The organism is Pseudomonas sp. I8001 (assembly GCF_013385345.1).
Taxonomy (GTDB): Bacteria; Pseudomonadota; Gammaproteobacteria; order Pseudomonadales; family Pseudomonadaceae; genus Aquipseudomonas.
In genome coordinates, this window is sequence record NZ_JACAQC010000007.1 from 1 (window position 1) to 57,671 (window position 57,671).

Sequence of the window (57,671 nt, forward strand, 5' to 3'; positions counted from 1 at the left end):
GGGCCAAACAACACTGCCTTACTAACTCCTTCTGGGCTTCGATGATCTGAAGCAACTCGCTGTCGAAACCTACATAACTCTTTGTTTACCAAGGAGTTTTCCGTTTCGACTGCGCCGGAAGTGGGGCGAATTATAGACAGATATAAAACGCCGTCAACAGTTAATTTCAGGTTTATTCGGATTTAAGCGTAATACGCGCAAATGCCTTCTTGCCGGCCTGGCAAACGTGGGTCGCGCCCAGTTCGTATATAAAGGTGCGATCGACAACCTCACCATCTATACGTACACCGCCAGACCCCAGAAGGTCGCGCGCCACCGCCGAGTTCTTCACCAGGCCCGCCTTATTAAGGACGGCAGCGATCGGCATTGCCTCGCCAGCAGTCAATTCAATCTCAGGCAGATCATCCGGCAGCTCGCCATCCTTCATACGGTTACCCGCAGCACGGTGAGCACTGGCCGCAGCCTCTTCACCATGGAAGCGCGCAACAATCTCTTCAGCCAGCTTGATCTTCACATCCCGCGGGTTAGCCCCAGCTTCCACTTCAGCACGCAATGCATTGATCTCATCCATCGAGCGGAAACTCAACAGTTCGAAGTAACGCCACATCAGCGCATCCGGAATCGAAACCAGCTTGCCGTACATCACACCCGGCGCTTCCTGGATACCGACATAGTTACCCAGGGACTTGGACATCTTCTTGACGCCATCCAGCCCTTCCAGCAACGGCATCGTCAGAATGCACTGAGCCTCTTGCCCATACGCACGCTGCAGCTCACGCCCCATCAGCAGGTTGAACTTCTGATCAGTACCGCCCAGCTCGACATCGGCACACAACGCCACCGAGTCATACCCTTGAACCAACGGGTACAGGAACTCATGGATCGCGATCGGCTGATTGGTGGAGTAGCGCTTATCGAAGTCATCGCGCTCGAGCATGCGAGCAACGGTGTATTGGGACGTCAGACGAATGAAGTCCGCCGGCCCCATCTGATCCATCCAGGTGGAGTTGAAGGCCACCTCGGTCTTGGCCGGATCAAGAATCTTGAAGACCTGGGTCTTGTAGGTCTCGGCGTTATCGAGAACCTGCTCACGGGTCAGCGGCGGACGCGTAGCGCTCTTGCCGCTCGGATCGCCGATCATCCCGGTGAAGTCACCTATAAGGAAGATCACCTGATGCCCCAGTTCCTGGAACTGGCGCAGCTTATTAATAAGCACCGTATGCCCAAGGTGCAGATCCGGCGCCGTCGGATCAAAGCCGGCCTTAATACGCAGGGGCTGGCCACGCTTGAGCTTTTCGATCAGCTCAGCTTCGACCAACAGTTCTTCCGCACCACGTTTGATCAGCGCTAGCTGCTCTTCAACCGACTTCATAACAGACCCGCAAGGCTCAGATTCAAAAGGGAACCAACCATACAAGATCAGGGACTAATTACAAGTTTTGCCCTGCGCACGGACACCGTTCAGCAAGCCCAGCGTTCGCAAGCTTGCACCACAGATGATTTGGTTATATTTTATACAGTTATTTCATCTTCATCATGTCATTCATCTTTTCCAATTCATCTTTTCAAAGTCAAAATTACTTATGACCACAGAACCGTCTAAAGCGCCGCCGCTTTACCCGAAGACCCACCTGCTCGCCGCAAGTGGGATCGCCGCCCTTCTGAGCCTGGCACTCCTGGTATTTCCTTCCAGCGACGTAGAAGCCAAACGAACGACCCTAAGCCTTGACCTTGAAAGTCCGGTTGAGCAACTGACACAAGATCAAGACGCTTCCGACGCACTTCAAGCCACAAATGGCGCAGCCGAATCGCCGTTTGCCCAGATCGAAAGCAGCGCCGAAGACACTAAGGAAACCGCGCAGGCCGAACCTGCGGTAGTAGAGGCACCCAAGAACCCGCTGCACCGGGAAGTCATTGTTGCCAAGGGCGACACCCTTTCGACCCTGTTCGAAAAGGTCGGCCTCCCCGCCGCGACGGTCAACGATGTACTGGCAAGCGACAAGCAGGCCAAGCAATTCACCCAACTCAAGCATGGCCAGAAGCTTGAATTCGAACTGGCGCCCGACGGCCAGTTGACCAACCTGCACAGCAACGTCAGCGACCTGGAAAGCATCACCCTGACCAAAGGCGCCAAGGGCTTTGCGTTCAACCGCATCACCACCAAGCCGGTCATGCGCTCCGCCTATGTACACGGCGTGATCAACAGCTCGCTGTCGCAGTCCGCCGCCCGCGCCGGCCTGTCCCACAGCATGACCATGGACATGGCCAGCGTGTTTGGCTACGACATCGACTTCGCCCAGGACATTCGCCAGGGCGACGAATTCGACGTGATCTACGAACAGAAGGTCGCCAACGGCAAGGTCGTCGGCACCGGTAACATCCTTTCTGCGCGGTTTACCAACCGTGGCAAGACCTACACCGCCGTGCGCTACACCAACAAACAAGGCAACAGCAGCTACTACACCGCCGACGGCAACAGCATGCGCAAGGCGTTCATCCGTACCCCGGTTGACTTCGCCCGTATTAGCTCGCGTTTCTCGATGGGTCGCAAGCATCCAATTCTGAACAAAATTCGCGCTCACAAAGGCGTCGACTACGCCGCCCCGCGTGGCACGCCGATCAAGGCTGCCGGTGACGGCAAGGTCTTGCTGGCTGGTCGCCGTGGCGGCTACGGCAACACCGTGATCATCCAGCACGGGGCCACCTACCGCACGCTGTATGGCCACATGCAAGGTTTCGCCAAGGGCATCCAGACCGGCGGCAACGTCAAGCAGGGCCAGGTGATCGGTTACATCGGCACTACCGGGCTGTCCACCGGCCCGCACTTGCACTACGAGTTCCAGGTCAACGGCGTGCACGTCGACCCACTGGGCCAGAAGCTGCCAATGGCCGACCCGATCGCCAAGGCCGAGCGCGCTCGCTTCCTGCAGCAGAGCCAGCCATTGATGGCCCGCATGGACCAGGAGCGCTCTACTCTCCTGGCTTCGGCGAAGCGCTAAGCCATGTCGCTCTATATAGGTGTGATGTCCGGGACCAGCCTTGATGGCTTGGACATTGCGCTGATCGAGCAAGGCCCGGCGATCAAGCTGATCGCCACCCACTACATCCCCATGCCTGAATCCCTGCGTTCCGAGCTGCTTGGCCTGTGCGCCAGCGGCCCGGACGAGATTGCCCGTTCGGCGCTCGCGCAGCAGAACTGGGTGACGCTTGCCGCCCAAGGTATTCACGCCCTACTCGATCAGCAGAACCTCAAGCCCCAGGACATTCGAGCGATTGGCAGCCACGGCCAAACCATTCGTCACGAACCTGCACGGGGTTTTACCGTGCAGATCGGCAACCCGGCGCTGCTCACCGAATTGACGGAAATCACCGTCGTCAGTGATTTCCGTAGCCGCGATGTCGCCGCCGGAGGCCAAGGCGCCCCGCTGGTGCCTGCATTTCATGAGGCACTGTTTGGCGAGCGTACGGGCAACCGCGCCGTACTGAATGTGGGCGGCTTCAGCAACCTCAGCCTGATCGAGACCGGCAAACCGGTCGCGGGCTTCGACTGCGGCCCGGGGAATGTCCTGCTGGATGCCTGGATTCACCAGCAACGCGGCGAGAACTTCGACCGCGATGGCCAGTGGGCTGCCAGCGGAAAGGTTGAACCCCAGCTACTCAAGGCATTGCTCAGTGATCCGTTCTTTGTGACCAAGGGGCCAAAAAGCACCGGTCGCGAAGTCTTCAACCTGGGATGGCTTGAGCATCACCTGGGACGATTGCCGCCATTCGCAGCCCAGGACGTGCAAGCCACATTGCTCGAGCTGACTGCCCTGACCATCGTCGAATCCCTGCAAACCGCCCAACCACAGACCGAAACCCTGCTGGTCTGCGGCGGCGGCGCCCACAACGCAACCTTGATGAGCCGCCTGAGCGCCCTGCTGCCGGCGACCCAGGTCAGCAGCACCGCCACCTGCGGCGTAGACCCTGACTGGGTCGAAGCCATGGCGTTCGCCTGGCTGGCCCATTGCTGCCTGGAAGGCATCGCCGCCAACCGCCCCAGCGTCACCGGCGCCCGCGGCCTTCGTGTACTCGGCGCGATCTACCCCGCCTGAATCCCACACAGCAAAACGCCGCTTGGCCCTATCAAGGCCAAGCGGCGTTTTTATATCCGCTGTCGATCAGATCGAGAACGAAGACCCGCAACCACAAGTGGTGGTGGCATTCGGGTTCTTGATCACGAAGCGCGAACCTTCCAGACCTTCCTGATAGTCCACCTCGGCTCCTGCCAGGTACTGGAAGCTCATCGGATCGACAACCAGGCTGACGCCCTCGCGCTCAACGATGGTGTCGTCATCGGCCACGTCTTCATCGAAGGTAAAACCGTACTGAAACCCTGAACAACCGCCGCCCGTAACAAATACGCGCAGCTTCAAGCGATCATTACCCTCTTCATCGACCAGGCTCTTCACCTTGTGCGCAGCACCGTGGGTGAATTGCAAAGCCGTGGGGGTGAAGGATTCAACGCTCATGCTGATAATCTCCCGGCGTAGCGCCGCCATATGCGTGATGGCGGGCATTATCCGCTTCTCCTAGAAAAGCGGTCAACTATTGTTACGGTATATCAATCTGCGCAGCGGCCATTAAAAACACGAAAGGCCCGATCAACGGGCCTTTGCGCAACAGCAGAAAATTTACGGCAGCATGCCCGCGTGGGACAGGCCCAGCTTCTCATCCAGGCCAAACAGGATGTTCATGTTCTGCACAGCCTGGCCCGAAGCGCCCTTGACCAGGTTGTCGATGACCGACAATACCACCACCAGGTCACCATCCTGTGGACGATGCACTGCGATACGGCACACGTTGGCACCGCGCACGCTGCGGGTCTCCGGGTGGCTGCCCGCCGGCATCACATCGACGAACGGCTCATTGGCATAGCGCTTTTCAAACAGCGCCTGCAGGTCTACCGAGCGATCAACGACCGTCGCATACAGTGTGGAGTGGATCCCGCGGATCATCGGTGTCAGGTGCGGCACAAACGTCAGGCCGACATCCTTGCCCGCAGCACGACGCAGCCCCTGGCGAATTTCCGGCAAGTGACGATGGCCTTTGACTGCATAGGCTTTCATGCTTTCCGACGTCTCGGAGTAAAGCGAACCTACAGCGGCCCCACGACCAGCACCACTGACGCCCGACTTGCAGTCAGCAATCAGCCGCGATGCATCCGCCAGCCCAGCTTCCAGCAATGGCAGGAAACCCAACTGCGTAGCCGTCGGATAGCAACCCGGCACAGCGATCAGGCGTGCTTGCTTGATCTGCTCACGATTGACTTCCGGCAGGCCGTACACCGCCTCTTCCAGCAACTGCGGTGCACCGTGAGGCTGGCCGTACCACTTGGCCCACTCATCGGCGTCCTGCAGGCGGAAGTCTGCCGACAAGTCGATCACCTTGGTGCCGGCGGCCAGCAACTCGCCCGCCAGGGCATGGGCCACACCGTGAGGCGTGGCAAAGAACACCACATCACACGCGCCCAGGGTCTTGATATCCGGAACGCTGAACGCCAGGCCGTCATAGTGGCCTCGCAGGTTCGGGTACATATCGGCCACAGCCAGGCCGGCCTCGGATCGGGAAGTGATCACCACCACCTCAGCTTGCGGATGCTGAGCCAACAGACGCAGCAATTCGACACCGGTGTAACCCGTGCCGCCGACGATACCGACCTTGACCATAAACCTGCCCTCAACGAACCCACTGGAAAGCCGTCGATAATAGGGTTCGTATCGTCCTGCGACAACCTTCAACATGACGTGTAGACGCAAGAGCCACTACTATCTTCAGCTACCGTGAACCTGGGAATAACTAAAAATGCTTTATCTATGGGTCAAAGCCTTTCATATCGTCAGCATCGTCTGCTGGTTTGCCGCGCTGTTCTACCTTCCGCGCCTGTTCGTCTACCACGCCCAAAGCGAGGACACCATCAGCAAGGAACGCTTCAGCGTGATGGAGCGCAAGCTGTACCGCGGCATCATGGGCCCGGCGATGATCGCCAGCCTGGTGTTCGGCGGCTGGCTGATCTACCTCAACCCGGCCATCTTTCAATCCGGCGGGTGGATCCACGCCAAGTTGACCCTGGTAGTACTGCTCATCGGCTACCACCATATGTGCGGCGCGCAGGTAAAACGTTTCGCCCGTGGCGAAAACACCCGCAGCCATGTCTTTTATCGCTGGTTCAATGAAGTGCCAGTTCTGATATTGCTGGCTATCGTAATTTTGGTCGTGGTCAAACCGTTCTAATCTCTATTACTCGGGGTACTTCCAATGTCGCTGCCCGCTTCGCTCGAACACAGTCTGCGCCTGCCCGTCGTGGCTGCGCCGATGTTTCTGATTTCCAACCCGCAACTGGTGCTGGCCTGCTGCCGCAACGGGATTGTCGGCAGCTTCCCTGCCCTCAACCAGCGGGAAAGCAGCGGCTTCAAGGCGTGGCTGGAAGAAATCGAAGCGGGCCTGGCGCTGCTGGAGAACCCGGCGCCTTATGCGGTCAACCTGATAGTGCACAACAGTAACCCGCGGGTGGAAGCTGACCTGGCGATCTGCGTCGAGCACAAGGTGCCGATCGTCATCACGAGCCTGGGCGCGGTGAAAGAATTGGTAGACGCGGTGCATAGCTACGGCGGCCTGGTATTCCACGATGTCACCACCCGGCGCCACGCCGAAAAAGCCGCTGAAGCCGGCGTCGATGGCCTGATCGCCGTTGCGGCGGGCGCCGGTGGCCATGCCGGCACCTGGAGCCCGTTCTCGCTGATCGCAGAAATCCGTCAGTTCTTCGACAAAACCCTGCTGCTCGCCGGTTGCCTGAACCACGGCCACGAAATCCTCGCCGCGCAACTGCTCGGCGCCGACCTGGCCTATTTCGGCACGCGTTTTATCGGCACCACCGAAAGCCATGCCCCGGATGCCTATAAAGAGATGCTGCTCACATCGCGCGCCGCCGACATCGTGCACACTCCAGCCGTCTCCGGTGTTCCCGCAAGCTTCATGCGCCAGAGCCTGGAAAATGCCGGTTTCGACCTCGCCGCGCTGCAAGGCAAGGGTGAAGTCAATTTTGGCTCCAAGCTCAAGCCACTCAACGACGAAGCCAAAGCCTGGAAGACCGTGTGGTCCGCCGGCCAGGGCGTCGGAGAGATTGATGATTTGCCCAGCGTCGATGAACTCGTGGCCCGCCTGGATGCCGAATACCGCAAGGCGCTCGAGCATGCGGCACAATTGCCTGAACGCTGGCCACGCTGATCCGCGATTCAAAGCCTGCTGATCAAGGCAGGCCTCCCCATTCAAGTGACAAGGATGCCCGCATGAGCGACAACCGTTTCAAGATTGTGTTTGATGGCGCATTGCTCCCGGGTGTCGAAAGCACCACCGCCAAGCTGAACCTCGCCGAGTTGTTCAAAAGTGATGTCGACGCGATCGAAAAGCTTTTCACCGGCCGCCCGGTCGCGCTGAAACGCGACCTTTCCCGCGCCGATGCCGAGACCTATCTGCAAGCGCTGAAAAACGCCGGGATGGATGCGCGGATAGAAGAAGAGCAGCCGGTCGCCTTCAGCCTTGCCGAAACCCATGAAACGGACTCCGGCAGCGCGACTGACTACACCCGCCCCGCCGCATCGCCTTACGCCCCGCCCCGGGCCGCGGTTGGCGAGAACCTGCCGGAGTTTTCCACCCTTAAGGTATTCACCGTCAACGGCCGGATCGGACGCCTGCGCTTCCTGGCGTGGACGCTGGTGCTGAGCGTGGTGATCCTCCTCGTCTCAAGCGTGTTCTTCACCGTCGGACTTGGTATCGCTGCGGTCTCTCCGACGATTGCCATGGTCATTGGCTTCCTGGTGGGGATTGCCATACTCGTGGCCGCTGTGTGGGTCAGCGTACAGATCACCGTGCAGCGCCTGCATGACCTGGGCTGGTCCGGCTGGCTGTGGTTCCTGCACCTGGTGCCCTTCGTTGGCAGCATCTTCCCGATCCTGCTGATGGTCCTCCCCGGTAACACGGGCGCAAACCAGTACGGCGCGCCACCACCGCGTAACTCCACTGCGGTGAAAATCCTCTCCGCATTGTGGCTCGCATTCATTCCGCTGGTATTTGCCGGCGCGGTGTTGGTGGGCATGAGCGGCTACCTGGATCAACTGGAAAGCGATGTAGGTGGCAGCTACGAAAGCAGCTCCATCAACTCCGATGACGACAGCGACCAGGCCACCACCGTCGATGAAGTCGATGTGCAAAGTGCTGACGACACAGCCGAACCTGTAGACTCTACGCAACAGTGAAAAACGCCCGACGCCTGTGACGCCTCTGTCACAGGCCCGGTAGCGTTGCGATGGAGAAACGCATGACCCGTTACGCTCTGATCACCGGTGCCTCCAGCGGCATCGGCCTGGCCTTGGCCGAAGCACTGGCCCGTCGCGGCCGCAGCTTGATTCTGGTGGCCCGCCAGCGTGATCAGTTGGAAAGCATTGCAATCGAATTGACTCAGCGCTTCGGCGTCGAGGTGCTGTTCCGCGCCTGTGACCTGGGCGAGCCCCTGCGGCTCTCCGGGTTCCTGCTGGAACTGGAAGAAGGCGAGCGGCAAATCGACCTGCTGGTGAACTGCGCCGGCATCGGTACCAGCGGTCCGTTCCTGGCGCAGGACTGGATGACCGAGCAGGACCTGATGGAGGTCAACATCCTCGCCCTGACCCGCATGTGCCATGCCCTCGGCAACGCCATGGCCCTGCACGGCGGCGGGCAGATTCTCAACGTCGCGTCGGTTGCCGCGTTCCAACCCGGCCCGTGGATGAGCACTTACTACGCCAGCAAGGCCTACGTGCTGCACTTTTCCGAAGGCTTGCGCGAGGAACTGAAGACCTGCGGCATCAAGGTTTCCGTTCTTTGCCCCGGCCCGACCCGCACCGCATTCTTCGGCACCGCCCAAATGGACACCGCCAAGCTGGATCGCAGCCAACAGTTGATGAGCCCGGAAGAAGTCGCGCTCTACACCGTGCGTGCGCTGGCCAGGAACAAAGCCATCATCATTCCCGGCCGGCGTAATCGCTGGCTGGCGTTCAGCCCGCGCCTGAGCCCGCGCTGGCTGACCCGCAAGATTGCCGGCGCGATCAACAAGGCCTATTGCCCGCGCTGATCGCCTGAGTACACTCACCCTGCACTTTCACAATGGAGAAACAGCTGTGGATACTCTGTTCACCAAGATCATCAACAGAGAAATACCCGCGAAGATCATCTACGAGGATGACCAGGTCCTGGCCTTCCACGACATCGCGCCAATGGCACCCGTGCATTTCCTGGTGATTCCGAAAAAGCCGATCCGCACCCTCAACGACCTCACCGAGGAAGACAAGGCGTTGGCCGGGCATATCCTGTTCACCGCCCAGCGCCTGGCGGTTGAGCAAGGCTGTGAAAAGGGCTTCCGTGTGGTGATGAACTGCAACGAAGATGGCGGACAGACCGTTTATCACATCCACATGCATGTTCTGGGTCAACGCCAGATGAACTGGCCGCCGGGCTGAGCACTACCTGTGGCGAGGCAGCTTGCTGTGGCGAGGGAGCTTGCTCCCGCTGGGCTGCGTAGCAGCCCCAAAAACGAGAGCGCTGCGCACTCCAGCGCGAGCAAGCTCCCTCGCCACACAAGCAATTTGACCCAGCGCAAACGCTTCCCCCTCTCTTGCGGTAAACTGGCCGCCGAGATTCTTCCCGGAGGTCAGCATGACTACCCAACGTCACTACTCGCCGATTGATCGTCTGTTGCTGCAAGCCGATACGGCCATGCGCACGCTGCTGCCATTCAGCGGCCAACCGCACCGCCCGTCGCCCGCCATCGTGCGGCCCGAAGCGCAGATGAGCGAGACCGACACCCGCCACGTCGCCGGCCTGATGCGTATCAACCATACCGGTGAGGTCTGTGCCCAGGCGCTGTACCAGGGCCAGGCCCTGACCGCCAAGCTGCCGCAAGTGCGCGCTGCGATGGAACATGCCGCCGAAGAAGAAATCGATCACCTGGCCTGGTGCGAACAACGCATTCGCCAGTTGAACAGCCATCCGAGCGTGCTGAACCCGCTGTTCTACGGCTTATCGTTTGGCATTGGTGCGGTGGCCGGGCTGATCAGCGACAAAGTCAGCCTGGGTTTTGTGGCCGCCACCGAGCATCAGGTGTGCAAACACCTCAATGAACACCTCGAGCAACTGCCGGCTGAAGACGAAAAGTCCCGGGCGATTCTTGAGCAGATGCGCATTGATGAAGAACATCACGCCGAAAGCGCGCTGGACGCGGGCGGCTTCCGCTTCCCGGCACCGGTGAAATTTGGCATGAGCCTGCTGGCCAAGGTCATGACCAAAAGCACGTACCGCATCTAGTTTCAGCAGAAAACAAAAAAGGGCGCTATCAAGCGCCCTTTCTTTTTGCCTGCCGATTGAAGAATCAGCCCAACTCAATGATCTCGTAATCATGAGTGATGGCAACGCCCGCAGCGCCCAGCATGATCGAGGCCGAGCAGTACTTCTCCGCCGACAACTCGATGGCCCGCTTGACCTGGGCTTCTTTCAACGCCCGGCCCTTGACGACAAAGTGCATGTGGATCCTGGTAAACACCTTCGGGTCTTCGGTGGCACGCTCGGCTTCCAGGAATGCTTCGCAGCTTTCCACCGCCTGGCGGGACTTCTTCAGGATGCTCACCACATCGAAATTGCTGCAACCGCCTACACCGAGCAGGAGCATTTCCATCGGGCGTACGCCCAGGTTGCGGCCACCGGCTTCCGGCGGGCCGTCCATGACCACCACGTGGCCACTGCCCGACTCACCGAGGAACATGGCTTCGCCCGCCCATTGGATGCGTGCCTTCATCGCCCAGACTCCACTGCTAAAAAAGGGTCGCCAGCTTAGCACAGCACTTTGGGCCGGCAGCGTTTCCCATGAAAGCGATCAACAGCAGGGTTTGCTGGGTAAATTCCCTAATGAAGTCAGAATGTGTCTGTTAAGCTGGCGCCAAATCAATGGCGCATTGCCATCCATTGGATGATGTAGCTTAGCCGTTGATCGCGCTGGATAAAAAAACAAGCTCACCAACACCGTGCAGTCTTTTCGGGATACAACCATGGTTGCTATTACTCCCACACCCAAAATCAAGAACCTCGACAAACTGCTGATGCATTGTCAGCGCCGGCGTCATCCAGCCAAGCACAACATCATCTGCGCGGGCGAGCGCTCGGAATCCCTGTTCTTCATTATCAAAGGCTCGGTCACCATCCTGATCGAGGATGACGATGGTCGCGAAATGATCATCGCCTACCTCAATACCGGTGATTTCTTCGGTGAACTCGGGCTTTTCGAACAAGCCGGCAAGGAACAGCAACGCAGTGCCTGGGTGCGGGCCAAGGTCGAATGCGAAGTCGCCGAGATCAGCTATACGAAATTTCGCGAACTGGCCCAGCAGGATCCCGACATTCTGTACGCCCTGAGCGGCCAGATCGCACAGCGCCTGAGAGACACCACGCGCAAAGTCGGCGACCTGGCGTTCTTCGACGTCACCGGCCGGGTTGCCCGCTGCCTGCTGGAGTTGTGCAAGCAACCGGACGCAATGACCCATCCCGACGGGATGCAGATCAAGATCACCCGCCAGGAAATCGGGCGGATCGTCGGTTGCTCAAGGGAAATGGTTGGCCGTGTGCTCAAGGACCTGGAGGAACGCAACCTGGTGCATGTCAAAGGCAAGACCATGGTGGTCTTCGGTACGCGTTAAACCGGCAGGAAACTCGCAAGCATCTGACGGTACAACGTATCAAGCCGGGCAATCGCATCTGGCGCCGCAAAGGCTTCGTGCAGGGCGATGTGGCTTTCGGCGCGCACCCGTTGTTCCAGGCCGCATGCTTCATTGAAGCGATTGACCGCGGCGATCAACTCGACGCGATCGTCATCCAGCAGCAACGCACCATGCACCAACCCCACCGGGCGCCCGCCACTCTGGCGCCAGCGCTGGGCGGTACCGACCATTTTGCGACCATCAAGGTTGACGTTGTAGCGACCGTCGCAAAACGCACCGTCGATCTCGCCCACCGACGCGTTGCCACCCAACTCGATCAGCAGGTCGCAAATCGGCTGGCACAGACGCTGGTAGCCGGTTTCGATACGGCCCTGGTCACCTTCACTGCGTGGTGGCGCGTAGACTAACGCGATATTGACCGTGGCTGCCGATTGCGGAACCGGCTCACCGCCCGTTTCCCGCAGCAGCACCGGCCAACCGGCATCTGCCGACACCTGGCTGGCGGTCTCGAATGCCGGAAGGCGGCTCAAACGACGAGGCATCACCAACGCTTGATCGCTGGGCTGCCAGAACAGCAGGCCGAACGGTTGCTCGCCGGCACAGACCGCGGCAAGCAAATCCTGCTCGGCCTTAAGGCCTGCCTCGACCGTCATCGCCACCGGCTGGGTCATCATCAATCCAGGGTCGAGCCACTGACGGCAACGCCACGCTCCGGGAAGAACAGGCGCTGCAATTCAGCCCCCGGGTTCTCGGCACGCATGAAGGTTTCGCCGACGAGGAACGAGTACACGCCGCTGATTTCCATCAGTTCCACATCGGCGCGATTGACGATGCCGCTTTCGGTGATCACCAACCGGTCGCGCGGGATGCGCGGCAACAGGTCGAGGGTGTTTTCCAGGCTGACTTCGAAGGTGTGCAGGTTGCGGTTGTTGACGCCCACCAACGGTGTGTCGAGGGTTTTCAACGCGCGTTCCAGTTCATCACCGTCGTGCACTTCCACCAGCACGTCGAGGCCGACGCTCTTGGCCACGGCCGCCAGTTCAGCCATTTTCACGTCATCCAGTGCGGAGACGATCAACAGCACGCAATCGGCGCCCAAGGCACGGGCTTCGACGATCTGGTAAGGGTCGACCATGAAGTCCTTGCGGATCACCGGCAGCGAACACGCCGCACGTGCTTGCTGCAGGTACAGGTCGGAACCCTGGAAATAGTCGATATCGGTCAACACCGAGAGGCACGTCGCGCCGCCCTTCTCGTAGCTTTTGGCGATGTCTTCAGGGATGAAGATCTCGCGAATCACGCCCTTGCTCGGCGAAGCCTTCTTGATTTCAGCGATAACGGCCGGCTGTTTTTCCTTGGCCTGCTTGATCAGCGCATTGGCGAACCCACGCGGTGCATCGGCGGTTTTCGCCAGGCCTTCCAGCTCAGCCAGGCTGACCCGGGCACGGCGCTCGGCGACTTCTTCTGCCTTGCGGGCCAGGATTTTTTCCAGAACGGTCGGAACACTCATCCTTCATTCTCCACTTTGAACACCGCAGTAAACGCACCCAGTTCTTCGAGCTTTTCGCGCGCCAGCCCGGTATGCAATGCATCATGAGCGAGGGCAACACCCTCTTTAAGACTGTAGGCGTGATCCGCGGCGTACAGCGCCGCACCGGCGTTGAGCACAATCATTTCTGCGGCTTTCTGGCCGTTTTCGGTCTTGCGGCGTCCCAGGGCATCGCGAATCAGTTCAAGGGAGGCTGCCGGGCTTTCTACCGCCAGGCCGTGCAGGCTCTGGCTTTTCATGCCGAGGTCTTCTGGCTCGACCCAATACTCGGTGACCTGGTCGTTCTTCAACTCCGCCACGAAGGTCGGTGCCGCCAGGCTGAACTCGTCGAGGCCATCCTTGGAGTGCACCACCAGCACGTGCTTGCTGCCCAGGCGCTGCAGGACTTCAGCCAATGGCCGGCACAGCGCCTGGCTGAACACGCCCACTACCTGATGCTTCACACCGGCCGGATTCGTAAGCGGGCCGAGCATGTTGAACAGGGTACGCAGGCCCAAGTCCTTGCGCGGGCCGGCGGCGTGTTTCATCGCGCCGTGATGGGACTGGGCAAACATGAAGCCGATACCGACATGATCGATGCAGCGCGCCACTTGTACCGGGGTCAGGTTCAGGTAGATGCCTGCTGCTTCCAGCAAATCGGCGCTGCCGCTTTTACCCGACACCGCGCGGTTACCGTGCTTGGCCACGGTGCAGCCGGCAGCGGCCACCACAAAGGAAGAAGCCGTCGACACGTTGAAAATGTTCGCACCGTCGCCGCCGGTGCCGACCACGTCGACCACGCCGTCGAGGGTCTTGAGTTCAACCTTGTCGGCCAGCTCACGCATGACCGACACAGCGCCGACGATTTCGTCGATGCTCTCGCTCTTCATGCGCATGGCCATCATGAACGCGCCGATCTGCGCGTCGGTGCATTGACCGGTCATGATCTCGCGCATCACATCGCTCATTTCAGCGGTGCTCAGGTCCAGATGGCCGACGATACGGCTCAGGGCAGTCTTGATATCCATGAAAAGTCCTTAGCGCGTGCCGCCGCTCTGCTTGAGAAAGTTAGCGAACAGCTCGAAGCCCTGCTCGGTCAAAATCGATTCCGGGTGAAATTGCACCCCTTCGACGTTCAGTGTCTTGTGACGCAGGCCCATGATCTCGTCGACCGAGCCGTCTTCCAGCTGGGTCCAGGCCGTCAGCTCAAGGCACTCGGGCAGGGTTTCACGCTTGACCACCAGCGAGTGGTAGCGGGTTACCGTTACCGGCAGGTTCAAACCCTGGAATACGCCCTGGTCCTTGTGAAATACCGGGCTGGTCTTGCCGTGCATTACCTGGCGAGCGCGGACGACGTCGCCACCGAAGGCCTGGCCGATGGACTGATGGCCCAGGCACACGCCCAGGATCGGCAGCTTGCCGGCAAAGTATTGGATGGCTTCGAGGGAGATGCCCGCTTCGGTCGGCGTGCACGGGCCTGGGGAGACGACGATGCGTTCAGGGTTCAACGCGGCGATCTGGGCCACGGTCAATTCGTCGTTGCGCACCACCTTGACCTCGGCGCCGAGCTCGCCCAGGTACTGCACAACGTTGTAGGTAAAGGAGTCGTAGTTATCAATCATCAGCAACATGTGGGTTAAAACCTCTTGAATTCACTGACTTCTAATGACGGCCTTCCAAGGGAGTGACCCGCTGCCAGACGCACTTTCCGGTTGCCGGGGTTGGCCGGCAAGGGGCGTTTAACAGAGGGTGAAGAAGGCAAATCGGTACAGGTCCGGCGGGGCCGGTAGAGAAAAGTTAGGCGCGCCAACGCCAACGGGCGTGTGCCTTGACTACTCGCATCAAGAGTTTGCTGATGATCAACACGGGGAGGGTCTCATTCATACGTTCAGGCACAGTAACGTAGCCTCGCCAACGGTGCAATATCGAGCCGCAAATACGGGGGAAACTGCCCGACTGATAATTGGCGTCAAACTTTTCAGAACCCTTCCAAGGGCGCTACAGTCACAGTGCTGACAAAAAAACAAAATCATGGACGGACTCATGACCAAGATGCCCTATTTCACCCCCATCGTCGGCTGCCTCTTGGCGCTGGCATGCTCGCAAGCCTTCGCCGCGCCCTCGCCTTATTCGACGATGGTCGTTTTCGGTGACAGCCTGGCCGACGCCGGTACATTTGCCGACCCTGGCGCACCGGGCTCAACCTATCGCTTCACCAACCGCACCGGCCCGCAATACTTCGACGGCAGCGGCGAAAGCACATCGCTGATCTCCTCGACGTTATTGGGCGGCAAGCTGGGGGTTGCCCCGGGCGACCTGAATGCCTCGACCTCGCCGGAGCGCGCCGCGCTGGGCCAGCCAGACGGCAATAACTGGGCCGTCGGCGGCTACACCACCCAACAGATCTACGATGCCATCACCGGTAACTCCACCGTCACCGACAGCGACACCGGGCAGGTATTGCGTACACGTCCCGGATACCTGGCATCAACGGGGGGCCGAGCCGACCCCAACGCGTTGTACTTTCTCTCCGGCGGCGGCAATGACTTCCTCGACGGCCTGGTCCTCAGCCCCGACCAGGCCTCGGCCGCAGCCGGGCGCCTGGCCGACAGCGCCCAGGCGCTGCAACAGGCTGGCGCCCGTTATGTAATGGTATGGATGCTGCCGGACCTGGGCCTGACACCTGCCGTCAATGGCACCCCACTCCAAGGGGCCGTCAGCACCCTGGCCGGCGCATTCAACCAGACCCTGGTACAGCGCCTGTCGCAAATCGATGCGCAGATCATCCCGCTGAACATTCCGTTGCTGCTCAAGGAAACCTTTGCCGATCCCGGGCGTTTTGGTTTTGCCACCGACCAGAACCTCAACCAGACGTGCTTCAGCGGCACCACCTGCAGGAATCCGGTGTATGGCGTCGGCGGCACCAATCCGGACCCGACCAAGCTGATTTACAACGACACCGTGCACCCGACCGAGGCCGGCCAGGTACTGATCGCCGACTACGCGTATTCACTGCTGGCAGCGCCCTGGGAAATCACCCTGCTTCCGGAAATGGCCCAAGGCACCTTGCGCGCCCATCAGGATTCATTGCGCAACCAATGGCAAGCCGACTCCGGTAGCTGGCAGGCCGTGGGCCAATGGCGGGCGATCGTCGACGCTGGCGGCCAGCACCTGGACTTCGATGATCAGAACAGCTCGGCCAGCGGTGACGGCAGCGGCTATAACCTGAACATCGGTGGCAGCTACAGGCTCAATGACGAGTGGCGCGTGGGTGTGGCAGCAGGCTTCTATCGCCAGAGTCTTGAGGCCGGCGCCAGCGATTCGGACTACAAGCTCAACAGCTACCTGGGCACCGCGTTCGCCCAATATCAGGAAGATCACTGGTGGGCCGACGCCGCATTGACCGGCGGCAAACTGGACTTCGATAACCTCAAGCGCAAGTTCGCCCTGGGCATCAGCGAAGGCACCGAGAAAGGCGACACCGACGGCTGGCTATGGGCATTGAGCGCACGGGTTGGGTATGACATCGCCGAGCCGAACAGCGAGTGGCACTTCTCACCCTTTATCAGCGCTGACTATTCGCGGGTCGAGGTGAATGGTTATTCGGAGAAAGATGCCCGGTCCACCGCGCTGACGTTTGATGACCAACAGCGCGACTCCAAGCGTTTGGGAATCGGATTACAAGCCAACTACCGCTTCACCCCGCAAACCCTGGTGTTTGGCGAAGTGGCCCACGAGCACGAGTTTGAAAACGATACGCAGCGAGTGGGCATGTCCCTCAACAGCGTGCCGGGGATTGATTTCAAACTGGACGGCTACACGCCACGCAGCAATTCGGATCGCTTGAACCTGGGGATTACCCACAAGGTGACCAAGGACCTGGCGTTGAACGCGGCCTATAACGTGAGAAAGGATGACAACTTTACCCAGCAAGGGCTGAGTGTCGGGGTGAGTCTGGATTTCTGACTCGGACTTGAAACTGACAAATACCAAATGTGGGAGCGGGCTTGCTCGCGAAAGCGGTGCGACAGTCACCTTATATATCGACTGATACACCGCCTTCGCGAGCAAGCCCGCTCCCACATTTTTGATCTACGTCTGACTTCAGTCCTGCGGGGTCTGCTCAGCCAACGCCACCGCGCGGAACATCGCCCGGCGCTTGTTCAGCGTCTCTTCCCATTCCAGGGCCGGTACCGAGTCGGCCACAATCCCGCCGCCCGCCTGCACGTGCAGTTCGCCGTCCTTGATCACCGCCGTACGGATCGCGATCGCAGTGTCCATATTGCCGTTCCAGGCGAAATACCCCACCGCGCCGCCATACACACCCCGCTTCACCGGCTCCAGCTCGTCGATGATTTCCATCGCGCGAATCTTCGGCGCGCCCGACAAGGTGCCCGCCGGCAGGATCGCCCGCAGTGCATCCATCGCCGTCAACCCGGCCTTCAGCTCGCCGGTGACGTTGGACACGATGTGCATCACGTTGGAGTAACGCTCGATCACCATCTTCTCGGTGAGCTTCACCGAACCGATTTCCGAGACACGCCCGGTGTCGTTGCGGCCCAGGTCGATCAGCATCAAGTGCTCGGCGATTTCCTTGTCGTCGCTCAACAGGTCCTGTTCCAGCGCCAGGTCGGCCTCTTCGGTCGCACCGCGAGGGCGCGTGCCGGCAATCGGGCGCACGGTGATCAGGTTGTCTTCGACCCGCACCAGCACTTCCGGCGAACTGCCCACGACGTGGAAGTCGCCAAAGTTGAAGAAGTACATGTACGGCGTCGGGTTGAAACAGCGCAGCGCCCGGTACAAATCAATCGGCGCGGCCTTGAAGTCGATGGACATGCGTTGCGACGGCACCACCTGCATGCAGTCACCGGCAAGGATGTATTCCTTGATGGTATCGACCGCACGCTCGTAGTCATCCTGGGTAAAGCTGGAGCGGAACACCGGGTCAGCCGCCGGTGGACGGCTGAGGTCCAGGCCGCGACGCGGGGTGATCGGCTGGCGCAGTTTTTCCAGCAGCGCTTCCAGGCTCGCCTGGCCTTGCTCGAACGCATCGGCCTGGGAAGGATCCGCCAACACGATAGCGTGCATCTTGCCCGCGAGGTTGTCGAACACCACCACCGCGTCGGAAACCATCAGCAGAATGTCCGGCACGCCCAACGGATCGGGGTTCGGGGATTTGCCCAGGCGTTTTTCCACGTAGCGCACGCAGTCGTAGCCGAAGTAACCCACCAGGCCGCCGTTGAAGCGCGGCAGACCGGCGATGGTCGGCACGTTGTAGCGCGCCTTGAATTCCTCGACGAAGGCCAGCGGGTCTTCCACGTCATGGCTTTCGATCTCGACGCCGTCCAGGGTGATGCTCACATGGTGATCATGTACCCGCAGCACCGTGCGGCACGGCAGGCCGATGATCGAATAACGGCCCCATTTCTCACCGCCCTGCACCGACTCCAGCAGATAGGAGTTGGGCTCGTCGGCCAGTTTCAGGTAGATCGACAGCGGGGTGTCGAAGTCGGCCAGGGTTTCGCAGGCCATGGGGATACGGTTGTAGCCGGCAGCGGCCAAACGCAGGAATTCTTCGCGGATCATGAGGTGCCTCGTGGCTTGAGGGTCTAACGGTCAGGTGTGCAAACGTGCCGCAGCGCGGCGAGGATCGGTCAGGCGCGCCAACGCCAGCGGGCCAGGGCCTTGATGACTTTCATCCAGAGTTTGCGAGTGACCACCACGATGGGATTTCCAGAAGGGGATGGAACAGCGTCGGGCAACGTTATCTCAGCGCCCGTTCCCAAGCAACCGGGGATTAACAGGCGCAGGTCATCAATCACCAGCGCCGGGGATTCTTCGGCAATCGGCCGGCCATGGTTGTAGCCGTAACTCAAGGCCACGCACTTGACCCCCGCCGCTTTCGCCGCCAGCACATCACTGCGCGAATCGCCGACAAACAGCGATTGGGACGCCGGGATATTGGCCATTTTCATCACGAAGAACAGCGCGGCCGGGTCGGGCTTCTTCTGCGGCAAGGTATCGCCGCCGATGATCCAGCGGAAATACCGGCCGATCTTCATCTGGTCCAACAGCGGCGCGACGAAACGCTCCGGCTTGTTGGTGATCAGGGCCATTTCCACGCCCTGCTTGTGCAGCCATTTCAGGGTGTCGCGCACGCCGGGATAAACCACGGTCAGTTCGTGGCCGTTTTCGTAGGCCACGTTGAACAGCTCAAGCGCATGCTCGGCTTCCACCTCATCGACACCCTCGGCCTCGATGTTGTTGGCCAAGGCCCGACGCACCAGCATCTGCGCGCCATTGCCGACCCACTCGCGCACCGACTCGATACCCGCCGGCTTGCGCCCCAGCTTGAGCAGCATCTGGTCCACCGCCGCGGCCAGGTCCGGCACTGAATCGATCAACGTACCGTCCAGATCGAACATCACCAGCCGTGGCAGTTTGCCGGGGAACAGTTGCTCAAAGCCACTCATGGACGCGCCAGCGCCAGTTCTGCACGCATCTTGGCGATCACTTCCTGATAGTCCGGGGCATTGAAGATTGCCGAACCGGCCACAAAGGTGTCAGCACCGGCCGCGGCGATTTCGCGGATGTTGTTGACGTTGACGCCACCGTCGATCTCCAGGCGGATATCACGGCCCGACGCATCGATCAGCGCCCGCGCTTCACGCAGCTTGTTGAGGGTGCCGGGGATAAACTTCTGCCCGCCGAAGCCCGGGTTGACGCTCATCAGCAACACCATGTCGACTTTGTCCATCACGTACTCAAGCACGCTCAGCGGAGTGGCCGGGTTGAACACCAGGCCCGCCTTGCAACCGCCCTCGCGGATCAGTTGCAGGGTGCGGTCCACGTGCAACGTAGCTTCCGGGTGGAAGGTGATGTAGGTCGCGCCGGCTTCGATGAAGTCACCGACGATGCGGTCCACCGGGCTGACCATCAAGTGCGCATCGATAGGCGCGGTCACGCCGTATTTACGCAGGGCGGCGCAGACCATCGGACCAATGGTCAGGTTCGGCACATAGTGGTTGTCCATGACATCGAAGTGAACGAAGTCGGCACCGGCGGCCAACACCTTGTCCACTTCCTCGCCCAGGCGGGCGAAGTCGGCGGAGAGAATCGATGGAGCAATGACGAAGGGCTGCATGACGCACCTTTTTGAGCTAAATCACGATGGCGCGCATTGTATACCTCATGCTTTGCCGCGCGCACCGTGACCTCGCTCAATGGTTAATAAGCTGCCCGGTAGATTTTCTCGATATCAGCGGCGCTGAGCTTGCGCGGATTGTTGCGCATCAGCCGCTCGATCCCCGCCGCTTCTACCGCCATGGCCGGGATCGCATCTTCAGGCACACCGAAGCTGCGCAGGCCGGACGGAATCTCGACTGCGGCACACAGTCGCGTCATCGCATCGACGGCCTGGTCGGCGGCATCCACCGCACTCAAACCCGTGATATTCACGCCCATGGCCTCGGCAATCTCCTGCATGCGCTCCACACACGCCAGCTTGTTCCAGTGCATCACGTAGGGCAGCAGCAAGGCATTGCTCACGCCGTGGGCGATGTTGAAGCGCCCGCCCAGTGGATAGGCCAACGCATGCACCGCGCCCACGCCGGCATTCCCGAACGCCATCCCGGCCATCAGACTGGCGGTGGCCATGTCGTCCCGGGCCTCAAGGTTGGCGGGGTTGGCGTAGGCCTTGGGCAACGCCTTGGCAATCAGTTTGATCGCCCCGATGGCCAGTGCATCGGTGATCGGCGAGGCATTCAGCGACAGGTAGGATTCAATGGCGTGCACCAATGCGTCCACCCCACTGGCGGCGGTGACGCTGCGGGGGCAAGTCAGGGTCATCTGCGGGCTGATCAGGGCCACGTCCGGCAGCAGGTAATCACTGACGATGCCTTTTTTCAGTTGCGCGACCTTGTCCGACAGAATCGCCACGTTGGTCACCTCCGAACCGGTGCCGGCGGTGGTGGGAATCGCGATCAGCGGCGGGCCTTTGCGCGGCACCTGGTCCACGCCGAACAGGTCGGCCAGGGCGCCATGGTAACCGGCGTAGGCCGCCACGCTCTTGGCGATATCGATGGCACTGCCGCCGCCGACGCCGATCAGGCCGTCATGCCCGCCTTCGCGGTAGACGCGCATGCAGTCCTCGACGATGGCGATTTCCGGGTCGGGCAGCACGCGGTCGAAAATCTCGTAGGTCCGTTCGCCCAGGTGTTCCAGCGCCAGCGCCACGGTGCCGGACTTGACCAGTGCCGCATCGGTGACAATCAGCGGGTTGTCGACATCCAGCCGCGTCAGCTCGGCGGCCAGTTGCTCGATGGCGCCTGGGCCGGTGAGCAGTTTGTGGGCGATCTTGAATGAGGAAGTACTCATGTGCGCGGCCTCTTATCAGTTATGGGCTGGCACAAGACTAGCTGACTTGGGCTGGTTGTCTTGCATTCAGCTACTGAATAGACACAAACCCAATGTGGGAGCGGGCTTGCTCGCGAAGGCGGTAGGCCAGTCGATATCTCTGTTGACTGACACACCGCCTTCGCGAGCAAGCCCGCTCCCACATTTTGATCTCTGTTTGGCTTTAGACCTGGGCCGTACGCAGTTTCTCGCTGCGCCCGCGCAGCCATTCCAGGGTCAGCAACAGCACCACCGAGAAGGCGATCAGCAAGGTCGCCGCCGCCGCAATCGTCGGGCTGAGGTTTTCACGGATGCCGCTGAACATCTGCCGTGGCAAGGTTGCCTGCTCGGGCCCGGCGAGGAACAGCGTCACTACCACTTCATCGAACGAGGTGGCAAAGGCGAACAGCGCCCCGGAGATCACCCCCGGGGCAATCAACGGCAAGGTCACCCGACGAAACGCCGTCAGCGGTGACGCGCCCAGGCTGGCCGCCGCCCGCACCAGGTTATGGTTGAACCCCTGCAAGGTCGCCGACACGGTGATGATCACAAACGGCACGCCCAGCACCGCGTGCACCACGATCAGCGAGAAGAAGCTGTTGCCCAGGCCCAGCGGCGCGAAGAACAGGTAACTGGCCACACCGATAATCACCACGGGCACTACCATCGGCGAAATCACCAGGGCCATCACCAGCGCCTTGCCGGGAAAGTGCCCCCGGGTCAGACCGATCGCCGCCAGCGTGCCGAACACCATCGCCAGCACTGTAGCCGCCGGAGCCACGATGATGCTGTTCTTCAGGGCGCGCATCCATTCCGCCGAACCGAAGAAATCCTGGTACCAGTGCAGCGAGAAACCTTGCAGCGGGTAGACCAGGAAACTTCCACTGTTGAACGACAGCGGGATGATCACCAGCACCGGCAAGATCAGGAACAACAGGATCAGGCCGCAGAGGATCCGCAAGCTGTAGAACCAGACCCGTTCCACGGGCGACATATAAGGGCTCAGCATCGCAACGGTCTCCTTAGCTCAGGCGCAGGCGGCTGGCGCCCACCAGCCAGTTGTAGATCAGGTACAGCACCACGGTGGCCAGCAGCAACAAGCCGCCCAAGGCCGTGGCCATGCCCCAGTTGATGCTGGTGTTGGTGTAGAAGGCCACGAAGTAGCTGACCATCTGGTCGTTCGGGCTGCCCAGCAAGGCCGGGGTGATGTAGTAGCCGATCGCCAAAATGAACACCAACAAGCAGCCGGCACCAACGCCTGCGTAGGTCTGCGGGAAGTACACGCGCCAGAAGCTGGCGAATGGGTGGCAGCCCAGGGAGATTGCCGCCCGCATGTAGGTGGGCGAGATGCCTTTCATCACGCTGTAGATCGGCAAGATCATGAAGGGCAGCAGGATGTGCACCATGGAGATGTAGACCCCCAGCCGGTTGAACACCAACTCGACGGGTTTATCGATCAGCCCCATGCCCATCAGCGCGCTGTTGATCAAGCCGCCGGACTGCAGCAACACGATCCAGGCCGCCACGCGCACCAGCACCGAGGTCCAGAACGGCAGCAGCACCAGGATCATCAGCAAATTGCTTTGCCGCGCCGGCAAGTTGGCCAGCAGGTAAGCCAACGGATAGGCCAGCAGCAGGCAGCACACGGTGATGACCAGGCCCATCCAGAACGTACGGGCGAAGATATCGAGGTAGATCGCCTGGTCCGGGGTGGCCGGGGCGATTTCGCCGAGGTCGTCGATGCGGTGATCGACGGCGGCCAGCAAGTAGTATGGCGTGAGGCTGCTGGTGTTGCGCCGGATCGCCTGCCAGTACGCCGGGTCGCCCCAGCGTTCGTCGAGGTTTTCCAGCGCTTCTTTATAGGAGGCAGGCGCTTCGGTGAACGGCAGCGCCCGCGCGGTTTTCGTCAGCAGGCTGCGATAGCCCGCCAGCTCCATGTTCAAGCGTTTGGAGAGGTCGCCCAGGGTCGAGTTTTTCCGGGCTTCGCCCAGGTCCTCGCTGATGGCCTGGTACACCGGCTCGCCAGGCAAGCCACGACCGTCCCAGGCCGTCACCGCCACCACCGTGCGCGGCAGGCCGCCCACCACTTCCGGGTTGCCGACGCTTTTGTAGAGCAGCGCCACAATCGGTACCAGGAACACCAGCAGCAAAAACACCACCAATGGCGCGATCAGGGCCTGGGCCTTCCAGCGGTTGAGCCGCTCGGCACGCGCCAGGCGCTGTTTCAGGGTGGGGCTGGGAATGGCGAGGGCCATGGCGAACTCCGGGTTCTTAAACATGAATGCAAAACGTGGGTGTGGCGCTTGTCCTGTGGCGAGGGAGCTTGCTCCCGCTGGGGCGCGAAGCGGCCCCCAAAGATGGGACTGCTGCGCAGTCCAGCGGGAGCAAGCTCCCTCGCCACAAGGTGGGTGTCACATCAGCGACCGGGTTACTTGGCCGCCCACGCGTTAAAGCGCTGCTCCAATTGCTCACCGTTATCCGCCCAGAAGCTCACGTCGATCTGCACCTGATTGGCGATGTTTTCCGGGGTAGTCGGCATGTCTTTCAGGATGTCCTTCGCCAGCAACGGTACCGCCTGGGTATTGGCCGGGCCGTAGGCGATGTTTTCCGAATAGGTCTTCTGCTGCTGCGGCTGCACCGAGAAGGCGATGAACTTCTTCGCCGCGTCAGCACGGTCCTTGGCCAGGCCTTTTGGAATGGCCCAGGCGTCGAAATCGTAGATCCCGCCGTTCCACACCACTTTCAAATTGCTTTCTTTCTGCACGGCAGCGATCCGGCCGTTGTAGGCAGAACTCATCACCACATCGCCAGAAGCGAGGTACTGCGGCGGTTGGGCGCCCGCTTCCCACCACTGGATATACGGCTTGAGCTCATCGAGCTTCTTGAACGCACGGTCCTGGCCATCTTTGCCGGCCAGCACCTTGTACACATCCTTCGGCGCCACACCGTCAGCCATCAAGGCGAATTCCAGGGTGTACTTGGCGCCCTTGCGCAGGCCGCGTTTGCCCGGGAATTTCTTGGTGTCCCAGAAATCGGCCCAGCCGCCTGGCGGTGCTTTCAGTTTGTCGGCGTTGTAGGCCAGCACCGTGGACCACACGAAGAAACCCACGCCGCACGGCTGGATCGCGCCCTTCACGTAGTCGCCCGGGTTGCCGAACAGTTTCGGGTCCAGGGGCTCGAACATGTCTTCGTCACAGCCACGGGACAGTTCCGGCGACTCCACTTCCACCAGGTCCCAGGACACGCTCTTGGTGTCGACCATGGCCTTGACCTTGGCCATTTCACCGTTGTATTCACCGGCGACGATCTTGCCGTTGCCCGCGCTTTCCCACGGTGCATAGAAGGCCTTGACCTGCGCCGCCTTGTTCGCGCCACCAAAGGACACCACCGTCAAATCAGGGCCTGCCATGGCCTGTGTCGCGCCCATCAAGCTCAGAGCCAGGGCGGAATATTTCAGGGATCTCAACATTGTTGTTCTCTCCACGTGCGAGGTTGGTGAAGCAAGGGGGCGATCAATTCGCCTCTAGAAGTGGGTCGAGTGCGCGAACGTGCTCGACTTGCCAGCCAATCGGTACCACGTCGCCGACCGCCAGGGCTGTGTCCAGCTCGGCGATCGGTTGTTTCACAAAAAAATCGGTCTTGCCGCAGACTTCCAGGCGCACCCGCACGTGGTCGCCCAGGTAGATGAACTCGGCCACGCGCCCGGAGAATCGGTTGACGCAGCTTTCACTGGAGCCATTCAGGCTGACGCGCTCGGGGCGCACCGACAAGGTCACCGGGCCGCCGACCTGGCCGACGTTCACCGCCAGCGCCTCGACCTTTTCGCCGCGCGCCAGTTCGACCACGCAGCGGTCGCCGGTGTGGCTGTGCAGGCGGCCATTGAGGCGGTTGTTCTCGCCGATGAAGTTGGCGACGAAGGTGTTTTTCGGTTCTTCGTACAAGGTGCGCGGGGCAGCGATCTGCTGGATCTCGCCCTGATGGAACACCGCCACCCGGTCGGACATGGTCAGTGCTTCGCCCTGGTCGTGGGTCACGTACACCACCGTCACGCCGAGGCGCTGGTGCAGGTGCTTGATCTCCATCTGCATGTGTTCGCGCAGTTGCTTGTCGAGGGCGCCGAGGGGTTCGTCCATCAGCACCAGCTGTGGCTCGAACACCAGCGCCCGGGCCAGGGCCACCCGCTGCTGCTGGCCACCGGAGAGTTGCGCCGGGTAGCGCTGGGCGAAGGCATCGAGCTGGACCATGCTCAGTACACGCTTGACCCGCTCGCTGATGTCGGTCTTGCTCAGGCCGCGTACAGAGAGCGGAAACGCCAGGTTCTCGGAGACGGTCATGTGCGGGAACAGCGCGTAGTTCTGGAACACCATGCCGATGTCGCGCTTGTGGGGCGGCACGTTGTTGATGGAGCGGCCGGCCAGCTGGATCTCGCCGGCGGTGGGGGTTTCAAAACCGGCGAGCATCATCAGGCTGGTGGTCTTGCCAGACCCGGACGGCCCGAGCAGGGTCAGGAACTCGCCCTTGCGAATCTCCAGGTTGAGGTCTTTGACGATCAGGTTCTCGCCGTCGTAGCTCTTCTGCACGCCACGAAAGCTGACCAGCACATCATTTGAATCCACCTCGCTCATACCCGCACCTTTTTGTTTTGGACTGCCGTGGAACAAGCGTAGTCCCAGGGCAAGGCCGCGCAAATCGGGGGCCCGGAGAGATTGGCATCAGCAGGATGGAAGGTTTGGGGTAGGGATTGCCCTACACGGATGGCGGGGATAGAACAGAGCAGTTACAAACCCCACGCTACGAGCAGCAAGACCGGGCTGCGCGACGCTCGGCAGGTAGTCGCAAACAGGTATGCCGCTATAGGAGTTTGTGCTCCATGGCGTACTTCACCAGTTCCGCCAGGGAGGTGATATTGAGCTTTTGCATCAGGCGCGCCTTGTGGGTACTGATGGTTTTGCTGCTCAACGCCAACTGCTGGGCGATGTCGTTGACGTTGGCGCCCTGGGCCAGGCGCTCGAATACCGAGAACTCGCGCTCCGACAACAACGAGTGCAATGGGCGGGAATCGGTGAGGCCGACTTCGAAGACCATGCGGTCGGCCAGGTCCGGGTCGATGTACCGCCCGCCCGCCGCGACCTTGCGGATCGCGGTCAGCAGCAGCGCCGGGTCACTGTCCTTGGTGGCATAGCCGGCGGCACCGACCTTCAGCGCACGGGCGGCCATTTGCGCTTCGTCGTGCATCGACAGCACCAGGATCGCCGGGGGATTGTTCAGCGCACGGATCCGCGGGATGGCTTCCAGGCCGTTGACGCCAGGCATCGAGATGTCCAGCAACACCACCTCGCAGGGCACGTGGCGCAGGGTCTCCAGCAACTGCTCGCCATTGCTCGCCTCGCCCACCACCAGCAGGTCCTTGGCCAGGCCGATCAGTTGCTTGATGCCTTCGCGAACGATGGTGTGGTCTTCAGCTACCAGTACACGGATCACTGTGGATGTCCTCTTCTTTTGGTTATCAATCCAGCGGCACCGTCACACTCAGGGTGGTGCCTTCGCCCAATGCGCTGTCCAGGCTCAACTGCCCGCCCATGATCAGCACCCGCTCGCGCATGCCCACCAGGCCAAACGATACCGGGCGCCCGGGAGCCTGGACGAAACCTGCACCGTCGTCGCTGATGGTCAGGCGCAAGTGCGCGCCCTCCACCACCAGCGTCAGCTCGACAGTATGCGCCTGGGCATGGCGCATCACATTGGTCAGTGCCTCTTGCAGGATGCGGAACAGGCCGATGGCCTTGGCGTCGCTCAGCGCCGGCAGATTATCCGGCACCTGCACCAGGCACGGAATCTGCGTGCGGGCCTCGAAACGCCGGGCCTGCCATTCAATCGCCGAGGCAATCCCGGCATCGAGAATCGGCGGACGCAAGGCGGTGGCCACATCGCGCACCAGTTGGAACAGTTGGGCGATCAGGCGCTTCATGCTGTTCAGCCGCTCGTGCAGGCCAGGATCCAGTTGCGCGTAGGTCAGCTCGCACATCGAGGTTTCCAGCTTGAGCACGGTGAGCATCTGTCCCAACTCGTCGTGCACTTCCCGGGCGATGCGGGCCTTCTCTTCCTCGCGCACGGTTTCCAGGTGGGCCGACAATTCCCGCAATTGCGCGCGGGAGGCGTCCAGCTCCAGCTCGATGCGCTTGCTCTCGCTGATGTCCCAGACAATTCCGTCCCAAACCACGGCGCCGTCTTCCAGGCGCCGGGTCACGGCCTTGATATCGGCCCAGCGCTGCTCGCCCAGGCGGGTCAGGATGCGGCCCTGCCAGGCCCAGTTGCTCTCCGTCTCGATGGCCTGGTCCTGGGTGCGGTGATAACTGGCGCGGTCGTCGGGATGCACCAGGCTGCGAATGCCCATGGCCGGATGGCTGAGCACTTCCGGCGCGTAACCCACCAGGCCCTCGCTGCCCTGGCTGATGTAGGCAAACTCGATCGCCTCGCTGCGCGGCAAGCGCTCCAGGCGAAACACCAGCCCCGGCACATTGGCGGCGATCCCTTGCAGCCGCGCCTCACTTTCCTGCAAGGCCGCGAGGGCCCGGCGACGCTCGGTGACATCGTTGAGGTAGACCACCAGGTATTCGCCGTCGGCAAAGCGCAGGAAACTCAGGGACACATCGGCTGGCAATACGCTGCCATCGGCGCGCAGGCAATTGGTGGCAAAACTCTGTGGCCCGTCTTCGCTGGCCCGGGCGCGCTTCCACAGGTTGAGCCAGCGGTCCATGGTCAGCGTCGGGTCGAATTCGATCAGCGGGCGTTCGATCAGGGCGCCGGGGGCGTAGCCGAGCATGGTTTCCGCCGCCTGATTGGCGTAGCGCACATGGCTGTCCCAATTGACCCAGAGGATACCGACGGTGCTTTGGTCGATGGAGAACTGGGTCAGGCGCAAGGCTTCGGCACCGGCGGCGCGGGCGGCGCTTTCTTCGCGGGCGGCCAGCAGATTATGCTCCAGGCCGCGTTGCTGGCGGCGCTGCCAGAACACCAGGGCCAGGCTGGCGAGCAATAGCAGGCCCAGCAGCAACGTGAGGTTTTGCCAGAAGCCGGGGGACTCGGTCACCCGTGGGTATTTGGGCTGCAGCCAGCGGCTGTGCAACTGGTCCAGATCACGAGCGGGAATCGCGCGCAAGGCGCTTTGCATGATATCAGCCAGCTCGGGCCAGTCGCGCCGCGTGGCCACCCGCAGCAATTGCGGCAGGCCAATATCGCCGACCACGGCAAGGCCGGCGAACTCGGTTTCGCCCGACAACCGGCTCAATTGCGCCTCATCCACCACCGCATACCGCGCCTGCTGGCTCACCAGCAATTGCAGGGCCTGGCGCTCCATGGGCACGCCTTGCAGGTTGAGACTCGGGTAGGTGCTGCGCAGGTAATCCGCCACTGCGCTGGGCATGCGCACGGCGACGCGGGATTGGTCGTCGAGTTTCTCCAGGTCGACTGCGGTGCTGCCATCGCGAACCCCGACGATGTGCTGGGGAACGCGCATATACGGATCGGAGAATAACCACAGGCGCAGGCCGGCCGGGGTTTGCAGCAGGCCGGGGGCGAGGTCGACCTCGCCGTCACGCACCGCCGCCTCCAGTTGCTCCTGATTGGGAAAGTTGCGCCAGGTCAGTTCGATATTCAGCGCCTTGGCCAGCCACTGCATCAATTCGACGTTGGCCCCGGACAGCCGCTGCAAGCGCCGATCGTATTGGGCATAAGGCGCCTGTAACACCAGCCCGACCCGCAGGTCGGGATGCTGTTCGAGCCATTCGCGCTGGCCGGCATCGAGCTGCGCCTGGTGAGTGGCAGGCGCAGGCACGGCGCCCGCAATCAAGGGAAAGCATATACAGCCGATAACCAGCAGGTAGCGAAAACCCATGATCCACGTCTCATATCACTGACAAATACTGACCAACCCATTAGGCTGCCGGAATCACTTCTGGCCGGAAATCAACGATGCCACTTTCCCACCGCTCGGCACTGCCAGCATTGTGCCTGTCGCTGCTGTTTACCAGCGCCTTTTGTGTCGAGGCCGCCGACACTCCCGCTCCCGCCCCGGAAAAGCCAGTGGTGCGCCAGCCCTTGCCGGAGCGCAGCCAGGAAGAAGCCAACGCCCTGGAACGACAAATCCCGCAGCAGGAACAACAACAGTTGCAGGCGGGCAGCGATTCTTTCCTGGCTTTGTGGAAGCCGGCCAACAGCGGTGAGCCTGAAGGCGTGGTGATTATCGTCCCGGGCAACGGCGAAAGTGCTGACTGGCCTCAAGCAATCGCGCCGTTGCGCAAGAAATTGCCGGACGCCTCCTGGGGCACCCTGAGCTTGTCGCTGCCGGACCTGACCCTGGATACCTTGCCACCCCGCGTCATCGAATCGCCCAAGGCGACCGTGGAGACCAGCAGCAAAGACGCCAGCACCGTCGCCAAACCCGTGGAGCAAGCCGCCAGCGCCGAAGCGGAAGGCACTGACCCGGCCGTGGTTCCCGGCACCGATGAACAAGACAAGACCGACGCCACGCGAATCTTCGCGCGCATTGACGCCGCCCTCGCCTTCGCCCAGACCCAGAATGCCCGCAGCATTGTGTTGCTCGGCCACGGCACCGGCGCCTGGTGGGCCGCGCGTTACCTGAGTGAAAAACAACCGGCGCAGGTGCAGAAATTTGTCATGGTGGCCGCGCAGACCCCGGCGGGCCGTGCCCCGGACCTGCAACAACTGGCACCGAAACTGAAGCTGGCCACGGCAGATTTTTTCTACCAGGACAACGCCCAGGCACGCAAAGCGGCCCAGGAACGTTCCCAGGCCAGCAAGCGTTTGAAGAATGACAGCTACAAGCAGGTGTCGTTGAAGGCCCTCCCCGATAACAGCCAGGCAGGGCAAGAGCAGCTGTACCGGCGGATTCGCGGGTGGCTGAGCCCGCAAAATCCCGGGGACTGATCGTAAATCTCAAAAACACTGGAGAGTAAAATGTGGGAGCGGGCTTGCTCGCGAATGCGGTGAGTCAGTCACTGCATCTGTTACTGATCCACCGCATTCGCGAGCAAGTCGAATCGTCGCACCGCCACTCCCACAGTTGATCCGGTTTACGCCATAAAAAAGCAGCGCCTGATGATTCTGTTAGCGAAAGTCTCGCCTTTCGCGAATCAGCGCGTAGGCGTTGTGCAGCTCGCGGGTACGTTCGGTCGCCTCCCGCACCTGGGCTGGACTGGCGCCACTGCCGGCAATCTTGTCCGGGTGGTGCCGGCTCAGCAGGCGCCGGTAAGCGCGCTTGATCACCGAAGGTTCGGTGGTCGACGTCACCCCCAGAATCCGCAACGCCTCCTGATAAGCCCCGCCACGATTGGCCAACGGCTTGCGCTCCGGCTCATAGTCAGCCGCCAGCGCCTGGATCTGCTGGACCGTCCAACCCAGCCATTTGCCCCATTGTTCAATCAACTCGCGCTCGGCCGTACTGGCCTTGCCGTCCGCCCAGGCCATGCGCCAACAGGCACGCAGCACACCTTCCGCCGCATGGGGCTGGGCCTTGAGCACGCCCATGTAACTGCGTACACGGTCCGAGCCGGACTTGCCGCGATTGAACGCGGCAATCGCACGGCGCTGGGCCGGCTCGGCCATGTCCAGCGAGCGCATTTCCTGGCGCGCCTGCTGGATATGCCCGTCCACCACCCGGCCGTTGCTCTTGGCCAGGCGACCGAGCAACACGAACAGCAGTTCGTCATTGCGCAACGCCGGCCGGCCGCCAAGGCGCTCGCGTAACTGGGCCCAGCTTTGCAGTTCCAGGCGCCGGTCCAGCGCCTGGCCCAGCAGTGCGCCCAACATGGCCCCCGGAATGCTGGCAATGGCAAAGCCCGCCCCGGCTCCGATCAGAGTCCCTGGCCACAACATCCTAGTGCCCCGCTGTCAGCAGGGTTTCGACTTGCGCCAGACGCTCCAGCGTCCCGACATCGATCCAGCGTCCGTTCATGTGTTCCCCCGTCACCAACCCTTTCGCCATGGCGTCACGCAACAGCGGCGCCAGCTTGAAGGCACCCGCACTGCAACCCGCGAACAGCTGGGGGTGGAGTACGGAAATGCCACTGAAGGTCAGGTTATCGGCACCGGCGGCGGCATCATGAAGCGCGCCGTCCTTCAGGTAGAAATCACCACCGGACGGATGGTGCGGCGGGTTGTCGACCATCACCAGGTGGGCCAGCCCATCCAGTGGCTGGTGGAGGCTGGCGAAGTCGTAGTCGGTCCAGATGTCGCCATTGACCACCAGGAACGGTTCGTCCCCCAACAGCGGCAAGGCCTTGAAGATCCCGCCACCGGTTTCCAGCGGCTCGCCTTCGGCCGAGTACTGGATGCGTAAGCCGTACTGCGAGCCATCGCCCAGATAGCCTTCGATCTGCTGGCCGAGCCACGCATGGTTGATGACGATATCGGTAAAGCCCGCTTTCGCCAGCGCCTCGAGGTGGTACTCGATCAGGCGCTTGCCGCCGGCCTGGATCAGCGGCTTGGGCGTGTGCAAGGTCAGCGGGCGCATCCGCTCACCTTTGCCGGCGGCCAGGATCATGGCCTTCATACCACCACCTCGACGCGCAGGCTCGCCAACAGTTCACCCAGTTCGCTCAATTCTGGCCGGTCCGCGAGCACCGCCTCTATATAAGCAAAGAAGCGCGGCACGTCCGCCAGGTAGCGCGGCTTGCCATCGCGGTGGCAGATGCGCGCAAAGATGCCGATCACCTTGAGGTGACGCTGCACGCCCATCAGGTCGCTGGCCCGCAGGAACTCCTCGAAGTCCGCCTGCACCGGGATACCCAGCGCGCCGGCGCGTTGCCAGTAACCGCGCTGCCATTCCCGCACGCGGGCCTGCGGCCAACTGAGGAAGGCGTCCTTGAACAGGCACGTGATGTCGTAGGTCACCGGGCCGTAGACCGCGTCCTGGAAGTCCAGCACGCCGGGATTCGGCTCGCTGATCATCAGGTTGCGTGGCATATAGTCGCGATGCACCAGGACCTTGGGCTGGGCCAGGGCGCTGTCGATCAGGTATTCGCTGACGCGTTGCCACAGGCCAAGCTGCCGGGCGTCAAACTCGATGCCCAGCTCCCGGCGAACGTACCATTCAGGAAACAATTCCAGCTCCCGACGTAACAGCGCGACGTCATAACTGGGCAACGGGGCTTCCATCGGCAATTGCTGGAAAGCCAACAATGCGTCGATGGCATCGGCGAACAATTGATCGGCATTTTCAGCCGTAATCACGTCCAGATAAGTTTTTTTCCCCAGGTCGTTCAGCAAAAGAAAGCCGCGAAGCAGATCTTGCGCATAAATTTTCGGAACATTTATTCCCGATTGACCGAGTAAATGAGCGATATCGACGAAAGGTTTGCAGTTTTCCTGGGGGGGTGGAGCGTCCATCACGACAAAACTGCGACCTCCTCCCTCCCACCGGAAGTAACGCCTGAAACTCGCGTCACTGCTGGCCGCAGTCAACGTGGCCGGGGGTACGACACCCCAGCCCTGGGTGGTAAAGAGGCCTGGCAATTGCTCATCAAGCCAGACTTTCAGCTGTTGCAAACGTAGATCTTGGTCGGGCATTACAAGGGTCTCCGACGGCGCTAGCCGTCAAGCGGGTCATGCTTTATTATCACGCATCTTTTTCAGACCATCGAGAGGCGTGCGGCCCACACCGCGGGCAGATGGCACGCAGGAAGCCCGGACTAATAAGATGGCATTGAAATCCCCCGCGTTTCGTAGAAAATTTCCGTTGCTGGTAACCGGCAGTCTGCTGGCCATGCAACCTTTCGCCACCTCATTCGTGGTCGCCGCGGAACAGTATGACTGCTCAGTCTCTGCTTCGGGTGCCTGGGATTGCGCGCCGAAAACGGCCGCAGCCCCGCTGCCACCGCGCCCGGTGCATGACGGCAGTGCCGTCAGCTCTGCCAGTGGCACGCCGCAAGGCGAGTCCGGCGGCACCGCCGAGGCCGTGCCGCAGACCGCTCTGGTCACCGAAGCCAAGGGCCGCGGCCTGCGTTCGCGCAGCGCCGACTACAGCCACCTGGACTGGGTCCCTCGCGAGAAGCTCACCGCCGCACAACTGGCCGAAACCGGCCCGTACTGCTCCGGCGCGTACATCGAGCCGATCCGTCCTGGCATGAACGACAAGACGAACAAGAGCGACGCGCCGACCTTCATCGGCGCCAAGGTCTCTCGTTACGAGCAGGAACAACAAGTTGCTTCCCTGGCCGGTGACGTCGTCATGCGCCAGGGCAGCATGCAGGTCGAGGCCGACGAGGCCAACCTGTACCAGGCCGAGAACCGTGGCGAGCTGAACGGCAACGTCCGTCTGCGCGACAACGGTGCCCTGCTGGTGGGCGACCACGCTGAAGTCCAGCTGGACACCGGCGCCGCCAAGGTCGACAACGCCGAATACGTGATGCACAAATCGCGCATCCGCGGTAACGCGCTGTACGCCAAGCGTGCCGAGAACGCGATCATCCGTCTCAAGGACGGTACGTACACCACCTGCGAGCCGAACAGCAACGCCTGGCAGCTCAAGGGCAACAACATCACGCTCAACCCGGCCACCGGTTTCGGTACCGCGACCAACGTGACGTTGCGGGTCAAGGACATTCCGATCCTTTACACCCCGTACATCTACTTCCCGATCGACAACCGTCGTCAATCCGGCTTCCTGCCGCCGAGCTTCAGCACCGGTGGCGAGACTGGCTTCACGTTGGTTACGCCGTACTACTTCAACCTGGCGCCAAACTACGACGCCACGTTGTACCCGCAATACATGACCAAGCGCGGCCTGTTGATGGAAGGCGAATTCCGCTACCTCACCAAGTCCAGCGAAGGCCAGTTCGGCGGCGCGTACCTGAACGACGACAGCAGCGAGCGTAAAGGCCAGACCGACTACGAAAAAGATCGCTACATGATCAACTGGCAGCACAAGGGCGGGCTGGACTCGCGTGTACTGACCCAGGTCGACTACACCAACATCAGCGACCCTTATTACTTCCAGGATCTGAAGTCCTATCAGGAAGGGATCAAGAGCCAGGACTACGTGAACCAGCAAGGTTCGGTGACCTACCGCGGTGATACCTTCCAGGCGAAGCTGAACCTGCAGGCGTACCAGCTGGCAACGATCTCCCAGATCACGCCGTATGACCGCTTGCCACAGATCACCTTCAACGGCACGCTGCCGTACCATCCAGGCGGGGTGAACTTCACCTACGAGACCGAAGCCGTACGCTTTGATCGGGACTTGGAGAACGGAAGCTTCACGGATGAAAACGGGCTCGTATCGCCGCGGCTCGACACCTACGTAACCGGCCTGACCCGTGCAAACGGTACTCGCCTGAACGTTGCGCCGGCAGTCGACTACCCGATGAACTGGACCTACGGTTTTATTACGCCAAAGTTGAAGTACGTCTATACCAAGTACGATCTTGATTTGGACAGCATCGGCAAAAACCAGATTATCGCAGCGCAAGCCGCGTCAACTGCAGCCAACCCTTATGCCGGTGGCACCTTCAAAAGCTCGCAAGACCGTGCAATTCCGATTGCCAGCATCGACAGCGGCCTGTACTTCGACCGCAACACCAACTTGTTCGGCAAAGACTACCGTCAAACTCTGGAGCCTCGTGCGTACTACCTGTATGTACCGAACAAGGACCAGGGCGATATCCCGGTATTCGACAGCGGTGAGTACTCGTTCAGCTACGCGTCGCTGTTCCGTGACAACCGCTTCAGCGGTACTGACCGCATCGGCGACGAGAACAAACTGTCCCTGGGCGTGACCAGCCGCTGGATCGAAGAAAACGGCTTCGAACGCCAACGCGTCAGCATCGGCGAGGCCGTGTACTTCAAGAACCGCGAAGTTCAACTGCCGGGCATCCTGGCCGCGGACCGTGCGGACGCACAGTCTGATGTTTCGCCAATCGCCCTGGACTACGAGTTCCGCTTCAACCGTGACTGGCGCGCCACTGCCGATTACAACTGGGACCCGGAAAGCCACAGCCCACGTTCCGGCAGCGCGATGTTCCACTATCAGCCGGAAGACAACCCGAACAAGGTTATCAACGTCGGCTACCGCTATCGCAACGACCAGGTGGTGTACAACCAGCTGACCGGCAAATGGCAGTTTGGTGGCGACTACGGGCAGCCAGGCGACCCGAACTTCGTGAAGGATTACTACAAAATCCAGCAACACGACTTCTCGATGATGTGGCCGATCGTTCCGCAGTGGAACCTGATCACCCGCTGGCAGTATGACTATGCCCGCAACCGTACCCTGGAGGCCTTCGGTGGTTTCGAGTACGACAACTGCTGCTGGAAACTGCGCGTCATCAACCGTTACTGGGTTTCCAACGACGAATACAGCCAGATCGCCCCGCTGAACGAAAAGGGTGACCACGGGCTCTTCTTCCAAGTTGTCCTCAAAGGACTCGGCGGCCTGACCGGCGCCAAGGTAGAGAGCTTCCTCGACAAAGGCATTGAAGGTTATCGTGAACGTGAAGACCAAGCTTTCTGATTGTCTGCGCCCGCTGATGCTGGGCGCGCTGTTCCTGGGTACCGCCGCAGCTCACGCTGCGGTTCAACCGCTGGACAAGGTAGTGGCCATCGTCGATAACGACGTGATCATGCAGAGCCAACTGGACCAACGGGTCAAGGAAGTTCAGCAAACCATCGCCAAGCGTGGCGGCGGCGTACCACCGACCAGCGTGCTGGACCAGCAGGTGCTTGAACGCCTGATCGTTGAAAACCTGCAACTGCAGATCGGCGATCGCTCCGGTATCCGTATCAGCGACGAAGAATTGAACCAGGCTGTCGGCACCATCGCCCAGCGCAACAACATGAGTGTTGATCAGTTCCGCGCGGCCCTGGCTCACGACGGCCTGTCCTATGAGGACGCCCGTGACCAGATTCGCCGGGAAATGATCATCAGCCGTGTACGTCAGCGTCGCGTGGCCGAACGGATTCAGGTGTCCGAGCAGGAAGTGAAGAACTTCCTCGCCTCCGACCTTGGCAAGATGCAGCTTTCCGAAGAACTGCACCTGGCGAACATCCTGGTGCCTACGCCAGACAGCGCCAACGCTGAACAGCTCAATGCTGCCGCAGCGAAAACCCAGGCTATCTATGACCGTCTCAAGCAAGGTGCCGACTTTGCCCAGATGGCCATTGCCCAGTCCGGCAGCGACAACGCCCTCGAAGGCGGTGACATGGGCTGGCGTAAAGCCGCGCAACTGCCACCACCGTTCGACCGCGAGCTGAGTGCCATGGAAGTCGGTGGCATCACCCAGCCTGCCCGTACGCCAGGCGGTTTCATCATCCTCAAGTTGCTCGGCAAGCGCGGTGGCGAAGAAGCCCAGATGAAGGACGAAGTTCACGTTCGTCACATCCTGGTCAAGCCAAGCGAGATCCGTACCGAAGCCCAAACCAAGGAACTGGCCCAAAAGCTCTATGACCGCATCGAAGCGGGCGAAGACTTCGGCGAACTGGCGAAGAGCTATTCCGAAGACCCGGGTTCGGCGCTTAACGGCGGCGATCTGAACTGGATCGATCCGAAGGCACTGGTTCCAGAGTTCCAGGACGTCATGGCCAAGACCCCGCAAGGCGTTCTGTCCAAGCCGTTCAAGACCCAATACGGCTGGCATGTGCTGGAAGTCCTTGGCCGTCGCGCCACTGACAACACCACCCAGGCCCGCGAGCAGCAAGCCCTGACCGTACTGCGTAACCGCAAATACGACGAAGAGCTGCAAACCTGGTTGCGTCAGATCCGTGACGAAGCCTACGTAGAGAACAAGCTTCCTGGTGCCGACCAAACAGGCACCGACCAGGCAGCCCAGTGACACCCAAGCGTTTCGCACTGACACCCGGCGAGCCGGCCGGCATTGGTCCTGACCTGTGCCTGCTGCTCGCCTCGCACCCCCAGCCAAACCCCCTGATTGCCATTACCAGCCGCGACCTGCTCATTGAGCGGGCCGCGCAGCTGGGTGTGGTTGTCGATCTGCTGCCGGTGGGCCCGGGCAACTGGCCTGATCTGCCGGCACCGGCCAACAGCCTGTACGTATGGGATACCCCGCTGGCGACCAAGGTCGTGGCCGGGCAACTGGACAAGGCCAACGCTGCCTTCGTCCTGGAAACCCTGACCCGTGCCGGCCAGGGCTGCATCGACGGGGATTTTGCCGGAATGATCACCGCCCCGGTACACAAGGGTGTGATCAACGAATCAGGCATCGCCTTTTCCGGTCATACCGAATTCCTCGCTGAGCTGACCCATACCGAACAAGTGGTGATGATGCTGGCAACGGGCGACCTGCGGGTGGCGCTGGTGACCACTCACCTGCCCCTGCGCGAGATTGCCGACGCCATTACCCCCGAGCGACTGGAGCGTGTGACACGCATCCTGCACGCCGACCTGCAACAGAAATTCGGCATCGCCCAACCACGCATCCTGGTCTGTGGGCTCAACCCCCACGCCGGTGAAGGTGGCCATCTGGGCCATGAAGAAATCGACATCATCGAACCAACCCTGGAGCGTCTGCGCCTTGAAGGCATGGACCTGCGCGGCCCATTGCCTGCCGACACTCTGTTTACCCCCAAATATCTGGAGCACTGCGACGCAGTGCTGGCGATGTACCATGACCAGGGCCTGCCCGTGCTGAAGTACAAAGGCTTCGGCGCCGCGGTCAACGTGACACTGGGCCTGCCGATCATCCGCACCTCCGTCGACCATGGCACCGCCCTGGACCTCGCAGGCAGCGGCAAGATCGATACCGGCAGCCTGCACGTGGCCCTGGAAACCGCCTATCAGATGGCCGAGACCCGTATATGACCGAGCATTACCAACACCGGGCGCGCAAGCGTTTCGGGCAAAACTTCCTGCACGACGCTGGCGTGATCGATCGCATCCTGCGTTCCATCCATGCCAAGCCCGAAGACCGCCTGCTGGAAATCGGCCCGGGCCAGGGCGCCCTGACCCAAGGCCTGCTGAAAAGCGGCGGCCAGTTGGACGTGGTTGAGTTGGACAAGGACCTGATCCCGATCCTCAACCAGCAGTTCGCCGGCATGCCCAATTTCAACCTGCACCAGGGCGACGCGCTGAAGTTCGACTTCACCAGCCTCAATGCAGCGCCCAACAGCCTGCGAGTGGTCGGCAACCTGCCGTACAACATCTCCACCCCGCTGATTTTTCACCTGCTGAACAACGCCGGCATCATCCGCGACATGCACTTCATGCTGCAAAAGGAAGTGGTCGAGCGTCTGGCTGCGGGCCCTGGCGGTGGTGATTGGGGTCGCCTGTCGATCATGGTTCAATACCATTGCCGCGTAGAGCACCTGTTCAACGTCGGCCCGGGCGCGTTCAACCCACCGCCGAAGGTCGACTCCGCCATCGTGCGCCTGGTGCCTCACGCGGTGCTGCCGCATCCGGCCAAGGACCACAAATTGCTGGAGCGCGTGGTACGCGAGGCGTTTAACCAACGCCGCAAGACCTTGCGCAATACGCTGAAGGCTTTGCTCAGCAACGCTGAAATCGAAGCCGCCGGCGTCGACGGCAGCCTGCGCCCTGAGCAGCTGGACCTGGCTGCCTTCGTGCGCCTGGCTGACCAGCTCGCCATTCAGCCTGCGCCAGCGGCCGAATAAGTAGAGTCGGGCACGGCCAGACAGCATGTCTGGCCTAGTGCCCACCACTTGGCCTAGACTGACCGGCATCCGCTGTTCCCCCGCTTTTGCTTTTAAGGCCTCTTGCATGTCCGATCCTCGTTATCAGATCGACGTCAGCGTCGTCACCCGCTTTCTGGCGGAACAATCGCAACCCGAGCAGAACCGCTTTGCGTTCGCCTACACCATTACCGTGCAAAACAACGGCGAGCTGCCTGCCAAGCTGCTGTCGCGCCACTGGGTCATCACCGACGGTGACGGCCAGGTCGAGGAAGTACGCGGCGCCGGCGTGGTCGGCCAACAACCGCTGATCGCCCCAGGCAAGAGCCACACCTACAGCAGCGGCACTGTCATGACCTCCCGTGTCGGCAACATGCAAGGCAGCTACCAGATGCTCGCCGACGACGGCAAACACTTCGACGCCATCATCGCCCCGTTCCGCCTCGCGGTGCCTGGAGCCCTGCACTGATGGCGACGTATGCCGTCGGCGACCTGCAAGGCTGCCTGGAACCGCTCAAGTGCCTGCTCGAGCGTGTGGCCTTCGACCCGGCCAAGGATCGCCTGTGGCTGGTGGGCGACCTGGTCAACCGTGGCCCGCAATCCCTGGAAACCCTGCGCTTCCTTTATGGCATGCGCGACTCCCTGGTGTGCGTACTGGGCAACCATGACCTGCACTTGCTGGCCGCCGGCAATAACATCGAGCGCCTGAAAAAGGGCGATACCCTGCGGGAAATCCTCGAAGCGCCGGATCGCACCGAGCTGCTTGACTGGCTGCGCCGGCAAAAACTCATGCACTACGACGAGAGCCGCGACACCGCCTTGGTGCATGCCGGCATTCCACCCCAGTGGACGCTGAAGAAAGCCCTCAAGTGCGCGAGTGAAGTCGAAGCAGCCCTGGCCGATGACAACCTGTACACCGCTTACCTGGATGGCATGTACGGCAACGAACCCGTTAAGTGGGACAACGAACTGACCGGCGTCGCGCGGCTGCGGGTGATCACCAACTACTTCACCCGCATGCGTTTCTGCACCGCCGAAGGCAAGCTGGACCTCAAGAGCAAGGAAGGCGCCGACACCGCCCTCCCCGGCTACAAGCCCTGGTTCGCCCACAAGGAGCGCAAGACCCGTGAAACGAAGATCATCTTCGGCCACTGGGCAGCCCTGGAAGGCAAGTGTGATGAACCTGGCGTGTTCGCCCTCGACACCGGCTGCGTATGGGGCGGCGCCATGACCCTGATGAACATCGACACCGGCGAGCGCTCAAGCTGCCAGTGCGACTCCCCCGTTCCCGAACAACTGCAGGCCGCGGCAAAGCGCTGAGCCGCGCTTTCATACAGGCCAAAGGAGCCCGCCATGACTGAATTCAAACGTATCCCTCCCGAGCAAGCCCAGGCCCTGCGCGAGCAAGGCGCGGTGGTTGTAGACATCCGCGACCAGCCGACCTACAACGCTGCCCACATCAGTGGTGCCCAGCACCTGGACAACCACAACATCGCCGACTTCATCCGCGCCGCCGACCTCGACGCGCCGGTCATCGTGGCGTGCTACCACGGCAACTCCAGCCAAAGCGCCGCCGCCTACCTGGTGAGCCAGGGCTTCTCCGACGTCTATAGCCTCGACGGTGGCTTTGAGCTATGGCGTGCGACCTATCCTGCAGAAATTGCCGCAGGCGACGCGCAATAATTTTTTTCAAACCCCGCTATCCCGCGTGACGCTTGGCCTCGCGCCGTTTCTGACGAACGGCGCGGCCAAACTAATTTCGTATCGCGCCTTGACCTCCCGGATTCCGAACTATCCTTAAGCGCAGGCCATCCAAAACAGGGGAGAGCCGGTACACCGGCGTGCGGGTCATCGGTAGCGTTTCAGGGTGTTCTGGGGGGAAAACGGCCATTGGTGTCCACCAATGGCTGCCAGCATCGACTGATTGATCCGGCGTCGGCTCCACGTATCGAGCGAGGTGACGACGTCATGAGTATTTTTAGCCACTTCCAACAACGCTTCGAGTCCACCCGCCAGGAAGAGCTCTCGCTTCAGGAGTATCTCGAACTGTGCAAAAAGGACCGCAGCGCTTACGCGTCTGCCGCTGAACGCCTGCTGTTGGCGATCGGCGAGCCGGAGCTGGTGGACACCGCAGCCAATTCGCGCTTGTCGCGGATTTTCTCGAACAAGGTGATCCGTCGCTACCCGGCCTTTGAAGACTTCCACGGCATGGAAGAATGCATTGACCAGATCGTCTCGTATTTCCGCCATGCCGCCCAAGGCCTGGAAGAGAAGAAACAGATCCTCTACCTGCTCGGCCCCGTCGGCGGCGGCAAGTCGTCCCTGGCCGAAAAACTCAAACAACTGATCGAGAAGGTGCCGTTCTACGCCATCAAGGGCTCACCGGTGTTCGAGTCGCCCCTGGGGCTGTTCAATGCCACGGAAGATGGCGCGATTCTCGAAGAAGACTTCGGCATTCCACGGCGCTATCTCAATACCATCATGTCGCCTTGGGCGACCAAGCGCCTGGCCGAGTTCGGCGGCGACATCAGCCAGTTCCGGGTGGTGAAGCTCTATCCATCGATCCTCAACCAGATCGCCGTGGCCAAGACCGAACCCGGTGACGAGAACAACCAGGACATCTCGGCGCTGGTGGGCAAGGTCGATATCCGCAAACTCGAAGAGTTCCCGCAGAACGACGCCGATGCCTACAGCTACTCGGGCGCACTGTGCCGGGCCAACCAGGGCCTGATGGAGTTCGTGGAGATGTTCAAGGCACCGATCAAGGTGCTGCACCCACTGCTCACCGCGACACAGGAAGGTAACTACAACAGCACCGAAGGCCTGGGGGCGATTCCGTTTACCGGGATCCTGCTGGCCCACTCCAACGAATCGGAATGGCACACCTTCCGCAACAACAAGAACAACGAAGCCTTCATCGACCGGATCTACATCGTCAAGGTGCCTTACTGCCTGCGGGTCAGCGATGAAATCAAGATTTACGACAAGCTGCTGTTCAACAGCTCCCTGGCCAAGGCCCATTGCGCGCCTGACACCCTGAAGATGCTGGCCCAGTTCACCGTGTTGTCGCGCCTCAAGGAGCCGGAAAACTCCAACATCTACTCGAAGATGCGGGTGTATGACGGCGAAAACCTCAAGGACACCGATCCGAAGGCCAAGTCGATCCAGGAATACCGCGACACCGCCGGCGTGGATGAGGGCATGAACGGCCTGTCGACACGCTTTGCGTTCAAGATCCTGTCCAAGGTCTTCAACTTCGACCCGCACGAAATCGCCGCCAACCCGGTGCACCTGCTCTACGTGCTGGAACAGCAGATCGAACAGGAACAGTTCCAGGCTGAAACCCGCGAGCGCTATCTGCGCTTCCTCAAGGAATACCTGGCACCGCGCTACATCGAGTTCATCGGCAAGGAAATCCAGACCGCGTACCTGGAGTCCTACAGCGAATACGGCCAGAACATTTTCGACCGCTATGTGCTGTACGCAGACTTCTGGATCCAGGACCAGGAATACCGCGACCCGGAAACCGGCGAGATTCTCAACCGCGTAGCCCTCAACGAGGAACTGGAAAAGATCGAAAAACCCGCCGGCATCAGCAATCCGAAGGATTTCCGCAACGAAATCGTCAACTTCGTGCTGCGCGCCCGGGCCAACAACAACGGCAAGAACCCTACCTGGCTCAGCTATGAGAAGCTGCGGGTGGTCATCGAGAAGAAAATGTTCTCCAACACCGAGGATCTGCTGCCGGTCATCAGCTTCAACGCCAAGGCCAGCAAGGAGGATCAGCAAAAACACAACGACTTCGTCACTCGCATGGTCGAGCGTGGCTACACCGACAAACAGGTACGACTGCTCTCCGAGTGGTACTTGCGGGTCCGCAAATCGCAGTAAGGCAGCGACAAGCGTGCAATGCCAGGCTCCCGGTACGCCGGACAGCCTGGCAATCGACCGCTTGTCTTTAAGCTTTCAGCTTGCCGCTTGAAGCTTGTAACTTGAAGCTGCCCGGAGGGCTCCTACATGAGCTATGTGATCGACCGACGTCTCAATGGCAAGAACAAGAGCACGGTAAACCGCCAGCGGTTCCTGCGGCGTTACCGTGACCACATCAAAAAGGCCGTCGAAGAGGCCGTCAGCCGCCGTTCCATCACCGATATGGAGCATGGCGAACAGATCAGCATCCCCGGACGCGACATCGATGAACCGGTGCTGCACCACGGCCGGGGCGGCAAACAGACTGTCGTGCATCCCGGCAACAAGGAATTCACCAGCGGCGAACATATCCAGCGGCCTCAAGGCGGTGCGGGCGGCAAAGGGCCGGGCAAGGCCGGCAACTCCGGCGAAGGCATGGATGAGTTCGTGTTCCAGATCACCCAGGAAGAATTCCTGGAATTCATGTTCGAAGACCTGGAACTGCCCAACCTGGTCAAACGCAACCTGACCGGTACCGACACCTTCAAGACCGTGCGTGCCGGGATCAGCAACGAAGGCAACCCGTCACGGATCAACATCATCCGCACCCTGCGCTCGGCCCATGCGCGACGTATCGCCTTGTCTGGCAGCAGCCGGGCAAAACTGCGGGATGCCAAGGCGGAACTGGAACGCCTGAAACGCGAAGAGCCGGACAACTTCGGCGATATCCAGGAAATTGAAGCCGAAATCGCGAAACTCAGCGCGCGAATCCATCGCGTGCCGTTTCTCGACACCTTCGACCTGAAGTACAACCTGCTGGTCAAGCAACCCAATCCCAGTTCCAAGGCGGTGATGTTCTGCCTGATGGACGTGTCCGGCTCCATGACCCAGGCGACCAAGGACATCGCCAAGCGCTTCTTCATCCTGCTGTATCTGTTTCTCAAGCGTAACTACGACAAGATCGATGTGGTGTTCATCCGCCATCACACCAGCGCCAGGGAAGTCGACGAGGAGGAATTCTTCTACTCGCGGGAAACCGGCGGCACCATCGTCTCCAGCGCCTTGAAGCTGATGCAGGAAATCATGGCCGAACGCTATCCGGCCAACGAGTGGAACATCTACGCCGCCCAGGCTTCCGACGGCGACAACTGGAACGACGACTCGCCGATCTGCCGCGACATCCTGATCAACCAGATCATGCCGTTCGTGCAGTACTACACCTACGTCGAAATCACCCCGCGCGAGCATCAGGCCCTGTGGTTCGAATACGAGCGCATCAGCGAAGCCTTCGCTGACACCTTCGCCCAGCAACAATTGGTCTCGGCCGGCGATATCTATCCGGTCTTCCGTGAACTCTTCCAGCGCAGGTTAGTGACATGACCGCCAAAGAGCATAAGCGCCAACCCATATCCACGGGGTCCGAATGGACCTTCGAACTGATCCAGGCCTATGACCGGGAAATCAGCCGCATCGCGGCGGGTTATGCCCTGGATACCTACCCCAACCAGATCGAAGTGATCACCGCCGAACAGATGATGGATGCCTATGCGTCCGTGGGCATGCCCCTGGGCTATCACCACTGGTCCTACGGCAAACACTTCCTCAGCACTGAAAAGTCCTACACCCGCGGCCAGATGGGCCTGGCCTACGAAATCGTCATCAACTCCGACCCGTGCATCGCCTACCTGATGGAGGAAAACACTATCTGCATGCAGGCGCTGGTGGTGGCCCACGCGTGCTACGGGCATAACAGCTTCTTCAAGGGTAACTACCTGTTCCGCACCTGGACCGATGCCAGCTCGATCATCGATTACCTGGTATTCGCCAAGCAATACATCATGCAGTGCGAGGAGCGCCACGGCATCGATGCGGTGGAAGACCTGCTGGACTCCTGCCATGCCCTGATGAACTACGGCGTCGACCGCTATAAACGCCCGTATCCGATTTCCGCCGAAGAAGAACGGCTGCGCCAGAAGGACCGTGAAGAGCATCTGCAAAAGCAGATCAACGACCTGTGGCGCACCATTCCCAAACGCGCCGGCAAGAACAACGACAAGGACAATGCGCGCTTCCCCGCCGAACCTCAGGAAAACATCCTGTATTTCATCGAAAAGCACGCGCCATTGCTGGAGCCCTGGCAGCGGGAAATCGTGCGGATCGTGCGCAAGATTGCCCAGTATTTCTACCCACAACGCCAGACCCAGGTGATGAACGAAGGCTGGGCCACGTTCTGGCACTACACCCTGATGAACGACTTGTATGACGAAGGCCTGGTCACCGACGGTTTCATGATGGAGTTCCTGACGTCCCACACCAGCGTGGTCTTCCAGCCGGGCTTCGACAGCCCCTACTACAGCGGTATCAACCCGTATGCATTGGGCTTTGCGATGTACCGCGATATCCGGCGCATGTGCGAGCACCCCACCGAAGAAGACCGCCGCTGGTTCCCGGAGATTGCCGGCAGCGATTGGTTGTCGACTATCAAGTTCGCCATGAGCAGCTTCAAGGATGAGAGCTTCATCCTGCAATACCTGTCCCCCCAGGTGATTCGAGACCTCAAGCTGTTCAGCATCATGGACGACGACCTCAAGGACGACCTGCTGGTGCCGGCGATCCACGATGAGCCGGGTTACCGCACCATCCGCGAAACCCTCGCGGCGCAGTACAACCTGGGCAACCGCGAACCCAATGTGCAGATCTACAGCATCGACGTACGCGGCGACCGCTCGCTGACCCTGCGCCACCAGCAGCACGACCGCAAACCGCTGGGAGAGTCCACTGAGGAGGTTCTCAAGCACCTGCACCGGCTGTGGGGGTTCGATATCCACCTGGAAACGCTGCAAGGCGACCAGGTGATGAAAACCCACCACGTTCCGCCCCGCAACGAACACGGCGATAACGATTACGGCCGCCTGGACCTGGCAGTCGTGCATCTGTGAAACGGCAAAGCCTCCATTGGCGGGCCGCAGGCGTTATCCTGTGCCGCTAATGGAGGCTTTTTCATGCAAATCTACAAAGTCGGTGGTGCGGTACGTGATCGCCTGCTGGGCATCCCCGTTACCGATATCGACCGTGTCGTAGTCGGCGCTACCACTGAAGAAATGCTCGCCCTGGGCTACAAGCCTGTGGGTTCGGACTTCCCGGTATTTCTTGACCCGAAAAATGGTGACGAGTACGCCCTCGCCCGCACGGAGCGCAAGAGCGGCCGGGGTTATGGCGGCTTTGTGTTTCACGCCAGCCCCGAAGTTACCCTGGAAGAAGACCTGATCCGCCGCGACCTGACCATCAACGCCATGGCCGAGGATGACGCGGGCAACCTGACCGACCCTTATCACGGCCAGCAGGATCTGGACGCACGCATTCTGCGTCACGTTTCCCCGGCGTTTGCCGAAGATCCACTGCGTGTCCTGCGCGTTGCCCGCTTTGCCGCGCGCTATGCCGGCCTCGGCTTTACGGTAGCGCCCGAAACCCTGGAACTGATGCGCGAACTCAGCGCGTCGGGCGAACTGGAAGCCTTGACGCCCGAACGCAGCTGGAAGGAGATTTCCCGCGCATTGATGGAAAACCAGCCACAGGTGTTTATCCAGGTGCTGCGCGATTGCGGCGCCCTGAAAACCCTGATGCCGGAAATCGACGCACTGTTTGGCGTGCCGCAACCCGAGGCCCATCACCCCGAAATCGATACCGGCGTGCACACATTGAGCGTGCTGGAACAGGCGGCCATCCATGCCCAACCGTTGACCGTCCGCTGGGCCTGCCTGCTGCACGATCTGGGCAAGGGGCTCACGCCTGTGGATAAGTTGCCGCAGCACATCGCTCATGAGCAACGCGGCGTGAAGCTGATCAAGGCGATGAACGAACGCTTCAAGGTGCCAAGGGATTGCCAGGAGTTGGCGTTGCTGGTGGGCGAATATCACACCCACGGCCACCGCGCACTGGAGCTGAGGCCCTCGACATTGCTGGAGTTGCTGCAAAGCTTCGACGTTTACCGTCGCCCGCAACGCTTTGAAGAGTTTGTGGTGGCATGCGAGATGGACGCCCGCGGGCGCAAGGGCCTTGAGCAGAGAAGTTATCCACAAGCCGATTATTTGCGCGGTGCGGCGCTGGCGGCCAGAGGTGTGGCCGTCGCACCGCTACTGGAACAAGGCTACAAAGGTCCCGAACTGGGCGAAGCGCTGAAACGCGAACGGCTCAAGGCGCTAAAAGCCTACAAGAGCGAGTCCGGCGTCAACGGCTGATCCCGCCATTCGAACGCGACCGGCGCCAGTACCTGGTCAATGTGTGCATCCTGCCACAGCGCGGCAAATGACTTGCCCACCTCAGGATGCACACGCTGCGGCGCCATCAACGACAGCGGCCACAGCACAAACGCGTTCTTCAGGATTTCGGCCCGGGGCAGGATCAGGCCATCGAAGTTACCCACCAGCTCGCCATACAGCAGCACGTCGATGTCCAGCGGCAAGCCCTTGCGATCCGGGGCGTAGCGGCCATTGTCGGCCTCGATGAATTTCAGCCGGCGGTCCAGTTCCATCAACGGCAGGTCGGTATACGCCGACACCACCAGATTGAAGAATGGCCCGCTCTTGATGCCCACAGGCTGGCTTTCAAACACCGGCGAACAGCGCATCTGCGTCAGGAAACCCGCCAGCGCATCAAGGCCAGCGTGCAAATGGGCCTCACGCTCGATGTTACTGCCAAGACCAAGGTAAACCTGAGTTAGCGACATCCGCGCTCGATCTCCACGCCCACACCCTTGGCGGCCGGTACGGCGCCGGGCTTGGTCAGTTTGAGGTGCAGCCAGGGAATCTGGAACTCACTCATCAACACTTCAGCCAGGCGCTCGGCGAAGGTTTCCACCAGCTGGAATTGCGCCTGCTCGGCAAAGGCCTGGATCCGCGCGGACACGCTCGCGTAATCCAGCGCCAGGGTCAGGTCATCACCGGCAGCGGCCGGGCGGTTATCCCAGGCGAAGCTCAGGTCCAGACGCAGGCATTGCCGGATACCGCGCTCCCAGTCGTAGGCCCCGATCACGGTGTCGACTTCCAGGCCTTCGATAAACACTCTGTCCAAGCACTCTTCTCCGCTGCACGACAAGGGCGCGATGCCCCGTTAGAATCAGGGCGTCCTCGCCCGGAATAGTTAGCATGTTTTGGTTACTGGCGACTCTCGCCTACCTGCTCGGCTCGCTGTCCTTCGCCATTTTGCTCAGCCGCCTGACGGGAAATCCCGACCCGCGAATGAGTGGCTCAGGCAATGCCGGCGCCACCAATATGTTGCGCCTGGCCGGCAAGAAACTCGCCGTACTCACGCTGTTCGGCGACGTCTGCAAGGGCCTGCTGCCGGTGCTGATCGCCGATCTCGCCGGGCTCTCGCTGCAACAGCAAGCCTGGATCGGCGTCTGCGCGGTGCTCGGCCACCTGTTCCCGCTGTACTTTCGCTTTCGCGGCGGCAAAGGCGTTGCGACGGCGGCCGGCATGCTGCTGGGGATCTACCCACCGGCGGCGCTGCTGGCCATCCTGGCCTGGCTGCTGACGTTCTACCTGACACGCACCAGCTCGCTGGCCGCCCTCATCGCCACGCCCCTGACCCTGCCGTTGCTGGCGTGGCAGGAGCCGGAGGCGCTGGTGCCGATGAGCGTGCTCACGCTGCTGATCGTCTGGCGCCACCGGGGCAATTTACGCGACCTGTTTGCCGGGCGCGAACGGCATTTTTAAATACGCCCGGTGAACCCGGCTCACGTTCGCCCGTTACAGCGGCGGCAACTGCTCCATCGGCCAGCGCGCCTGCACGCTGATTGCCAGGCTTTCATGCTGCCCGGCCTGCAAACGCTGGCAACCGGCATAGGCGATCATCGCACCGTTATCGGTGCAGAATTCGGGACGCGCATAAAACACGTCGCCCTTCATGTCGCCGAGCATTTTCTCCAGGGAGCTGCGCAGCGCCTTGTTCGCGCTGACGCCGCCCGCGATCACCAGGCGCTTCATGCCCGCCTGCTTCAGGGCCCGCTTGCACTTGATGGTCAAAGTCTCCACCACGGCCTGCTGGAACGCCAGCGAGATGTCGCAACGGGCTTGCTCACTGTCGTCTCCGGCGCTGACGCTCTGCTGCCAGGTGTTCAGGGCAGAGGTTTTCAGGCCGCTGAAGCTGAACATCAGGCCAGGGCGATCGCACATCGGGCGCGGGAAGGTATAGCGCCCCGGAACGCCTTTTTCTGCCAAGCGGGCGATTTCCGGGCCGCCCGGATAATTAAGGCCCATCATCTTCGCAGTCTTGTCGAAAGCTTCACCGGCAGCGTCGTCCAGGCTTTCGCCCAGCAGCGTGTATTGACCGATTCCGTCGACCTGAACCAACTGCGTATGGCCGCCTGAAACCAACAAAGCGACGAACGGGAACGCTGGCGGGTTTTCTTCCAGCATCGGTGCCAGTAAATGGCCTTCCATGTGGTGCACACCAAGGGCCGGAATGCCCCAGGCAAATGCCAGCGCCTGGGCGCAAGAGGCCCCAACCAGCAGGGCTCCGACCAATCCGGGGCCTGCGGTATAGGCAATGGCGTCGATCTCGGTCGGCACGCAGCCGGCCTCGTCCAGCACCTGGCGAATCAATGGCAGCATGCGTTTCACATGATCACGGCTGGCCAGCTCCGGCACCACGCCGCCATAGGCGCGATGCAGGTCGATCTGACTGAACAGTGCGTCGGCCAAAAGCCCGCGTTCACTGTCGTAAAGTGCGACACCGGTTTCGTCGCACGAGGTTTCTAATCCCAGAACTAGCATGGGTTTGCGCCTTGTAGAGGCTGAATTCGAAGGCGCGCATAATAGTCGCCACTCCCCCTCCCGACTAGCGGTTTTCGATCAGAGGCTTTGCATTCCGGGCAACGAGGGGTTAACATCCGCAACCCTTAAAAACCGACGACCTCAGCCGCGAATTTTTTGCGACGAGAACGTTGATTCCCGGTAATGAAAGAAGGTAGCTCTGGATGCCAGCCGTCAAAGTAAAAGAGAACGAACCCTTCGACGTAGCTCTGCGTCGTTTCAAGCGCTCCTGCGAAAAAGCCGGTGTTCTGGCTGAAGTTCGTAGCCGCGAATTTTACGAGAAGCCAACTTCTGAGCGTAAGCGTAAAGCAGCAGCCGCTGTTAAGCGTCACGCCAAGAAAGTTCAGCGCGAGCAGCGCCGCGCCGTTCGTCTGTACTAATACACAGACGTTCGTAGCAAGCTTCTGCCAAGCCCGGCCCTCAGCCGGGCTGTTGGCATTTGCGGATATCGCTTGATGCTTCACCGTTGACGCCGCACACGCGACTGAAACGAACTGCTTCACACGTCAGGACTGGCTCTTTTGCCAGCGGTGCACGTCTCTTCTGACGAGCCTAACAAGGCTACTGACGAGCACACTTATTTTTTAACAGGCGATCAACAGGTCGGCTGCGCCCACCGATGAGCTTCCGAGGCCCCCACATGGCCAAGACCGGACTCCCGGGCAACATTTCTACGCCGGGCACTGATCGGAACTAACGTCAGTGAATGTTCGGCAGATACACTTCCTGACAGACCAAGCAGACGACAGTAGATCGAGCCGCACAACACGCGCGCCTTGAGCACTTTGCGGGCCCTCTTTTACACGCAGTGATGACGAGAACGCCATGGCCGGGCTAATTCCCCAGAGCTTTATTGACGACCTTCTGAACCGCACCGACATCGTCGATGTTGTCAGCTCGCGCCTGCAGATGAAAAAGGCCGGCAAGAACTACACCGCCTGCTGCCCGTTCCACAAGGAAAAGACTCCGTCGTTCAGCGTCAGCCCCGACAAGCAGTTCTACTACTGCTTCGGCTGCGGCGCTGGCGGCAACGCCCTCGGCTTCATCATGGACCACGACAACCTGGACTTCCCCCAGGCCGTCGAGGAACTGGCGAAAGCCGCCGGCATGGAAATCCCCCGCGAAGAAAGTGGCCGCCCGCACAAACCGCGGCAACCCACCGATTCGCCGCTGTACCCGCTGCTTACCGCTGCTGCCGACTTTTACCGCCAGGCACTGAAAAGCCACCCGCAGCGCAAAGCCGCCGTCGACTACCTCAAGGGCCGCGGCCTGACCGGTGAAATCGCCCGCGACTTCGGCCTCGGCTTCGCCCCGCCGGGCTGGGACAACCTGTACAAGCACCTGAGCAGCGACACCCTGCAGCAAAAAGCCATGATCGACGCCGGCCTGTTGGTGGAAAACGCCGAGACCGGCAAGCGTTATGACCGCTTCCGCGACCGCGTGATGTTCCCGATCCGCGACAGCCGCGGCCGCATCATCGCGTTCGGCGGCCGGGTGCTGGGGGACGACAAGCCCAAATACCTGAACTCACCGGAAACCCCGGTGTTTCATAAAGGCCAGGAACTCTACGGCCTGTTTGAAGCGCGCAAGAACAATCGCAACCTCGACGAAATCATCGTGGTTGAAGGCTATATGGACGTGATTGCCCTGGCCCAGCAAGGTTTGCGCAACGCCGTGGCGACCTTGGGCACCGCGACCAGCGAAGAGCACTTGAAGCGCCTGTTTCGCGTGGTGCCCAACGTACTGTTCTGCTTCGACGGCGACCAGGCCGGCCGCAACGCAGCGTGGCGTGCCCTTGAGTCGACCCTGTCGAGCCTGCAGGACGGGCGGCGCGCACGCTTCCTGTTCCTGCCCGAAGGTGAAGACCCGGACACCCTGGTCCGCTCCGAAGGCACCGACGCGTTCCGCGCGCGCATCAACCAACACGCACAACCGCTGGCCGATTACTTTTTCCAGCAACTGACCGAAGAGTCCGACCCGCGCTCCCTCGAAGGCAAGGCCCACATGGTCACCCTCGCGGCCCCGCTGATCGACAAGGTTCCGGGCGCCAACCTGCGCACCCTGATGCGCCAGCGCCTGCTGGAAATCACCGGCTTGAGTGGCGAGGCCGTCAGCCAGCTGGCCCGCAGCGCGCCGCAAGAGGCGCCGCCGGCCTACGACCCGGGCATGGATTACGACGCCATGCCGGACTATTCCGACTTCCACCAACCGCAGGAGGCCTACACGCCCCAGCAGGAGTGGACACCGAAGAAACCCGGCGCCGGCGGCAAGAAATGGGACAAGAAACCCTGGGACAAAAACGGCAAACGTGGCGGTGACCGTGACGAACCGCGCGGCCCACGCGTCCCAGCAGCAGTAGAGCCGCCCACCATGGCAGCCCTGCGTACACTTTTGCACCACCCGCAACTGGCACAAAAAGTCGAGGATGCGGGGCACTTTGCGGCCGAAGACCACACCAATACGCAACTGTTGGTGGCCCTGCTCGAAGCCGTACAGAAGAATCCTAAGCTAAACTCATTCCAGCTGATTGCACGCTGGCACGGCACCGAACAGGGCCGTTTGCTGAAGGCATTGGCAGAAAAGGAATGGCTGATTGATGGCGATAACCTTGAACAACAGTTTTTCGACACCATTACTAGCTTGGTAGCTCGTCAACGCGAGCGAAACCTGGAACAACTTCTTCGAAAAGCGCGTCAGAGTGAATTGACCGCCGAAGAGAAAAATCAACTGCGCGACCTTTTAAGTCGCAATGTTTCCGCATCAAACCCGACCTCAGCTGGCGTGTGAGGTCATAGCTCGGGTATAATCCTCGGCTTGTTTTTTGCCCGCCAAGACCTTCAGTGGATAGGGTGTTATGTCCGGAAAAGCGCAACAGCAGTCTCGTATCAAAGAGTTGATCACCCTTGGTCGTGAGCAGAAGTATCTGACTTACGCAGAGGTCAACGACCACCTGCCTGAGGATATTTCAGATCCAGAGCAGGTGGAAGACATCATCCGCATGATTAATGACATGGGGATCCCCGTACACGAGAGTGCTCCGGATGCGGACGCCCTTATGTTGGCCGACGCCGATACCGACGAGGCAGCCGCTGAAGAAGCAGCCGCCGCGTTGGCAGCGGTCGAGACCGACATCGGTCGCACGACTGACCCTGTGCGCATGTATATGCGCGAAATGGGTACGGTAGAGCTGCTGACACGTGAAGGCGAAATCGAAATCGCCAAGCGTATCGAAGAGGGCATCCGTGAAGTGATGGGCGCAATCGCGCACTTCCCAGGCACGGTTGACCACATTCTCTCCGAGTACACTCGCGTCACCACCGAAGGTGGCCGCCTGTCCGACGTCCTGAGCGGTTATATCGACCCGGACGACGGCATTGCGCCACCTGCGGCTGAAATTCCGCCACCGATCGATGCCAAGGCTGCGAAAGCAGACGACGACACCGACGACGACGAAGCTGAAGCCAGCACCGATGACGAAGAAGAAGTCGAAAGCGGTCCGGATCCGATCATCGCAGCCCAGCGCTTTGGCGCGGTCTCCGATCAGATGGAACTGGCTCGCAAGGCCCTGAAGAAGCACGGTCGCGGCAGCAAGCAGGCAACTGCTGAATTGCTGGCCCTGGCTGAACTCTTCATGCCGATCAAACTGGTACCGAAGCAATTCGAAGGCCTGGTTGAGCGGGTTCGTAGCGCCCTTGAGCGTCTGCGTGCACAAGAGCGTGCGATCATGCAGCTCTGTGTCCGTGATGCGCGCATGCCGCGTGCCGACTTCCTGCGCCAGTTCCCGGGCAACGAAGTCGACGAAAGCTGGACCGACGCACTGGCCAAAGGCAAAAGCAAATACGCTGAAGCCATTGGTCGCTTCCAGGCCGACATCGTTCGTTGCCAGCAGAAGCTGACTGCATTGCAGACTGAAACCGGTCTGACGATTGCCGAGATCAAGGACATCAACCGTCGCATGTCGATCGGTGAGGCCAAGGCCCGCCGCGCGAAGAAAGAGATGGTTGAAGCGAACTTGCGTCTGGTGATCTCCATCGCCAAGAAGTACACCAACCGTGGCCTGCAATTCCTCGATCTGATCCAGGAAGGCAACATCGGCTTGATGAAAGCGGTGGACAAGTTCGAATACCGTCGCGGCTACAAGTTCTCGACTTATGCCACCTGGTGGATCCGTCAGGCGATCACTCGCTCGATCGCCGACCAGGCCCGCACCATCCGTATTCCGGTGCACATGATCGAGACGATCAACAAGCTCAACCGTATTTCCCGGCAGATGTTGCAGGAAATGGGTCGCGAACCGACCCCGGAAGAGTTGGGCGAACGCATGGAAATGCCTGAGGATAAAATCCGCAAGGTATTGAAGATCGCTAAAGAGCCGATCTCCATGGAAACCCCGATCGGTGATGACGAAGACTCCCATCTGGGTGACTTCATCGAAGACTCGACCATGCAGTCGCCAATCGATGTTGCTACCGTTGAGAGCCTGAAAGAAGCGACTCGCGACGTACTGTCCGGCCTCACTGCCCGTGAAGCCAAGGTACTGCGCATGCGCTTCGGCATCGACATGAATACCGACCACACCCTTGAGGAGGTTGGTAAGCAGTTCGACGTTACCCGTGAGCGGATTCGTCAGATCGAAGCCAAGGCGCTGCGCAAGCTGCGCCACCCGACGAGAAGCGAGCATTTGCGCTCCTTCCTCGACGAGTGATCACAAAAACCCCGGCCCAGGCCGGGGTTTTTGCTTCTGCAGATTAAATCCTCGCTGCCTCCCCTCCCCCGCAATGCCCGTCTACACTCGAAACATTCCCCGTGCCATAACGAGACCGTTATGCCCAGATTGCCGACCGTGTTACTGCTGTCGCTGCTGACCTGGACCGCAACGGCTGGCGCGTTGACTCTCACCGATGAAGAGCGTGGCTGGCTGGCGGACCACCAAGAGTTGCGCCTGGGCGTCGACGCCTCTTGGCCACCCTTTGAATACCGCGATGAAGACGGTCGCTACCAGGGCCTGGCCGCTGATTATGTGCGGCTGATGCAGGATCGCCTTGGCGTCAGGATCAAACTGATCGAGCCGGTGAACTGGAGCGCCGTGCTGGAACAGGCCCGCAACAACCAGCTCGACCTGCTGCCGGGCATCATGTCCACACCGGAACGCCAGGGTTTCCTGTCGTTTACCCGGCCTTATCTCGACTTCCCCATCGTCATCCTCGCCCACGAAGGCGGCCCGCAACCACGCAGCCTCAAGGACCTGTACGGGTTGAAGGTGGCCGTGGTGGAAAACTACGCGCCCCATGAACTGCTGCGCACTCACCACCCGGACCTCAACCTGGTGGCCATGCCCAATGTCAGCGCTACGCTGCAGGCCCTGGCCACCGACAAGGTCGACGCCGTAGTGGGCGATCTGGCGTCCAGCGTGTGGAGCCTGCGTCAACTCAAGCTGGAAGGCCTGTACATCAGCGGCGAAACGCCTTACCGCTATCAGTTGGCCATGGGCGTACCCAAGGACGACAAGATGCTGGTGGGCATCCTCGATAAAGTCCTGGCCGACATCAGCCCGTCTGAGACCGAGGCCATCCAGCAGCGCTGGGTCGGCAACGTCATCGACCACCGCACGCTCTGGACGGATGTGCTGCTCTACGGGTTGCCTGCCGTGCTGTTGCTGAGCATCGTGCTGGCCGTGGTTATCCGGATCAATCGTCGGCTCAGCTCGGAAATTTCCCGCCGGGTCGCCCTCGAACAGGAACTGCGCAGCAGCGAATACCACTATCGCGGCCTGGTGGAGAGCCTTTCCGCGATCGCCTGGGAAGCCAGCATCAGCGATTTCACCTACAGCTACGTGTCGCCCCACGCCGAGGAACTGCTGGGTTACCCCCGTGCCCACTGGCTGATCCCGGGCTTCTGGCGCAACATCATCCACCCCGCGGACCTGACCCGCACCGAATCCTATTGCTACGCCGAAACCCGGGCCAACCGCGACCACAGTGTCGACTACCGGGTGATCACCGCCGATGGACGCTGCCTGTGGGTGCGGGACATCGTCAGCCTGATCGAACACGGCCACGAACCCGTGCTGCGCGGCCTGATGATCGACATCAGCGAAGCCAAGCGCACCGAGGAAGCGTTGCAGCTTTCGGAACAGAAATTCGCCTCTGTGTTCCAGCAATGCCCGGACATCCTGGTCATCGCCCGGCTATCGGACGGCTGCCTGATGGAGGTCAATAAGGCATTCGAAGACCAGATCGGCCTGAGCGCCGAAGCAGTCGTAGGAAAAACCGCCACTGAACTGAATATCTGGGGCATCCAGGGCGTAGGCCCCGGCCTGCTGCAACGGGTACAGACCACCAGCATCCGCAACCTGGAAATGCCCTTCCTGCGCAGCAACGGCCAGGCCTTCACCGGACTGATCTCCGCCGAACCCTTTCAACTGGATACCACCGAAGCCCTGGTCGTGGTGGTGCGTGACATCACCCAGCTGAAAGAAACCCAGCAGCGACTGCAGACCTCCGAAGAGAAATTCGCCAAGGCCTTTCATGCCTCTCCCGACGGCCTGCTGTTGTCCCGCCAAAGCGACGGTTTGCTGATTGAGGTCAACGAAGGATTCAGTCGAATTACCGGCTTCAACAGCGTGATGTCGCTGGACCAGTCAACCCTGGACCTCGGGATCTGGGTCGACCTGAACGAACGCAAAGATATGCTGGAGCGGCTGCAACGGGATGGATTTGTCCGCGACTTTGTCTGCCACATCCGCCGCAGCGACGGCGAAATTCGCCTGTGTGAAGTCTCCAGCCGCCCGCTGCCCATCGGCGACGACGACTGCATGCTGACCATCGCCCGGGACATCACCGAACGCCAACTGATGCAGGAAAAACTGCAACAGGCCGCCACCGTGTTCGAGAGCACGGCCGAAGGCGTACTGATCACCGACACCCGGCAAAATATCAGCGCCGTGAACCGCGCCTTCAGCGAGATCACCGGCTACAGCGAAGCCGAGGCCCTCGGCCAAACCCCGCGCCTGCTTGCCTCGGGCCTGCACGACAGCGCCTTCTACGCGGCCATGTGGCACCAACTGACGGCCAACGGCCACTGGCAAGGCGAGATCTCCAACCGGCGCAAGAGCGGCGAGCTGTACCCCAGCTGGCTGACCATCAGCGCCGTGCGCAACCGCGAGGAGTCGATCACCCACTTCGTCGCCGTGTTTGCCGACATCTCCAGCCTCAAGCACGCCCAGGCGCGCCTCGATTACCAGGCCCACCACGACCCGCTGACCGGCCTGCCCAACCGCACCCTGTTTGAAAGCCGCCTGCAAGCCGCCCTCAACAACCAACAGGAAACCGGCAGCCAGGGCGCCGTACTGTTCCTCGACCTCGACCGCTTCAAACACATCAACGACAGCCTCGGCCACCCGATTGGCGACCTGCTGCTCAAGGACATCGCCGTTCGCCTCAAGGACCAACTGCGAGACGTCGACACCGTCGCCCGCCTGGGCGGTGACGAATTCATCATCCTGCTGCCCGGCCTGCAACAAGCCAGCGACGCCGAACACCTGGCCAATAAGCTGCTGGCCTGCTTCACCCCACCGTTCCAGGCGGGCGAGCA

The 57,671-nt window shown here is 60.9% G+C and carries 51 protein-coding genes (1 of these 51 running past the window's edge); 27 read left to right on the top strand and 24 right to left on the bottom strand.

Annotation, left to right across the window (positions count from 1 at the left end; translation table 11 throughout):
* Positions 1-172: 172 nt before the first annotated feature.
* The gene (gene tyrS / locus HX839_RS04515; protein WP_177066791.1) at positions 173-1,372 is read right to left on the bottom strand and encodes a tyrosine--tRNA ligase; all 1,200 of its coding nucleotides are present in this window, start codon (positions 1,370-1,372) and stop codon (positions 173-175) included.
* A gap of 211 nt (positions 1,373-1,583) precedes the next feature.
* On the opposite strand from tyrS, the gene HX839_RS04520 reads away from it, so the two are divergent.
* A complete protein-coding gene (locus tag HX839_RS04520) occupies positions 1,584-2,999 on the top strand; it encodes a peptidoglycan DD-metalloendopeptidase family protein (protein WP_003210931.1) in 1,416 nt (471 codons plus the stop codon).
* Positions 3,000-3,002: 3 nt separating this feature from the next.
* Complete coding sequence (locus HX839_RS04525; RefSeq protein ID WP_003210933.1) at positions 3,003-4,094, top strand: anhydro-N-acetylmuramic acid kinase; 1,092 nt, start codon at positions 3,003-3,005, stop codon at positions 4,092-4,094.
* A gap of 66 nt (positions 4,095-4,160) precedes the next feature.
* Here the strand turns inward: HX839_RS04525 and erpA are convergent, their stop codons facing one another.
* Together erpA and argC are read right to left on the bottom strand one after the other, a co-directional pair.
* Positions 4,161-4,511, bottom strand: coding sequence for an iron-sulfur cluster insertion protein ErpA (erpA, locus tag HX839_RS04530; RefSeq protein ID WP_003176443.1), 351 nt, complete (start codon positions 4,509-4,511; stop codon positions 4,161-4,163).
* Between the two features lie 162 nt (positions 4,512-4,673).
* Complete coding sequence (argC, locus tag HX839_RS04535; RefSeq protein WP_003210935.1) at positions 4,674-5,708, bottom strand: N-acetyl-gamma-glutamyl-phosphate reductase; 1,035 nt, start codon at positions 5,706-5,708, stop codon at positions 4,674-4,676.
* A 136-nt stretch (positions 5,709-5,844) separates the two neighbouring features.
* Between argC and hemJ the strand changes: the two genes are divergently transcribed.
* The 6 genes from hemJ to coq7 all read left to right on the top strand — a co-directional run bounded on the left by hemJ (position 5,845) and on the right by coq7 (position 10,374).
* Positions 5,845-6,273 (top strand): protoporphyrinogen oxidase HemJ, encoded by a 429-nt coding sequence (hemJ, locus tag HX839_RS04540; RefSeq protein WP_003210937.1) that lies wholly within the window; start codon positions 5,845-5,847, stop codon positions 6,271-6,273.
* 24 nt (positions 6,274-6,297) lie between these two features.
* On the top strand, positions 6,298-7,266 hold the full coding sequence (locus HX839_RS04545) for a nitronate monooxygenase family protein (RefSeq protein ID WP_177066792.1): 969 nt from the start codon (positions 6,298-6,300) through the stop codon (positions 7,264-7,266).
* A gap of 62 nt (positions 7,267-7,328) precedes the next feature.
* Positions 7,329-8,294, top strand: a complete 966-nt coding sequence (locus HX839_RS04550; RefSeq protein ID WP_177066793.1) for a DUF805 domain-containing protein — start codon at positions 7,329-7,331, stop codon at positions 8,292-8,294.
* Positions 8,295-8,356: 62 nt separating this feature from the next.
* Positions 8,357-9,145 carry an SDR family oxidoreductase gene (locus HX839_RS04555; RefSeq protein WP_003210941.1) on the top strand — a complete coding sequence of 263 codons (789 nt, stop codon included), beginning with the start codon at positions 8,357-8,359 and terminating at the stop codon, positions 9,143-9,145.
* Positions 9,146-9,191: 46 nt separating this feature from the next.
* Positions 9,192-9,530 (top strand): histidine triad nucleotide-binding protein, encoded by a 339-nt coding sequence (locus HX839_RS04560; RefSeq protein ID WP_003210943.1) that lies wholly within the window; start codon positions 9,192-9,194, stop codon positions 9,528-9,530.
* 196 nt (positions 9,531-9,726) lie between these two features.
* On the top strand, positions 9,727-10,374 hold the full coding sequence (gene coq7 / locus HX839_RS04565; RefSeq protein WP_003210945.1) for a 2-polyprenyl-3-methyl-6-methoxy-1,4-benzoquinone monooxygenase: 648 nt from the start codon (positions 9,727-9,729) through the stop codon (positions 10,372-10,374).
* A 64-nt stretch (positions 10,375-10,438) separates the two neighbouring features.
* On the opposite strand, the gene HX839_RS04570 is transcribed toward coq7, so the two are convergent.
* On the bottom strand, positions 10,439-10,861 hold the full coding sequence (locus HX839_RS04570; protein ID WP_003210947.1) for an OsmC family protein: 423 nt from the start codon (positions 10,859-10,861) through the stop codon (positions 10,439-10,441).
* Positions 10,862-11,111: 250 nt separating this feature from the next.
* On the opposite strand from HX839_RS04570, the gene crp reads away from it, so the two are divergent.
* Complete coding sequence (gene crp / locus HX839_RS04575) at positions 11,112-11,756, top strand: cAMP-activated global transcriptional regulator CRP (RefSeq protein WP_003210949.1); 645 nt, start codon at positions 11,112-11,114, stop codon at positions 11,754-11,756.
* Here crp and HX839_RS04580 read toward each other — a convergent pair.
* From HX839_RS04580 to HX839_RS04595, 4 genes are read right to left on the bottom strand one after another with little or no spacing between them, the layout of a single operon-like run.
* A complete protein-coding gene (locus tag HX839_RS04580) occupies positions 11,753-12,448 on the bottom strand; it encodes a lipoate--protein ligase family protein (RefSeq protein WP_093204494.1) in 696 nt (231 codons plus the stop codon). The two genes, crp and HX839_RS04580, sit on opposite strands and share 4 nt — an antisense overlap.
* 2 nt (positions 12,449-12,450) lie before the next feature.
* Complete coding sequence (trpC, locus tag HX839_RS04585) at positions 12,451-13,287, bottom strand: indole-3-glycerol phosphate synthase TrpC (RefSeq protein WP_102606385.1); 837 nt, start codon at positions 13,285-13,287, stop codon at positions 12,451-12,453.
* The gene (gene trpD / locus HX839_RS04590) at positions 13,284-14,333 is read right to left on the bottom strand and encodes an anthranilate phosphoribosyltransferase (RefSeq protein ID WP_003210955.1); all 1,050 of its coding nucleotides are present in this window, start codon (positions 14,331-14,333) and stop codon (positions 13,284-13,286) included. The genes trpC and trpD overlap by 4 nt, the downstream gene beginning before the upstream one ends.
* Before the next feature lie 9 nt (positions 14,334-14,342).
* Positions 14,343-14,936 carry an aminodeoxychorismate/anthranilate synthase component II gene (locus tag HX839_RS04595; RefSeq protein ID WP_003210957.1) on the bottom strand — a complete coding sequence of 198 codons (594 nt, stop codon included), beginning with the start codon at positions 14,934-14,936 and terminating at the stop codon, positions 14,343-14,345.
* Positions 14,937-15,348: 412 nt separating this feature from the next.
* Between HX839_RS04595 and estP the strand changes: the two genes are divergently transcribed.
* Complete coding sequence (estP, locus tag HX839_RS04600; protein WP_177066794.1) at positions 15,349-17,271, top strand: esterase EstP; 1,923 nt, start codon at positions 15,349-15,351, stop codon at positions 17,269-17,271.
* A gap of 138 nt (positions 17,272-17,409) precedes the next feature.
* Here the strand turns inward: estP and trpE are convergent, their stop codons facing one another.
* The 10 genes from trpE to HX839_RS04650 form a co-directional block, all read right to left on the bottom strand.
* Positions 17,410-18,891 carry an anthranilate synthase component I gene (trpE, locus tag HX839_RS04605; protein ID WP_003210962.1) on the bottom strand — a complete coding sequence of 494 codons (1,482 nt, stop codon included), beginning with the start codon at positions 18,889-18,891 and terminating at the stop codon, positions 17,410-17,412.
* 68 nt (positions 18,892-18,959) lie between these two features.
* Positions 18,960-19,778 (bottom strand): phosphoglycolate phosphatase, encoded by an 819-nt coding sequence (locus tag HX839_RS04610; RefSeq protein WP_063026787.1) that lies wholly within the window; start codon positions 19,776-19,778, stop codon positions 18,960-18,962.
* Positions 19,775-20,449 (bottom strand): ribulose-phosphate 3-epimerase, encoded by a 675-nt coding sequence (rpe, locus tag HX839_RS04615; RefSeq protein ID WP_003210966.1) that lies wholly within the window; start codon positions 20,447-20,449, stop codon positions 19,775-19,777. The genes HX839_RS04610 and rpe overlap by 4 nt, the downstream gene beginning before the upstream one ends.
* Before the next feature lie 83 nt (positions 20,450-20,532).
* Entirely contained in the window at positions 20,533-21,681 is a 1,149-nt protein-coding gene (locus HX839_RS04620; protein WP_003210968.1) for an iron-containing alcohol dehydrogenase, read from the bottom strand.
* Between the two features lie 202 nt (positions 21,682-21,883).
* A complete protein-coding gene (locus tag HX839_RS04625) occupies positions 21,884-22,708 on the bottom strand; it encodes an ABC transporter permease (protein ID WP_003210970.1) in 825 nt (274 codons plus the stop codon).
* 13 nt (positions 22,709-22,721) lie between these two features.
* Entirely contained in the window at positions 22,722-23,954 is a 1,233-nt protein-coding gene (locus HX839_RS04630; RefSeq protein WP_003210972.1) for an ABC transporter permease, read from the bottom strand.
* Positions 23,955-24,127: 173 nt separating this feature from the next.
* Positions 24,128-25,168 carry an ABC transporter substrate-binding protein gene (locus HX839_RS04635; protein ID WP_010167251.1) on the bottom strand — a complete coding sequence of 347 codons (1,041 nt, stop codon included), beginning with the start codon at positions 25,166-25,168 and terminating at the stop codon, positions 24,128-24,130.
* Between the two features lie 43 nt (positions 25,169-25,211).
* Entirely contained in the window at positions 25,212-26,324 is a 1,113-nt protein-coding gene (locus HX839_RS04640; RefSeq protein ID WP_003210974.1) for an ABC transporter ATP-binding protein, read from the bottom strand.
* A 226-nt stretch (positions 26,325-26,550) separates the two neighbouring features.
* Positions 26,551-27,180, bottom strand: a complete 630-nt coding sequence (locus HX839_RS04645; protein WP_003210977.1) for a response regulator transcription factor — start codon at positions 27,178-27,180, stop codon at positions 26,551-26,553.
* A 25-nt stretch (positions 27,181-27,205) separates the two neighbouring features.
* Complete coding sequence (locus HX839_RS04650) at positions 27,206-29,593, bottom strand: PAS domain S-box protein (RefSeq protein ID WP_177022280.1); 2,388 nt, start codon at positions 29,591-29,593, stop codon at positions 27,206-27,208.
* A 77-nt stretch (positions 29,594-29,670) separates the two neighbouring features.
* Here HX839_RS04650 and HX839_RS04655 point away from each other — a divergent pair, with 77 nt between their 5' ends.
* Positions 29,671-30,645 (top strand): alpha/beta hydrolase family protein, encoded by a 975-nt coding sequence (locus tag HX839_RS04655; protein ID WP_177066795.1) that lies wholly within the window; start codon positions 29,671-29,673, stop codon positions 30,643-30,645.
* Positions 30,646-30,825: 180 nt separating this feature from the next.
* On the opposite strand, the gene HX839_RS04660 is transcribed toward HX839_RS04655, so the two are convergent.
* Genes HX839_RS04660 through HX839_RS04670 form a run of 3 tightly spaced genes read right to left on the bottom strand, consistent with a single transcriptional unit; the run spans position 30,826 to position 33,285 of the window.
* Entirely contained in the window at positions 30,826-31,593 is a 768-nt protein-coding gene (locus HX839_RS04660; RefSeq protein WP_177066796.1) for a TerB family tellurite resistance protein, read from the bottom strand.
* A gap of 1 nt (position 31,594) precedes the next feature.
* Positions 31,595-32,269: an N-acetylmuramate alpha-1-phosphate uridylyltransferase MurU gene (gene murU / locus HX839_RS04665; protein WP_177066797.1), complete on the bottom strand. Its 675-nt coding sequence runs from the start codon at positions 32,267-32,269 to the stop codon at positions 31,595-31,597.
* Positions 32,266-33,285, bottom strand: coding sequence for an aminoglycoside phosphotransferase family protein (locus HX839_RS04670; protein WP_177066798.1), 1,020 nt, complete (start codon positions 33,283-33,285; stop codon positions 32,266-32,268). The genes murU and HX839_RS04670 overlap by 4 nt, the downstream gene beginning before the upstream one ends.
* A gap of 130 nt (positions 33,286-33,415) precedes the next feature.
* Here HX839_RS04670 and HX839_RS04675 point away from each other — a divergent pair, with 130 nt between their 5' ends.
* From HX839_RS04675 to HX839_RS04725, 11 genes are all read left to right on the top strand, one after another.
* Positions 33,416-36,226 (top strand): LPS-assembly protein LptD, encoded by a 2,811-nt coding sequence (locus tag HX839_RS04675; RefSeq protein WP_177020665.1) that lies wholly within the window; start codon positions 33,416-33,418, stop codon positions 36,224-36,226.
* The gene (locus tag HX839_RS04680) at positions 36,207-37,544 is read left to right on the top strand and encodes a peptidylprolyl isomerase (RefSeq protein ID WP_003210991.1); all 1,338 of its coding nucleotides are present in this window, start codon (positions 36,207-36,209) and stop codon (positions 37,542-37,544) included. The genes HX839_RS04675 and HX839_RS04680 overlap by 20 nt, the downstream gene beginning before the upstream one ends.
* On the top strand, positions 37,541-38,530 hold the full coding sequence (pdxA, locus tag HX839_RS04685) for a 4-hydroxythreonine-4-phosphate dehydrogenase PdxA (RefSeq protein ID WP_177066799.1): 990 nt from the start codon (positions 37,541-37,543) through the stop codon (positions 38,528-38,530). The genes HX839_RS04680 and pdxA overlap by 4 nt, the downstream gene beginning before the upstream one ends.
* On the top strand, positions 38,527-39,339 hold the full coding sequence (rsmA, locus tag HX839_RS04690; protein WP_076017896.1) for a 16S rRNA (adenine(1518)-N(6)/adenine(1519)-N(6))-dimethyltransferase RsmA: 813 nt from the start codon (positions 38,527-38,529) through the stop codon (positions 39,337-39,339). The genes pdxA and rsmA overlap by 4 nt, the downstream gene beginning before the upstream one ends.
* A 106-nt stretch (positions 39,340-39,445) precedes the next feature.
* Positions 39,446-39,826, top strand: a complete 381-nt coding sequence (apaG, locus tag HX839_RS04695; protein WP_003210996.1) for a Co2+/Mg2+ efflux protein ApaG — start codon at positions 39,446-39,448, stop codon at positions 39,824-39,826.
* Complete coding sequence (locus HX839_RS04700) at positions 39,826-40,677, top strand: symmetrical bis(5'-nucleosyl)-tetraphosphatase (RefSeq protein ID WP_003210997.1); 852 nt, start codon at positions 39,826-39,828, stop codon at positions 40,675-40,677. Before apaG ends, HX839_RS04700 begins: the two co-directional genes overlap by 1 nt.
* A gap of 33 nt (positions 40,678-40,710) precedes the next feature.
* Entirely contained in the window at positions 40,711-41,040 is a 330-nt protein-coding gene (gene glpE, locus HX839_RS04705) for a thiosulfate sulfurtransferase GlpE (protein ID WP_008434417.1), read from the top strand.
* A gap of 285 nt (positions 41,041-41,325) precedes the next feature.
* Positions 41,326-43,248 (top strand): PrkA family serine protein kinase, encoded by a 1,923-nt coding sequence (locus HX839_RS04710; protein WP_003210999.1) that lies wholly within the window; start codon positions 41,326-41,328, stop codon positions 43,246-43,248.
* A gap of 126 nt (positions 43,249-43,374) precedes the next feature.
* On the top strand, positions 43,375-44,646 hold the full coding sequence (locus tag HX839_RS04715) for a YeaH/YhbH family protein (RefSeq protein ID WP_003211000.1): 1,272 nt from the start codon (positions 43,375-43,377) through the stop codon (positions 44,644-44,646).
* Complete coding sequence (locus HX839_RS04720) at positions 44,643-46,205, top strand: SpoVR family protein (protein WP_003211001.1); 1,563 nt, start codon at positions 44,643-44,645, stop codon at positions 46,203-46,205. The genes HX839_RS04715 and HX839_RS04720 overlap by 4 nt, the downstream gene beginning before the upstream one ends.
* Positions 46,206-46,268: 63 nt before the next feature.
* Complete coding sequence (locus tag HX839_RS04725; RefSeq protein WP_008434412.1) at positions 46,269-47,504, top strand: multifunctional CCA addition/repair protein; 1,236 nt, start codon at positions 46,269-46,271, stop codon at positions 47,502-47,504.
* Here the strand turns inward: HX839_RS04725 and folK are convergent.
* Positions 47,474-47,992, bottom strand: a complete 519-nt coding sequence (gene folK / locus HX839_RS04730; RefSeq protein ID WP_003211005.1) for a 2-amino-4-hydroxy-6-hydroxymethyldihydropteridine diphosphokinase — start codon at positions 47,990-47,992, stop codon at positions 47,474-47,476. The genes HX839_RS04725 and folK overlap by 31 nt on opposite strands.
* Positions 47,983-48,336 (bottom strand): dihydroneopterin aldolase, encoded by a 354-nt coding sequence (gene folB / locus HX839_RS04735; protein WP_003211007.1) that lies wholly within the window; start codon positions 48,334-48,336, stop codon positions 47,983-47,985. Before folB ends, folK begins: the two co-directional genes overlap by 10 nt.
* A 74-nt stretch (positions 48,337-48,410) precedes the next feature.
* Between folB and plsY the strand changes: the two genes are divergently transcribed.
* The gene (gene plsY, locus HX839_RS04740) at positions 48,411-48,980 is read left to right on the top strand and encodes a glycerol-3-phosphate 1-O-acyltransferase PlsY (protein WP_003211009.1); all 570 of its coding nucleotides are present in this window, start codon (positions 48,411-48,413) and stop codon (positions 48,978-48,980) included.
* Between the two features lie 33 nt (positions 48,981-49,013).
* On the opposite strand, the gene tsaD is transcribed toward plsY, so the two are convergent.
* Positions 49,014-50,039 carry a tRNA (adenosine(37)-N6)-threonylcarbamoyltransferase complex transferase subunit TsaD gene (gene tsaD, locus HX839_RS04745; protein WP_087694726.1) on the bottom strand — a complete coding sequence of 342 codons (1,026 nt, stop codon included), beginning with the start codon at positions 50,037-50,039 and terminating at the stop codon, positions 49,014-49,016.
* Positions 50,040-50,242: 203 nt separating this feature from the next.
* Between tsaD and rpsU the strand changes: the two genes are divergently transcribed.
* The 4 genes from rpsU to HX839_RS04765 all read left to right on the top strand — a co-directional run.
* Positions 50,243-50,458: a 30S ribosomal protein S21 gene (gene rpsU / locus HX839_RS04750; protein WP_002551877.1), complete on the top strand. Its 216-nt coding sequence runs from the start codon at positions 50,243-50,245 to the stop codon at positions 50,456-50,458.
* A gap of 445 nt (positions 50,459-50,903) precedes the next feature.
* On the top strand, positions 50,904-52,865 hold the full coding sequence (gene dnaG / locus HX839_RS04755) for a DNA primase (protein ID WP_003211012.1): 1,962 nt from the start codon (positions 50,904-50,906) through the stop codon (positions 52,863-52,865).
* A gap of 67 nt (positions 52,866-52,932) precedes the next feature.
* On the top strand, positions 52,933-54,783 hold the full coding sequence (gene rpoD, locus HX839_RS04760; protein WP_003211014.1) for an RNA polymerase sigma factor RpoD: 1,851 nt from the start codon (positions 52,933-52,935) through the stop codon (positions 54,781-54,783).
* Positions 54,784-54,903: 120 nt separating this feature from the next.
* Positions 54,904-57,671: the 5' portion of a bifunctional diguanylate cyclase/phosphodiesterase gene (locus HX839_RS04765; protein WP_102370019.1), read on the top strand. Its footprint extends 976 nt past the window's final position; the window shows 2,768 of its 3,744 coding nt (coding positions 1-2,768); it begins with the start codon at positions 54,904-54,906; its stop codon lies beyond the right edge, outside the window.

Coding starts and splice junctions, on each gene's coding strand:
- trpD (WP_003210955.1), bottom strand. CDS start 14,333: ATGGATATCAAGACTGCCCTGAGCCGTATCGTCGGCCATCTGGACCTG.
- rpoD (WP_003211014.1), top strand. CDS start 52,933: ATGTCCGGAAAAGCGCAACAGCAGTCTCGTATCAAAGAGTTGATCACC.
- crp (WP_003210949.1), top strand. CDS start 11,112: ATGGTTGCTATTACTCCCACACCCAAAATCAAGAACCTCGACAAACTG.
- HX839_RS04550 (WP_177066793.1), top strand. CDS start 7,329: ATGAGCGACAACCGTTTCAAGATTGTGTTTGATGGCGCATTGCTCCCG.
- rsmA (WP_076017896.1), top strand. CDS start 38,527: ATGACCGAGCATTACCAACACCGGGCGCGCAAGCGTTTCGGGCAAAAC.
- HX839_RS04545 (WP_177066792.1), top strand. CDS start 6,298: ATGTCGCTGCCCGCTTCGCTCGAACACAGTCTGCGCCTGCCCGTCGTG.
- HX839_RS04520 (WP_003210931.1), top strand. CDS start 1,584: ATGACCACAGAACCGTCTAAAGCGCCGCCGCTTTACCCGAAGACCCAC.
- HX839_RS04625 (WP_003210970.1), bottom strand. CDS start 22,708: ATGCTGAGCCCTTATATGTCGCCCGTGGAACGGGTCTGGTTCTACAGC.
- HX839_RS04725 (WP_008434412.1), top strand. CDS start 46,269: ATGCAAATCTACAAAGTCGGTGGTGCGGTACGTGATCGCCTGCTGGGC.
- hemJ (WP_003210937.1), top strand. CDS start 5,845: ATGCTTTATCTATGGGTCAAAGCCTTTCATATCGTCAGCATCGTCTGC.
- HX839_RS04580 (WP_093204494.1), bottom strand. CDS start 12,448: ATGACCCAGCCGGTGGCGATGACGGTCGAGGCAGGCCTTAAGGCCGAG.
- argC (WP_003210935.1), bottom strand. CDS start 5,708: ATGGTCAAGGTCGGTATCGTCGGCGGCACGGGTTACACCGGTGTCGAA.
- tsaD (WP_087694726.1), bottom strand. CDS start 50,039: ATGCTAGTTCTGGGATTAGAAACCTCGTGCGACGAAACCGGTGTCGCA.
- apaG (WP_003210996.1), top strand. CDS start 39,446: ATGTCCGATCCTCGTTATCAGATCGACGTCAGCGTCGTCACCCGCTTT.
- estP (WP_177066794.1), top strand. CDS start 15,349: ATGACCAAGATGCCCTATTTCACCCCCATCGTCGGCTGCCTCTTGGCG.
- dnaG (WP_003211012.1), top strand. CDS start 50,904: ATGGCCGGGCTAATTCCCCAGAGCTTTATTGACGACCTTCTGAACCGC.
- HX839_RS04610 (WP_063026787.1), bottom strand. CDS start 19,778: ATGAGTGGCTTTGAGCAACTGTTCCCCGGCAAACTGCCACGGCTGGTG.
- HX839_RS04670 (WP_177066798.1), bottom strand. CDS start 33,285: ATGCCCGACCAAGATCTACGTTTGCAACAGCTGAAAGTCTGGCTTGAT.
- HX839_RS04700 (WP_003210997.1), top strand. CDS start 39,826: ATGGCGACGTATGCCGTCGGCGACCTGCAAGGCTGCCTGGAACCGCTC.
- murU (WP_177066797.1), bottom strand. CDS start 32,269: ATGAAGGCCATGATCCTGGCCGCCGGCAAAGGTGAGCGGATGCGCCCG.
- erpA (WP_003176443.1), bottom strand. CDS start 4,511: ATGAGCGTTGAATCCTTCACCCCCACGGCTTTGCAATTCACCCACGGT.
- HX839_RS04655 (WP_177066795.1), top strand. CDS start 29,671: ATGCCACTTTCCCACCGCTCGGCACTGCCAGCATTGTGCCTGTCGCTG.
- HX839_RS04675 (WP_177020665.1), top strand. CDS start 33,416: ATGGCATTGAAATCCCCCGCGTTTCGTAGAAAATTTCCGTTGCTGGTA.
- HX839_RS04720 (WP_003211001.1), top strand. CDS start 44,643: ATGACCGCCAAAGAGCATAAGCGCCAACCCATATCCACGGGGTCCGAA.
- HX839_RS04635 (WP_010167251.1), bottom strand. CDS start 25,168: ATGTTGAGATCCCTGAAATATTCCGCCCTGGCTCTGAGCTTGATGGGC.
- folK (WP_003211005.1), bottom strand. CDS start 47,992: ATGTCGCTAACTCAGGTTTACCTTGGTCTTGGCAGTAACATCGAGCGT.
- HX839_RS04595 (WP_003210957.1), bottom strand. CDS start 14,936: ATGTTGCTGATGATTGATAACTACGACTCCTTTACCTACAACGTTGTG.
- HX839_RS04660 (WP_177066796.1), bottom strand. CDS start 31,593: ATGTTGTGGCCAGGGACTCTGATCGGAGCCGGGGCGGGCTTTGCCATT.
- trpC (WP_102606385.1), bottom strand. CDS start 13,287: ATGAGTGTTCCGACCGTTCTGGAAAAAATCCTGGCCCGCAAGGCAGAA.
- HX839_RS04650 (WP_177022280.1), bottom strand. CDS start 29,593: ATGGGTTTTCGCTACCTGCTGGTTATCGGCTGTATATGCTTTCCCTTG.
- plsY (WP_003211009.1), top strand. CDS start 48,411: ATGTTTTGGTTACTGGCGACTCTCGCCTACCTGCTCGGCTCGCTGTCC.
- HX839_RS04640 (WP_003210974.1), bottom strand. CDS start 26,324: ATGAGCGAGGTGGATTCAAATGATGTGCTGGTCAGCTTTCGTGGCGTG.
- rpsU (WP_002551877.1), top strand. CDS start 50,243: ATGCCAGCCGTCAAAGTAAAAGAGAACGAACCCTTCGACGTAGCTCTG.
- trpE (WP_003210962.1), bottom strand. CDS start 18,891: ATGATCCGCGAAGAATTCCTGCGTTTGGCCGCTGCCGGCTACAACCGT.
- HX839_RS04620 (WP_003210968.1), bottom strand. CDS start 21,681: ATGAGTACTTCCTCATTCAAGATCGCCCACAAACTGCTCACCGGCCCA.
- HX839_RS04570 (WP_003210947.1), bottom strand. CDS start 10,861: ATGAAGGCACGCATCCAATGGGCGGGCGAAGCCATGTTCCTCGGTGAG.
- rpe (WP_003210966.1), bottom strand. CDS start 20,449: ATGCAGCCCTTCGTCATTGCTCCATCGATTCTCTCCGCCGACTTCGCC.
- HX839_RS04710 (WP_003210999.1), top strand. CDS start 41,326: ATGAGTATTTTTAGCCACTTCCAACAACGCTTCGAGTCCACCCGCCAG.
- glpE (WP_008434417.1), top strand. CDS start 40,711: ATGACTGAATTCAAACGTATCCCTCCCGAGCAAGCCCAGGCCCTGCGC.
- HX839_RS04715 (WP_003211000.1), top strand. CDS start 43,375: ATGAGCTATGTGATCGACCGACGTCTCAATGGCAAGAACAAGAGCACG.
- HX839_RS04525 (WP_003210933.1), top strand. CDS start 3,003: ATGTCGCTCTATATAGGTGTGATGTCCGGGACCAGCCTTGATGGCTTG.
- coq7 (WP_003210945.1), top strand. CDS start 9,727: ATGACTACCCAACGTCACTACTCGCCGATTGATCGTCTGTTGCTGCAA.
- HX839_RS04630 (WP_003210972.1), bottom strand. CDS start 23,954: ATGGCCCTCGCCATTCCCAGCCCCACCCTGAAACAGCGCCTGGCGCGT.
- HX839_RS04555 (WP_003210941.1), top strand. CDS start 8,357: ATGACCCGTTACGCTCTGATCACCGGTGCCTCCAGCGGCATCGGCCTG.
- tyrS (WP_177066791.1), bottom strand. CDS start 1,372: ATGAAGTCGGTTGAAGAGCAGCTAGCGCTGATCAAACGTGGTGCGGAA.